Here is a 57,671-nt window from a genome sequence, read left to right as displayed (position 1 = left end):
TAAACTCTGGTTCTATTGAGTTTCCAGAAACAGGTAATAATGCCATTTTTGGTGATGTTATTAAAGGGAACGATACATTGAGAGTATATAACATTCATTTAGAATCTCTGCATATTAGTAGCGAAGTGTCAAGTTTGAAAAAGGAAGATTCTGAACGTCTTTTTAAGCGTATTGGAACAACTTTTAAAATGCAACAGTTTCAAACAGAACTTTTTTTGATGCATAAAAAACAGTGTAAATATAAAATGGTTATTTGTGGTGATTTTAATAATACCGCTTTTTCATATGTTTACAGAAAAATTAAAGGCGATTTAAATGATACTTTTAAAGAAGCTGGAAACGGTTTTGGACGCACACACGACTTTAAGTTTTTTCCAGTGCGTATCGATTTTATATTTGCAGATAAGGATTTTTCCGTAAATAGATTTAAAGCATTTAACAATCATTATTCTGATCATTTCCCTATTTCAACAACGTTAAGTTTAGAATAATTATGTTGTTAGAATTATTGCTTTTACATAAATGAGCAATCTACTATATCAGCAATGATATGAATAACTAAACCTAGGCCTATTAATCGGGTTTTTTTAAAAAATGTTAACACTATATAGACTCCAAAAGCATAATAGGAGTGAAGCGGATGAAAATTTATACTACATCTATTAGGGTCAAAAATGGGATTTGCTAAAAGGTGATCTAAATCTATCCACATACCAGAAAACATAATTAAAAATGCTATTTTCCAGTTTTGTTTAAACCAAATTAAAGCAATAAATAGTGGGATTAAAAGATGGCAACCATAATGCGCAAATGTTTGTAGCATTATTCAATTATTAAAGATTGTGACTCTAAATAATCTATTGAGTTTGGTCCTTCATTAAAAAGTAAATCTAAAATACTCAAGTTAGGAATAAAGCTATGTTTATTTGAAAATACTTGTGTGTAGGGTTCAAATTTAAATTGGATTTCTTTTTTTGCGTTAACCAAGTTTCTCAAATCTATACCACTTTCAAATGTGTTATTATAAATTTCTGTTTTGGTATAATTAAGCTCTAATTGTAAACAATCACAAATAGTCTCAAAACACTTAAAATTGAAATCTAATATATAATCTGTTTTTAATTCGAATAATGGTCTCAGTTCATCTTCGTAGTACTCAAAAAAAGGTGATGTTCTGTACGCAGAGAGTAATGATTTCCAATGTAGATTTTGCCATTTTTCTTCATTGAATATTTTAACATCACGATATTTTTGTCGATTCTTTTGAGAGTGTACAACGGGAATATTTAAAGCTAATTTTCCGTTTGCTCCGTAAATATATGACCTGTTTCGGTAGGTTTGTTTTACAAAATTGTCATCCATTTCAAAAGCGATTTCTTTTGAGTTTGCCATGGCTACAAAATGTGCAATATTTGGCAAATATGTTGGATGTATAATAATATTCATTAGCTCAGGAATGGTTTGTTTTTAGTTGAAATAGCTAAACGCCTAAAAACTAAATAAATTAACCATTGGCTTTTTTGCGTTTTCTCCATTTGCTAAAACCAAGATACCCAAAAAGTAGCACTAAAAATGGAATAAAATATGATGTGGCTTTTCCAGATCCACCAACAGTCGTAAAGAAACGCTCTAAACGAGGATTTTTAATGCCATCCCAGCTCATCCAAATAAATACAGGTTTTCCAACTACATGATCAAAAGGAACAAAGCCCCATCGTCTAGCATCAACCGAGTTATGGCGATTATCTCCCATCATCCAATAGTAGTTTTGTTTAAAAGTATATGTACTTGTTATTTGGCCGTTTATTAAAATCTGGTTACCCTTTACTTGTAATGTATTGCCTTCGTATTCGGTAATAACACGTTTGTATAAAGGTAAATTATCAATATTAATATCAATTGTTTTTCCAGCTTCGGGAATATAAAGAGGACCAAAAAAATCAATGTTCCATTTATAAGCAGGATCATGAGGGAAAATACTAGAATCTCTTTCTCCTTTTTCTCCTATTTCTCGAGTTATTTTAGCAACACTTGGATGATTTTTAAATTGGTCTGCAGCGTAATCTGTAGCAGCAGGAACAATAATTTCTCCTTGGCCGTTACGATAAATACCATCAGTAATATCGTATCTAGTTTTAAGGTAGCTTATTATGTTGTTGTTAAATCCTTGTCCTTCTTTTAAATCAATTTTATAGCTAAATTGAAGTTTCGCTCTATCAGGTAATTCATTTTTTTTGCCATTTATATAAACGTAACCCTCTCGAATTTCTAGAGTGTCACCAGCAACACCTACACAACGTTTTACAAGATTAGTTTTTTTATCGATTGGCTTATAGTAGTTTCTGTCTGGAGTAAAATCATTCATATCCAACAGCGTATCTGCCGGTTGATTAAAGACTACAATTTCATTTCTATCTATTTTCTCAAAACCTGGAAGTCTTAGATACGGCAGTTGTAATTTATTTATTAATGATGTTTTTCGTTTTTCAAAATTGTCGTTGAATAAATAAGATTTCTTTTTTAAAATTGGAATCGTATCATGAACCATTGGTGCCCCAACTGTTGTCATTGGTATTCTTGCGCCGTAATGAAATTTACTTACAAAAAGAAAATCGCCAACTAATAAAGATTTTTCTAAAGATGAGGATGGAATAGTAAATGGTTGAATAAAATATGTATGAACAATAGTCGCTGCAACAATTGCAAATAGAATAGAACTAACCCAATCTCCAGAACCAGATTTGGGTTGTAAGCTTCTGTTTTCTATATAATTAACATCGGCAACATAGTTTAAATAGAAGTTGTAAAAACCTAGTGTTACTACAGCTAATAATGTGTCAATATTACTGTTTTTACCAAAACTACGTGCGGTTTCAACCCAAACAATAGCGAGCATTATAAGATTTACAATTGGTAAAAATAGTAGAATTATCCACCATTTTGGGCGGTTAATTATTTTCATTAAAACCACACCATTATAAACTGGAACAAAAGCTTCCCAGGCTTTTCTACCTGCTTTTATGTATAATTTCCAGGTTCCTAAGCCATGTATTACTTGAATTATTAGGATGAAAATAAACCACTGTGCTAATGTCATAATCGTAATTTTAATTCTTTTCGTTAGTAGATAAACTTAAGCATGATGTTACAAATTTTACTAGAGTTAACCAATATTTAACACATCGCTCATTGTAAAAACTCCTGTTTTTCCAATAATCCATTCAGCTGCTATTACGGCGCCAAGTGCAAAACCTTGTCTGTTATGAGCTATGTGTTCTATTGAAACGGTATCAACTTCACTTTCATAAGTAACAGTATGCGTTCCAGGAACATCTTCAATTCGTTTTGCTGTTATAGGTATTATGGACTCACCGGTTTCATCGAGCTTCCAGTTATCAAAACTTTCATGGTTTGATATAATATCGTTTGCCAATGATATTGCTGTACCGCTAGGTGCATCTAATTTTTTAGTATGATGAATTTCTTCCATTGAAACGTTGTATTGTTTCAAATTACTCATCATTTTAGCAAGTGTTTTATTGAGTTCAAAAAATATATTTACACCCAAACTATAATTAGAGGCATATATAAAAGCACTCTTTTTTTCTTTACACAGTGCCACAGCTTTGTGATAATCTTCTAACCAACCTGTTGTACCAGATATAACAGGAACATTATGGTTTAAGCAATTAGAAATATTGTTAAAAGCCACTGTTGGAATACTAAAATCTATTGCTACATCAGCTTTGGTAATATCATAATCTTTATCATCTTTGTCAACCTTCAAAACAATTTTATGCCCGCGTTTAAGAGCAATTTGTTCTATAGTTTGTCCCATTCTTCCGTAGCCAAGTAAAGCGATATTCATATTAAAATTTAAAATTTAGAGTTAACCCCACATTACCTGTGGCATCAATTTGATTTATGTTATAATGTGGTGCCAAAGATAAGTTTTCATCTACATTATATTGCAGTAAATGTGCATCAACATTAGCATCAATTATATTTAATGCATACATCCCTATGGTGACTAAAAGGGATAACTCCTTGTTTCTTCTAAAAGTTCTTTGTGCTCTCAACAGCCCATCGTCTGTAATTCTTGGTATGGTAAGTTGGTTCCCCTGTGAATCAAAATAGAATTCATCGTTTGTAAAACCAGCTAATCTGCTTTTAAACGCATCTCTGTATCTGTTGTATTCGTTGTTGTTGGTTATGTAAAAATAAACTCCCGTGCCTATTGCAGTGTATACTAGAGGTATTTTCCAGTACTTTTTATTGTAAGCTTGCCCGAGGCCGGGTAATACAGCAGAATAAAATGCTGCTTTTGCAGGAGATAAAGGGTTTATAGGATCTCTAATTTCTACAATGGAGTCTACAACAATCTCTTTTGTAAGCTCTTCTTTTTTATTTTTTTTTCGTTTTTTTTCTTGTCCTGACACGGAAAAGCAGAAAAGCATTGCTAATAGACTCGCTATTATAAATTTATTTGGCACCTTGAACTAATTTTTTAATACGATTAAAATCTTCTTCAGAATGAAAAGGAATGGTTATTTTTCCTTTACCGTTCTTAGAAACTTTAACGTCTATTTTATGCCCAAAGTATTCTGAAAATGCAGTAATACCTTTTTTTATGAATTTGGGAGTGTCTTCATCTTGTTGCTTTTTGGAAGGTATTTCAATACGTTCATTAGTATTGAAGTTACTCACCAAAACTTCAGTTTCTCTAACCGATAGCTTATTAGATAGTATTTTTTCGTAAATGTCTAATTGAATACTTTGGTCTTCTATAGTAATCAAAGCACGACCGTGCCCCATGGAAATAAACCCATCGCGCATACCGGTTTGAATAATTGGGTCTAACTTAAGTAAACGTAAATAATTAGCTATCGTTGAACGTTTTTTACCTACTCGCTCACTCATTTGTTCTTGAGTTAGTTGTATTTCGTCTATTAAACGTTGGTATGATAATGCAATTTCGATAGGATCTAAATCTTGGCGCTGTATGTTTTCAACTAACGCCATTTCTAACGATTCTTGATCGTTTGCAATTCTTATATAAGCAGGAATGGTTTCTAAACTAAGTAATTTAGAAGCTCTATAACGTCGTTCTCCAGAGACTAATTGATATTTATTAAACCCTAATTTTCTAACCGTTATTGGTTGAATAATACCTAATTCTTTAATTGAAGAAGCTAATTCTCTGAGCGATTCTTCACTAAAATTAGTACGAGGTTGAAATGGGTTCACTTCAATAAAATCAATATCAAGTTCAATAATATTTCCAACTACTTTATCGGCATTTTTATCTTGAACGGATTTAATATCGTTATCAGGATCATTTAATAGTGCTGATAAACCTCTACCTAAAGCCTGTTTTTTTGTTGCCTTAGCCATAATTTAGGAGTTTTTATTGATGATTTCTTTTGCCAAACTTAAGTAATTACTCGCACCTTTACTACTTGCATCGTAATTAATTATACTTTCTCCGTAGCTTGGTGCTTCGCTTAATCGCACATTCCTTTGAATAATGGTTTTAAAAACCATGTCGTTAAAATGTTTTTGTACTTCTTCAACTACTTGGTTGGATAAACGTAACCTAGAATCATACATTGTAAGTAATAAACCTTCAATATCTAACTCTGGATTATGTATTTTTTGAACACTTTTAATGGTGTTTAATAATTTCCCTAAACCTTCTAGTGCAAAATATTCGCATTGAATAGGAATAATTACAGCATCAGAAGCGGTTAATGCGTTTAATGTTAAAAGACCTAAAGAAGGTGCGCAATCAATTAAAATATAATCGTAATCGTTTTTTATTTCAGCCAAAGCCTTTTTTAGCATGTATTCTCTAGCTTTTTTATCAACAAGTTCAATTTCAATCGCCACTAAGTCAATATGTGCAGGAATAATATCTAAATTTGGCGATTCTGTTTGAATTATAGCCTCTTTAGCCGAATTAGAATGTTCTAAAAGTTGGTAGGTTCCAATTTCAACCTGTTCTACATCTATACCAATTCCAGAAGTTGCATTTGCTTGAGGGTCAGCATCTATAAGAAGTACTTTTTTTTCTAGAACGCCAAGACAGGCTGCTAAATTTACCGATGTTGTTGTTTTTCCAACACCACCTTTTTGGTTAGCAATTGCAATGATTTTGCCCATTAATGATTTGGTTTTATTAACGGTAAAAATACAATTATTTCTTAGGAATAAAAATGTAACTTGTTAACAAAACTTGAATAGAAAATATGCGTGATTATTTAAAAAATTAGCTAACCTAATCAATTAAAATCTTTAAAATTTTAATTGCAGCATCACTAATTTTTGTTCCAGGCCCAAATACGGCAATAGCTCCTGCATCAAATAGATATTGATAATCTTGTTTTGGTATTACGCCACCTACAATAACCATAATATCTTCCCGGTCAAAATTTTTCAATTCCTCAATAACTTGGGGAACTAATGTTTTATGTCCAGCAGCTAGCGAAGAAACTCCTAAAATATGAACATCATTTTCAACAGCTTGTTTTGCGGCTTCTTTTGGTGTTTGAAACAAAGGGCCAATATCTACATCAAAACCTAAATCAGCATAACCTGTTGCTACTACTTTTGCACCACGGTCATGTCCATCTTGTCCCATTTTAGCTATCATAATTCTAGGTCTTCTGCCATCTTGTTGGGCAAAAACATCAGCTAATTCTTGAGCTTTTTTAAAGGACTTGTCTTCTTTCATTTCTTTACTATATACACCAGAAAATGATTTTATTTGAGCCTTGTGTCTCCCAAATTCTACTTCTAAAGCATCACTAATTTCACCAAGCGTAGCACGTTCTCTAGCAGCTTCAATAGCTAAAGCTAGTAAATTTTCTTTCCTTAAACGAGCAGCTTTTGTTAATTTTGTTAAGGCTGTTTTTACTTTGCTGGAATTTCTGGTAGATTTAATTTTTTTTAAACGCTCTATTTGCGAATGTCTCACAGTTTGATTATCGACTTCTAATGTAGAAATAGGGGTCTCTTCTTCTAATTTATATTTGTTAACTCCTACAATAATATCTTGTTCAGAATCTATTCTAGATTGCTTTCTTGCTGCTGCTTCCTCAATTCTTATTTTGGGTATTCCAGACTCAATAGCTTTAGTCATACCTCCTAATTCTTCAATTTCTTCAATTAAATTCCATGCTTTTTGAGCGATATCATGAGTTAATTTTTCAATATAATAACTGCCTGCCCAAGGATCTACAGTTTTAGTGATTTTAGTTTCTTCTTGTAGAAAAATTTGAGTATTTCTTGCAATTCTAGCAGAAAAATCGGTTGGTAAAGCAATGGCTTCATCAAGTGCGTTAGTATGTAGACTTTGTGTTCCGCCAAACGCAGCAGCAGCAGCTTCAATAGTCGTTCTTGCTACATTATTAAAAGGGTCTTGCTCGGTTAAACTCCAACCGGATGTTTGGCAATGTGTGCGTAAAGCTAAAGATTTTTCGTTTTTAGGATTAAACTGTTTTACCAATTTTGCCCACAACATTCTTGCAGCTCGCATTTTAGCAATTTCCATAAAATGGTTCATGCCTATTGCCCAGAAAAATGATAACCGTGGAGCGAAAGTATCAATATTCATGCCTGCCGCTAATCCTTTTCTAATATATTCTAAACCATCAGCTAGGGTATAAGCTAGCTCGATATCACAGGTTGCGCCAGCTTCTTGCATATGATATCCTGAAATACTTATGCTATTAAATTTTGGCATTTTTTTGCTAGTATATTCAAAAATATCTGAAATAATTTTCATTGAAGGTGTTGGCGGATAAATGTAAGTGTTACGCACCATAAACTCCTTTAAGATGTCATTTTGAATGGTTCCAGCTAATTGTTCTGGTTTTACGCCTTGTTCTTCCGCTGCAACAATATAGAAAGCCATAATAGGCAGCACTGCGCCGTTCATGGTCATAGAAACAGACATCTTATCTAGTGGAATTTGGTCGAAAAGAATTTTCATATCCTCCACTGAGTCTATAGCAACTCCAGCTTTTCCAACATCGCCAACGACACGTTCGTGATCGGAATCATAACCACGATGGGTTGGTAAATCAAACGCAACAGACAGACCTTTTTGTCCTGCCTTTAAGTTTCGCCTGTAAAATGCATTGCTTTCTTCAGCTGTAGAAAATCCAGCATATTGACGAATCGTCCAAGGTCTACGAACATACATTGTACTGTATGGTCCACGAAGATTTGGTGAGATTCCTGCAACAAAATTTATGTGTTCTAAACTTTCAATATCTTCTTTCGAATAACAAGATTTAACATCAATTCCTTCAGCGGTTTTAAAAGTAGATTCCTTCAACTGGTTTATTTCAGTTGATGATTTTATCTTAATATGTTGAATATCTTTTCTCATGTAAGATTATCTTTTGTCTCCAGATTGAATCTTATTTATGTATGGAAGGAAATCTCCTTTTTTACTAGATTTAGTTGTGATAGTAAATGTTTTATTAAATTTAGATATTATATAATTTTCCCAATAAGTTGTATCTTTTTTTAAAATCATTTTACCAGTATTTACAATAATTTGATAATTGGTTTTGTTAATTATATAGTCCTTTTCTAAACTTATTATCGCAGAAGTTGAATCTTTCGTTACTTTATTCAGAAATCGTTTATTCATAGCAGATAAAATTTCAGCCATAGCATCATTTAATTTTAAGTATTTCACTTCATTGATAAATATATTTTGATAATTTGTTGAATCCTCTTTGTATAAATATTTGAAATTTTCAGTAATTGGTAAAATGTGTCCTTCAATATAATTCTCTGAAATTAAGTTTTTGAGTTTGGGGTTTCTAATACTCGAAAAAAACTTGTCATCATTGTTTTTACTAGTCGAACTATATAGAGTGAAATCTTTAGGAAGAAAGTAACTTATGTTTTTGCCTTTTGAATAAAAATATTCACCATCTAAATTTATCTCTGTACTTCTGTTGTCTTTATCTTTGCAAGAAAAAACTAAAAAAATATTAAGCATTATTAGATAAAATCTTTTCATTAAAAAACTGTTATCACTATTTAGGTATTTGATTAAAATCTACTTTAGGTTCTGGTTTTTCTTTTACATTACTCAAATCAATATTGAAAAGTTTTGCATAGTATAAATCAAAAGCAACATAGCTTGATAAATACTTATCTGAAGATACTAATCTGAAATTAGACATTAAGGGCGAACCAAAAAGGCGAGGACTCATACTATTGGTAGAAACTAATGCTTTTAAGGTTGTCTTTAAATCTTTGCTTTGAATTTTATCAGCTATGCAGTTAAAAAAAGTACTATTGTAATTTAAATAACTTGCTTTATTTTCAGCATCCCAAAGGCTGTTTTCTTGTTTTAAAGCTTCAAATACTTTAACGGTATGCGGCGATACAACATCTTCATATTTAACACGGTTGCTTAGAGCATTTCTAATAAATTGAGAATAAGCAGATGGTAAATTAGTTTGTCCTCTGTTATAAAATTTGGTTATATCATCTTCAAAACTGAAAAGTGCTTCATTTAGAAGAGCGGATAGGTTTTTATTCTCACAATCAACAACAACACCTTTGCTTTCAAATTTAAAATCGTTAAAAGTGTTTTCTTTTTTACAACTAGTTAGCGTTAGTACTAATAAAAATACAATGAGGTTAAATTTTACTTTCATGAGTTTACTTTTCATTTTTTAATCGTTCTTGTTCTAAATTTTCTGATAATCGTTTTTCTATTATAGGTTCAATTAAGGTTTTTCTTTTATTGGTTTTTACAAAAGGATAAATTTCCAACTCATCTTTCATTACATCATTTAAATTTGGGTGTTTATTTGTACCTAGTAAAACTTCTTCACCGGTATTAAATTGATTCTGCTCTTTGGAAGCGCTTTCTTTTATTTTTCGTTGTATTAAGCCTTCTTTTAATTGTTTTAAGAAGCCACCGTTTCTTTCAATATTTTTAAACAATTCTAATCCTTTTTCTGCTAATTGATTGGTTAGAGTTTCGATGTAATACGCCCCGTCAGCAGGATTGTCAACTTTATCAAAATAACTTTCGTGTTTTAAAATTAAAAGTTGATTTCTTGCAATACGTTCACCAAACTCATTGTCTTTATGATAAATGGTATCATATGGTAAATTACAAATCGTATTTGCACCACCCAAAATAGCACTCATACATTCTGTTGTTGTTCGTAACATGTTTGTGTTATAATCGTAAAGTGTTTTATTTCTTTTTGATGTTGTTGCTACAATATGGCAATTTGTGTTTATACCATATTCTGTTGCTAATGTTTCCCATAATAAACGCAAGGCTCTTAGTTTTGCTATTTCGAAAAAGTAATTGGTGCTGATTGAAACATGAAAAACAACTTTGAGTTTGTTTAATGGTAAGCTTTTAAAATGATTTAAATATTCGTTAACATGAGCAAGTGTATAAGCCAGTTGTTGCACCATATTAGCTCCAGCATTTTGATACAATGAGGTGTTAATACTTATTAATTTAGTTTGTTTTACTACCGATTCGAAGGTTGCGAAATCTTCTTTAAAACTTTTAAAAAAATTGCCATTTTTAGCTAAATTATGTATAACGTCTAGATGAAAAAAAACGTTTTTTCTATTGTGAATATTAGAAAATTGTTTTGAAAAATCTTCGGGTAAAAATTGTAGGATAAAATAAATTTGCGTGTTGTCTAAATCTATATTTTTTAGTAATTCTTGAATTGAAATATCTTCAGAAGGAATAATAAATTTAATGCTTTCGGCTCCTCTTTCTAATACTTCGATAGCTTTAGAATTTGATTTTTCTGTGTTTGCTACATAAATGGATTGACAAATTTTCCATTCAGTAGCCTTCGTGTTTGAAGTTTCTGGAAGATTATCAAAATCATCAGCATGATAAAAAGGTTTAATAGCAATATCTTCATTTGTGTTCCAAACAAGCGATTCATTATAATCTGCACCCTTTAAATCGAACTGAATTTTTTGTTTCCACTGTTTTGATGAGACAGAATCAAACTCACTAAATAACTGTTTAGTCATTTTGTTTTGTTTTTAAACTGTCTTCGTATTCTATAATAAAAATTTCTTCATTATCCCGTTTCATGTAATATTCCTCACGAGCAAACTTTTCTAAGCCTTCTTCGGTACTTAATTTCTTTATAGCTTTTTTATCTTTTTCAATTTCTCGCCTGTAGTATTCTTTTTCGTCTTCAAGTGCATTAATATCGTTATTCAATTCATTATGAATAAACCAAGAATTTGCATCAAAAAAGAGCATCCAAATTATAAAAATAGCCAAAATTAGGGTAAACCAATTTTTAAAGGGTTTTAAATATTTGCTTGTATTTTTTTTAAATTTTGTCATTACAATTTGTTGTTTATAATGGTGCGTACCATATCAACAGCTACAGTGTTATATTTATTGTTTGGAATGATAATATCTGCATATTCTTTCATGGGTTCAATAAATTGTTCGTGCATTGGTTTTAACGTTTTTTGGTATCTGGTTAAAACTTCATCTAAATCTCTACCACGTTCCTTTATGTCGCGTTTTAGTCTCCGTATTAAACGCTCATCTGTATCAGCATGAACAAATATTTTAATGTCAAACATATCCCTTAATTCACGATTTGTTAAAATTAAAATACCCTCAACTATCATCACTTTTCTTGGATGTGTTAGAATAGTATCACCTGTTCTGTTATGCTTTACGAAAGAATAGACAGGTTGATGAATAGGGTTATTTCCCTTTAGTTCTTTTAAATGATTTACTAGTAAATCGAAATCGATAGATCTTGGGTGATCAAAATTTATATTTGTGCGTTCCTCGTATGTTAAGTGAGTTGTATCTTTATAATAGGAATCTTGCGAGATAACACCAACTTCACCCTCTGGGAGTTCGTTTAGTATTTGGTTTACAACTGTAGTTTTGCCGCAACCTGTTCCGCCTGCAATTCCAATAATTAGCATGATTTGATGTTTAATTGACTTCTCACAAAGTTAGTTAAATGTAAAATCTTTCAAGCGGAAATATGCTTATTTTTTAATTTCAGAAACTTCTTCTTCTGTAATCATTTTATCATTTTTATTACCCCAACTATTTGTAATGTAATTCATAACATCGGCAACTTCATCATCGCTTAAACCTAATGCAGACATATTGCCATTATAAGTTTTACCATTAACTACTATTTCTCCTTGTTGTCCATACTTAATACCTTTTATGCTTTCTTTTCGATTTTTGAGAAGAAAGTCTGATTTTGCTAAGGGAGGATAAATATTTTCTACGCCTTCTCCATTTGCTAAGTGACAAGACATACAAAAGTCTGTGTAAATTTCACTACCACGCTCAATACTTTCGGTTAAAGGGTCTTCATGTGAAGTATACTTGTTAGTATTTTGGTTAATTGTAAATATTGATGAAATAGTTATAAGGCAGATTAAGATAAATTTCATTTCTAGTATTTTAATTTTTAGATATTATTTTAAATATTCCTTTTCCTTCCACAGCAACATAAATATAACCATCAGGAGCTTGAACAACATCTCTAACACGCCCAATATCTTCAAATAGTTTTTCGCGTTTTACAACTTTATCGTTTTCTAAAACTAATCGCTCGAGATAACTGAATTTTAATGAGCCAACTAAAACATTGCTTTTCCAATTCGGATATTTTTCTGAGGAAACAACTGCCATTCCGCTTGGTGCAATAGATGGCACCCAATAGAATAAAGGTTGTTCCATGCCTTCTTTCTCTGTGATTTCTGTAAATGTTGTGCCGCTATAATTTATACCGTAAGATATTACGGGCCAGCCAAAGTTTTTACCCTTTTGAATGACGTTAATTTCATCACCACCTCGCGGACCATGTTCATTTACCCAAATTGCTCCAGTAAATGGGTTTTTTGTCATGCCCTGTGGGTTTCTGTGTCCGTAGCTATAGATAGCAGTTTTTACATTTTCCATCCCTATAAATGGGTTGTCTTCTGGAATAGTTCCATCGTCATTTAATCTGTAAATTTTACCACAATCAATAGTTATATCTTGCGGGTTTACGTCTCTATTACCACGATCTCCAATTGAAAAATATAAATAACCATCATCATCAAAAGCAATGCGCGATCCCCAATGTTGACCTTTTTTGGTATTTGGAGTAGCTTTGTAAAGCAGTTCTTTGTTAACTAGAGTATTTCCGTTTAATTTGGCTCTCATTAAAGCTGTGTTTCCACCGTCACCTTCTCCATCAGAAGAAGCAAAAGTCATGTAAATCCATCCATTGTTGGCATAATCTGGATGTGTTTCAATATCTAAAAACCCACCTTGACCACGTACATAAACTTCTGGAGCACTTTCTATATTTGTTTTTTTACCATCCTTAAAATGTATAAGTTCTCCTGATTTTTCAGTTATTAACATGCTTCCATCAGGTAAAAAAGTCATCCCCCAAGGAATATTTAAATCAGGTACTATCAGCTCTGTTGTGTAGTTTAAATCTTTAGGGCTTTCAGCTTTTATTTCAGATTCAGTTTGTTGAGCACAGGCTGAAAAAGTTACAAATACAATAGCTAGGAAAAAATGAATTCGCGTCATAGTTAAATATCTTTTATTGATAAATTTACATTAAAAAATGTAATTCATATTAATTCCCGCATAATAATTTCTTGGATTTCCTGGATAAAAATATCTTGGTGCATTTCCACCAAAGCTACTTGCGTTTATTAATATTTGTGAAGCATAATCTTCATCAAATATATTGTTTAAACCAAAAAATAAATTTACTTGAACTTTTTTGTTGATGTCGATTCTGTACCCAATTTTTAAATTGCTTAGTTGGTAACTACTTGTATATAAACTATTGCTATCTGTAATAGGCATGCTCCCAACTTGTTGAAAATTAATATTGCCGTATACCCCTGAAGCAGAATTAAAATCTACACCTGCGTTTAAAACATTTGAAGGAACACCAGTTAAATCGTTTCCTGAAAAATCATTTTCTTCGTCTATAAATTCTTTAAAAATAAAATTGTTTTGTGTAAAGTTAAGGAAGGTGTTAATAGCTATTTTTTCTTTGTTTAACCATTGGTAATTTATAGCTAATTCCAATCCCTCATGTTGAGTTTTTCCAGCGTTTATTCCTATAAATTCATCTTCAGAAGTTCTTCTTGAAACTAGTAAGTTTTTTATGTCTAATCGAAACAAGGATAAATTGAATTGTAATCTGTTTTTTAGGGCTGAGCCTCTAGTTCCTATTTCAAAATTCCAACCTGTTTCAGGTTTTAAATTGGTGTTTAACTGTCCGTTTGGTAATAAAGTTTCATTTAAAGAAATGGGTGAAAAGCCGTGACTAATACTTGAAAAACCACTTAAATTTTTAGAAAACTCATGAGAAAACCCAAATTTTGGAGATAGAATATCTCCGAATTTATAACTACCAGATTGATCTGGGTTTTCGTTAGAAACTTCAAAGCGGTCATCTAAATTATAAGATGTTTGGTTTAAATTTAAACCTATTGTAAATGTGCTTTTTTTTGATATTTCATAATTAGTTTCAAAAAATAAATTGTAATAATCTCGTATTTCTTTAAAGTTTGATAAGTTATCACCTTCAACACTTCCAGTACCAGCAGGAAAATCTTCATATAAGTTGTCAAAAGTTTTATATTTATAGGTGTCTTTAAATAGTTCGCCGCCAATGGTCCAATTTAGAGTTTTATTAAATATTAATGTATTTCCCAAAACTCGACTTCGTATACCCAATGCGAATGTGTTTTCTGATAAAATATTAAAAGGTCTGGGTTCGTATGCATTTCTAAAAGAGGTAAAAATGCTAGTAATTTGTTTTAACTTTTGATTGTAATTATGATTCCATGACAATCCAAAAACACCTCTTTTCGAATCCTCAAAACCTTGCGATTGCTTCCATGTAAAAGCAGCAGCCTTCGGATTGTTTAAAAAGGTTTCTTCGTTTAAAGAACTTGGTATGAATGCTTTTAAATCAACATAACTAATTAAAAAACTTAATTCATTTTTTTTGTTTAAAAAGTGATTGGTGTTTATAGTAAAAGTTTGTCTGTCATATTTGTTATTATCTCGGTAACCGTTACTGTGAGTGTTGCTATAAACAGCCCTAATACTATTTTTTGAAGTTCCATAATTAAGGTTAACAATACCTTTAATTAAACCAAAATCGCCAACTAATAACTCGCTGTTTAGATTAGTTTGTTTTAAAAAAGCATTTTGAGGATTAATATGAATAGCACCTCCAAGACCAGCGCCATAAATACTTGATGTAGCACCTTTTATAATTTCGAAGCGCGATATGGAAGCCAATTCAAAATCTTCAATAGTCGTTTCACCGCTGCCATTTGTAAGAGGTATATCTTTAAAATAAGCTCTAATTTTTGAGGTGCCAAATAGATTTCTAGAACCAATTCCTCTAATTGTAATCCTATTGGTATTAAGAGCTCCGCTTTGCATAAAAACCCCAGGAGTACGGTTTAAAATTGGTGCAAAATCTACGTTATTAAAGCGCTGAATATCTTCATTAGAAATTATACTAATTGCAGCCGTGGCCTTTTTTAATTTTTGAGGAATGTGATTGGTGTTAATTATAATTTCATTTAATTCAGATGGGTTTATGTCTAATTGAATGGTGTTGTAGGATTCTTTGGTTAAATCAAGAGTTTTTTTAAGATAACCCTCTTTTTTAAAACTATAAATACCTGGTTTTAAAATTTCAAAAGTCCCATTAATTTTTGTGGTTGTTATTATTTCTCCACTAGTGTTTAATACTTGTGCAAACATTATTGGAGTATTATTACTATCAACCAGTTTTCCTTTTATTTCTGACTGGCTAAAACTGAAAAAAGTCAGACAAAAAGCAAGAAAATAAAGTGTTTGTTTTGTTAATAATTGCAATATTTTTAAGTTTAAAATAGAAAGCAAAAGTATAATTTTTAAACAAGAAATATTTTTATAAAATTGTAATTATTAAATGAATAAATAAAGTATATTTGCAGCCTGTTAATGATAACTATTTCGGGGTGTAGCGTAGCCCGGTTATCGCGCCGCGTTTGGGACGCGGAGGTCGCAGGTTCGAATCCTGCCACCCCGACAAAAAAAGCTGAACAATCCTGTTCGGCTTTTTTTATAATTATAACTTATTCCACAATAAGAACTGTTAATAACTTAAGTGTAAGGATTCAATCAAAAATTCTACTTTTGTTAAGATTAAACTAATAGAAATTATGTCTGAAAATATAGAAAAAGTAAAATGCTTAATTATAGGTTCTGGACCAGCTGGTTATACAGCGGCAATTTATGCAGCTAGAGCTAATATGTCGCCTGTTTTGTATCAAGGTACGCAACCAGGTGGACAGTTAACAACTACAAATGAAGTAGAGAATTTTCCTGGTTATCCAGAAGGCGTAACAGGACCAGAAATGATGATGCAGCTTCAAGCACAAGCGCAACGTTTTGAAACAGACGTTCGTGATGGGTGGGTTACGAAAGTTGATTTTTCAGGTGATGTTCATAAAGCATGGGTTAATGAAACAAAAGAAATTCATGCTGATACAATAATTATATCAACAGGAGCTTCAGCTAAATATTTAGGTTTAGATTCTGAACAAAAATATTTAAAACTAGGAGGAGGTGTCTCTGCATGTGCTGTTTGTGATGGATTCTTTTACAGAAACCAAGAAGTGGTAATTGTAGGCGCTGGAGATTCAGCCTGTGAGGAAGCACATTACTTATCTAAACTTTGTAAAAAAGTGACTATGCTAGTTCGTAGAGATGAGTTTAGAGCCTCTAAAATTATGGCAGCGAGAGTTAAGAATACAGAGAATATCGAAATACTTTTCAATACAGAAACCGATGAGGTTTTAGGAGATGGGCAAGTAGTTACTGCTGTAAGAGTTTTTAATAACCAAACAAACGAAAAGCATGAAATTCCAGCTACAGGATTTTTCGTGGCAATTGGACATAAACCTAATACTGATATATTTAAAGATTTTTTAGATTTAGATGAAACAGGATATATCATAAATGAACCTGGAACGTCTAAAACAAATATTGAAGGTGTTTTTGTATCTGGTGATGCTGCAGATCATGTTTATAGGCAGGCGGTTACGGCTGCAGGAACTGGATGTATGGCTGCTTTAGATGCGGAGCGTTGGTTGGCGGCTAAAGATTCTGCTTTTGAGGTGTCAACATCAACATATAACTAGAAAAAAGTAATATTTAAAAGTCGCAGCAATTGTTGCGACTTTTTTGTTTGGTTATATTTGAAAAAGTGGTTTCTTTGGAATCATAAATTTAATTCGGGATGTGGCGCAGTCCGGTTAGCGTACACGGCTGGGGGCCGTGTGGTCGCAGGTTCAAATCCTGTCATCCCGACGAAAAGAATTTTAATATTCATCAAATGAATGTTTATTTAAGTATTTTAATTTAAATACTATTTAGCTAGTTTTTTACTTAATCATCTCCAAAATTACCTAGCTATTCGTCTTAAACACAAATTCATTTCGTTCATTGTATTTTACATTTTCTTTCGTGAGAATATCAATAGGAAGATAATTTTTAGAGTTCGGAATTTCATTTTTTATCAAGTAATCGGTGAGTAGGCGAATAGATTCGTAACCTTGGTCGAAAGGTTTTTGTGAAATTAAAAAGGAAACAGAATTATGTAATAAACAATCAATGTTTTGTGGCGTGTTATCAAACCCTATAAGTTTGAGTTTTTTTAAATCACTTTTTTTAATACAATCGGTAACTATGTGAATTCTACTAGATGGAACGAAAATACCTGAGATTTCAGGATTTTGTTTTAATGCAAGATTTATTTTTTCTTTTGTTTCTGACGAGTTATTTAAGTTTTCTATTTTCAAATTTTGACTTTTCTTGTCAATATTGTTCTTCAAAAAATAATCATTGAAGCCCTTAATTCTATTTGATACAGCATTGTTTTTTGTAATGTTATATCTAGCTTGAATGATTAAAAATGCAGACAGGTTTGGAGTGCTTAAATGCATAAGTTTTCCAGCAATATAGCCTGCTGTATACGAGTCTTGACCAACAAAAGCTATGTTGTTAAATCCTTCAATATCAATATTTAAAAATAAATACGGGATGTTTAAAGATTCTAGTTTTGAAACAATTTTTTTGGTTTCTTCAGAAAAATTAGGAACCATAATTACTGCTGTAGGTTTAGAAGCTAATAAGGTTTTAAATGTATTAAGATAAGAATCGGGGTCGTATTGATTAAAGGAGAAGTTGCTAACTTGAACACCAAAGCTTTTTACATCTTCGGCACCTTTTAAGACGCCTAGATACGGAGACTTCCAGAACAAATCAGACTCATTATACTCTGGAATTAAAGTGGCAATAGAATGCTTTTTCTTCATTGCCAAGGCGCTTGCCACAGGATTCACACTAAAATTATGAAACTCAAGAATCTTTTTAATTTTTGCTTCTGTTTTTTTAGATACACCGCCTCTGTTGTGTAAAACTCTATCTACAGTGCCTTCAGAAACATTGGCTTCTTTAGCAATATCCTTAATGGTAATCATATATTAAAAATAATTTTTCAATTATTAATTTGCATTACAGTATTTCAATAAAATCCTTATTAGGAGAATATTAGGCAATTTAGTAATAAAATTTATATTTATGTGTGCGCACACTATTTTTTTGTTATATTTGTGTGTGCGTACACGAAATGACGTAAATTATTGATAATTATAAATATAAGTAATAGGTTTTAAGATGAGTAAAGTAGTAGTTTTAACAGGTGCTGGCGGGGTTTTATGTAGTACATTGGCTGTGGCATTAGCAAAAGAAGGTCATAAAATAGCTGTTCTAGATTTGAGAAAAGAGGCTGCAGATAAAGTTGCTGATGAAATAAAAGCAGCTGGAGGTACAGCAATTGGTATTGCTGCTAATGTTTTAGAAAAAGAATCTTTAGAATTAGCAAAAGAGATTGTAAATGAAAAACTAGGTAAATGTGATATTTTGGTAAATGGAGCTGGAGGTAATCATCCGTTAGGAACAACTAGCAATCCGTATTTGGAAGCTTCAGATTTAGTGAATAAAACTGAAGGGTTTAAAACATTTTTTGATTTAGATGTGAATGGCATTCAATTTACTTTTAATTTGAATTTTATTGGAACTTTATTGCCAACACAAGTTTTTGCGATGGATATGGTTGATAGAGAAGGTTGTTCTATTTTGAATATTTCCTCTATGAATGCATTTACGCCATTAACTAAAATACCAGCTTACAGTGGCGCAAAAGCTGCGGTGTCCAATTTTACGCAGTGGTTAGCTGTTCATTTTTCTAAAGTAGGGATTAGAGTAAACGCATTGGCTCCAGGGTTTTTCTTGACAGACCAAAATAGAAGTTTATTAACAGAAACTGATGGTAGTCTAACGCCAAGAGGTAAACAAATTATTGAACAAACCCCAATGGGTAAATTTGGTGAACCTGAAGATTTGGTAGGAACAACTTTATGGTTATGTGGCGAAGGTGCTTCTTTTGTAACCGGTGTTGTTGTGCCAATTGATGGTGGATTTAGTGCTTATAGTGGTGTTTAAAATAAAGTAGAAATGACAAAAAAATCAACTGTAGTTTGGGGTATAATTGGTTGTGGTGATGTAGCTGAGGTTAAAAGTGGTCCAGCATTTCAGAAATGTAATAATTCTGAATTATTGGCAGTGATGCGTCGAGATGCAGATAAAGCAAAAGATTTTGCCAAACGACATAATGTGCCATTATGGTATGATAATGCTGAGGAACTTTTAGGTAATCCAGATATAACTTCCGTATATATTGCTACACCACCTTCAACACATTTAAGCCTTTCTTTAAAAGCATTGAAGGCTAGAAAAGATGTGTATTTAGAAAAACCTATGGTGCTTTCTGTAGAAGAGTCAGATGCCTTGGTTAAGGCTGTTAACAATAGTAATAATAAATTGGTAGTTGCCCATTACAGGCGTTTTTTACCTATGTATATAAAAGTTAAAGAGCTTTTAGAAGCAAATATTATTGGTGCAATTAATTACACTGATTTACGTTTTTTGCAACCATATAATTTTAATTCAAAAGCTACTTGGAGGCTTAATTCTACTATTTCTGGAGGCGGTTATTTTCATGACATTGCACCGCATCAAATAGATTTAATGTATCACTTTTTTGGAGATGTTGAATCTATAAAAGGTGTTTCAGTAAACCAATCGGGTAGGCATGAAGTTGATGATATGGTAAACGGACTTGTAAGTTTTAAAAATAATGTTCAGTTTAGAGGAATATGGTCATTTGATATTCCAAAGTATTTAGAAGAAGATAAATGCACGATTTACGGCGAAAATGGTACGATAGAATTTTCCTTTTATGAAGATGAGTTAACACTAACGTTAAAAGAAAAAAAAGAAACTTTTAATTTTAAAAATCCTATAAATATTCAACAACCCATGATACAAGAAACGGTAAATTATTTTTTAGGAAAAAGAAATAACCCGTGTCCTGTTGAAGATGGAGATTTAGTAATATCTATTATGGAAACATTTACAAAAAAATAATATTAGAAAATGGAACAAACATGGCGATGGTACGGACCAAATGATCCGGTATCCTTATCAGATATAAAGCAAGCAGGAGCAACAGGTGTAGTTTCTGCCTTGCATCATATTCCAAATGGAGAAGTTTGGACTATAGATGAAATTCAAAATAGAAAAACTATAATTGAGGATGCAGGATTAACATGGAGTGTTGTTGAAAGTATCCCGGTTCACGAGAATATAAAAACACGTTCTGGTAATTTTCAAACCTATATAGAAACCTACAAGGCTAGTATTGAGAATTTAGCTAAATGTGGAGTTAAGATTGTTTGTTATAATTTTATGCCTGTTTTAGACTGGACAAGAACAGATTTAGGTTTTCAAGTTGAAGATGGCTCTAAAGCCCTTCGATTTGATGTTATTGCCTTTGCAGCTTTCGAAATGTTTTTATTGAAACGACCAGGTGCTGAAAACAGTTATTCTGAAGCACAACAAAAAGCTGCTAAAGCATACGTTGAAAATCTTACTGAAGATAATAAAAAGGAGCTTGTAAATAATATTATAGCGGGCTTACCTGGAGCAGAAGAAGGTTATACATTAGAGCAATTTCAAAATATTTTAGATACATATTCAGCTATTGATGCTTCGGTGTTAAGAGAAAACTTAGTATCTTTCTTAAAAGAAATTATTCCAGTAGCATCTAAAAATGAGGTGTTAATGTGTATTCATCCTGATGATCCGCCATATCCAATTTTAGGATTGCCAAGAGTAGTTAGTACAGAGGCAGATTATGCGTATTTATTTGATAACGTTCCAGATCGAGCCAATGGTATCACCTTTTGCACAGGTTCTTTAGGTGTTAGAGCAGATAATAATTTGGTTCAAATATTTAACCGTTTTGCTGATAGAGCTCACTTTTTACATTTAAGAAGTACAAAACGCGACGAGCATGGTAACTTTTATGAGGCTAATCATTTAGATGGAGATGTAGATATGTTTAGTATTGTGAAAGCAATTTTAGAAGAAGAGAAAAGACGAAAAGCGGCAGGTTATACAGATTCTGCAATTCCTGTAAGACCAGATCATGGACATCAAATGCTTGATGATTTACACAAGAAAACAAATCCAGGTTATTCTGGTATTGGAAGGTTAAGAGGCCTAGCAGAATTGCGAGGTTTAGAATATGGTATAAAACAAAGTATATAATAAAAACATAAAAATAGCAATGAGTACACACTATGAAACCCGTTATGCATCAAGTCCTAAAGCTGTAAAAGCTTACGATACTGAGCAACTTAGAGAAGAATTTTTAATTGAAAACCTGATGCAAGAAGATCAATTAGTTTTGGTTTACACGCATTATGATAGATATATGGCAGGTTCCGCAGTACCTGTTGAAGGACCGATTAAACTTGAAACAATAGATCCTTTAAAATCAAGTTATTTTTTAGAAAGAAGAGAAATTGGAATTATAAACGTAGGTGGGGATGGCACTGTTGAAGTAGATGGTGAAGTGTATCAATTAACTCTAAAAGATGCTTTGTACATTGGTAGTGGAAGTAAAGACGTTGTTTTTAAAAGTGATGATAAAAACAATCCAGCAAAATTTTATTTAAACTCAGCACCAGCACATAAAACGTTTCCAACAAAGAAAGTAAGTAAGGCTGAAGCTAATAAAATTGAGTTAGGCTCTTTAGAAACGGCTAATCATCGTACAGTTAACCAACAAATTATTGGAGGTATTGTTGATACTTGCCAACTTCAAATGGGGATGACTGAGCTTAAAACTGGAAGTGTTTGGAATACTATGCCAGCTCACGTTCACGATAGAAGGATGGAGATTTATTATTATTTAGATATTCCACAAGACCAAGCTGTTTGTCACTTCATGGGACAACCACAGGAAACACGTCACATTTGGATGCAAAATCATCAGGCTGTAATTTCTCCACCTTGGTCAATTCATTCAGGATCTGGAACTTCAAATTATACATTTATATGGGGAATGGCTGGTGAGAATTTAGATTATGGCGATATGGATGTTGCTAAAATAACAGAATTAAGATAGGTTATGAGCGCATCATTATTTGATATAAAAGGTAAAAATGCTTTAGTAACAGGAAGCACTCACGGATTGGGAATGGCAATGGCAAGAGGCCTAGGTCTTGCTGGAGCAACCATAATTGTAAATGGCAATTCTTCACAAGAGAAGATTGATAATGCAGTAGCCGAATACAAAAAAGAAGGTATAAATGCAGTTGGTTATAAATTTAACGTAGCTAATGAAGCAGATGTAATTGCCGCTATTAAGAAGATTGAAGCCGAAGTTGGTCAAATTGATATTTTAATTAATAATGCAGGTATTATAAAGCGTACACCTTTAATTGAAATGGAAGTTGCCGATTTTAAACAGGTTATAGATATAGATTTAGTAAGTCCATTTATAGTTTCTAAACATGTTGTAAAAAGCATGATTGAAAGAAAAGAAGGAAAGGTCATTAATATTTGCTCTATGATGAGCGAATTGGGCAGAAACAGCGTAGGAGCTTATGCAGCTGCCAAAGGTGGATTAAAAATGTTAACCCAAAATATGGCTACCGAATGGGCAAAACATAATATACAAGTAAATGGAATTGGCCCAGGATATTTTGCAACATCCCAAACAGCACCAATTCGTGTTGATGGTCATCCATTTAACGACTTTATAGTCAATAGAACACCAGCAGCAAAATGGGGTGACCCTAATGATCTAGCTGGTGCAGCAATATTTTTATCATCTAAAGCTAGTGATTTTGTTAACGGACATATTCTTTACGTAGATGGCGGAATTCTAGCAACTATTGGAAAACCAACTAACGAAGATTAATATGAAAACAACATCAATACTTCCTATACTCATTCTTTGCCTTATACTTTTTAATTGTGGAGGTAAAACAGGACAAATTATTACAGTTGAAAACACTTTAGATGTTCCAAGAAGTTTTGAAACTGTTGAAATTAGTACATCTGATATCATTTTATTAAAAGAAGAAAGCATTGAAAACATTGGTGTTATAGATGTTGAAACCAATGAAGTTTTAATATCACAGTTGGTTGATACAGATAAAGACGGTAATGCAGATGTGTTATTATTTCAGCCAGAAATAAAGGCTAATTCTCAGAAACAATATATGCTTTCTAAGATTGAAGCTGATGAAATGCCAGAAACCATAGAATATTGTTATTCTCGATTTGTTCCTGAAAGAACTGACGATTATGCATGGGAAAATAATAAAGTTGGGTTTAGAACTTTTGGACCAACTGCGCAAAAAATGATTGAAGATTCTATAAAAGGTGGAACATTATCAAGCGGTATTGATGCATGGTTAAAACGAGTTGAATATCCAATAATAAACAAGTGGTATAAGGAGGATCAAGTAGAAAAAGGTGCTTATCATAAAGATAAAGGAGAAGGTTTAGATAATTTTCATGTAGGAATAAGTAGAGGCGTTGGAGGAATAGCAGTGAAACAAGATTCTACCTACTATATCTCTAGAAATTTCACAAAATGGGAAACTATAACAACTGGACCAATACGAACAAGTTTTGTTTTAGAGTACGCAGATTGGGACGCTAAAGGACAAAAGATTTCTGAAACAAAGCATATTTCTCTAGATTATGGTAATAATTTGTCACGATTTGAAATTGAAATATCTGGTACTGATGCTATTCATGTTGGTTTAACATTACATGAAAAAGATGGTATTGATACACAGAACAAAGATGCTGGATTTATTTCATATTGGGAGCCTCATGATGATTCGGAGCTAGGAACCGCCATTGTAGTTCCTTACGGTAATATGTTATCAACTGAATTGTTTGATACTCCTATTAAAGATTGGAGTAATTTATACACTGAGGTTAAAGTAAATAATGGAAAAGCCATTTATTATGGAGGTTTTGGATGGAAAAAGGCTAAAGAATTTACTTCAAAAGAAGGTTGGAATAATTATTTAGAAGCGTTTGCCTTAAAAATTAACAACCCACTTGTTGTTTCTTTGAATTAGAATTTAAATTATGAACACATCTAATTTTATATCTGATAATTTCTTGTTACAATCTGAAGTAGCTGAAACTTTATATCACATGTACGCCAAAGATTTGCCAATAATAGATTATCATAACCATTTATCAGCAAAAAAAATAGCAGAGAATGAACCTGTTAAAAATATAACCGAGGCTTGGTTAAAGGAAGACCACTACAAATGGCGTGGTATGCGTGCTAATGGTATTGATGAGATATATATAACAGGACAAGCTACTTCTCATAAAGAGAAATTTTTGAAATGGGCAGAAACAGTTCCCTATACCTTAAGAAATCCATTGTTTCACTGGACACATTTAGAACTTAAACGTTATTTTAATATAGATGAATTGCTTCAACCAAGTACTGCAGAAAACATTTATGAGAAAGCAAATGCTGTTTTAGAGAATAAAACGCCTGCTCAACTTTTAGAAGATATGAAGGTTGAAGTAGTATGTACTACTGATGACCCTACTGATGATTTAGTATATCATACAGAAATTGCTAACAGTAATTTTTATACAAAAGTGTTACCAACATTTAGGGCAGATGCTTTGTTCTTTATTAATAAGGAAAATTTTAAAAATTATCTGAATAAACTAGCATTATCAGTTAATAAAGAGATTAAGAGTCTAAAAGATTTCCTTGACGCTATAGATTTACGCATTAAATATTTTGATAAACAAGGATGTCGTTTGTCAGATTTTGGTGTAGGAGAAGCGTTGCACATTATTGATTTTAATGAAAAGGAAATTTCTGAGATTTTCAATAAAAAACTAGAAGGAACAGAACTTTCAATTACTGAGGTTAATAAATATAGATCATTTCTATTTATTTATTTAGGAAAAAAATATCATGAGTATAATTGGGTACAGCAATATCATTTAGGGCCTATTAGAAATAACAATTCCAGATTATTAGAACAAGTTGGTCTTGATGCAGGTGTAGATTCTATAGGTGATTTTCCTATGGCAGAGTTTATGTCTAAATTGTTTAATAAACTAAATTCTACAAATCAATTAGCAAAAACAATTACCTATAATTTAAATCCGTCACAAAACGAAGTGTTTGCAACCATGATGGGGAATTTTCAAAATTCTGATGTTCCAGGGAAAATGCAATGGGGTTCTGGTTGGTGGTTTTTAGATCAAAAGGACGGCATGGAAAAACAAATAAACACGCTATCTAATATGGGCTTATTAAGTCGTTTTGTTGGAATGTTAACAGATAGCAGAAGCTTTTTGTCGTTTCCAAGACATGAATATTTTAGGAGAATTTTGTGTAATTTAATTGCCGAAGATGTTAATCAAGGTCTTGTGCCAAACGATATAGAATTTTTAGGAAAAATGATTCAGGATATTTGTTACTATAATGCTGTAAATTATTTCAAGTTTAATTAAATAATAATGTTCTATGCAATATAAATTAATTTTCTTAGCGCTTCTCTTTTTAAGTATTTCATCTTGTAAAGAGGGAGATGGTAATAAGGTTCTCTATTTGGGGCATACCTTACCTCAGTCTCATCCTGTACATAAAGGTATATTGGAATTTCAGAATGCACTAGAAGCAAAATCTGGAGGAACATTGAAAGTTAAAATTTTTCCTGATGCTCAATTAGGTTCAGAACGGGAAGTTTTAGAGTTGCTACAAATTGGCTCTGTAGCTGCTACAAAGGTAAGTGCTGCTACCTTATCTAATTTTGTGCCCGAATATCATGTTTTGGGTATTCCTTATTTGTTTAGAGATAAACAACATCAATTTGATGTGTTAGAAGGTGAAATTGGGAAGTCAATTTTAGAAAAAGGAAGTAAGTTTTGGCTACGTGGTCTTTGTTATTACGATGCAGGAAGTCGAAGTTTTTATACGAGTAACAAAGCTATACGAACTCCTGATGACTTAGAAGGTTTAAAAATTAGGGTAATGAATAATCAAATGGCTATAAACATGGTTAACTCTATGGGTGGGTCTGCCACACCACTAGCTTATGGCGAATTATATACAGCTATTCAGCAAGGTGTTGTTGATGGTGCTGAAAATAACCCACCGTCTTTTGTGTCCTCAAATCATTATGAAATAAGTAAATATTACACTTTAGACCAACATTCATCTGTTCCTGATGTTCTTTTAATAGGTACTAAGTTTTGGGAAAAACTATCAGCAGAAGAAAAAGTTTGGGTGCAAGAAGCAGCTGATGAATCTGCTCAAGCTCAAAAGAAATTTTGGAGTGATTCTGTTGATGAATCTATGAGAATAGCCAGAGAAGCTGGAGTAGAAGTTATTATTCCAGAAAAATCTTTATTTGCTGAAAAATCAAAATCTGTTGTGGAAGAATTTGTTAAGGAATTTCCAGAAATGGCTCCAATTGTAAATAAAATTAAAAATAATTAATTATGAATAAATCTGAACTTATTTTTAATAAAGTAAGTCGAATTCTTGAGGTGTTTATGATAATCATTTTTGCACTTTTAGTTTTGGACGTTCTCTTTCAAGTTTTTTCAAGATATCTTTTAGGAACTTCTTTTACATGGACTGAAGAATTTGCAAGATTCGCTCTAATTTGGTTGACTATAATAGGAGCGGCCTATTTAAATGGGAAAAGAGAACATCTGTCTATGGATTTTTTATATCAAAAATTCTCAGAGTCTAATAAAAGAAAAGCATCTATTCTTATAGAAGTATTAGTATTTCTATTTGCTCTTATTGTAATGGTTATTGGCGGACTAAATTTAGTTTACACAACATTACATTTAGAGCAACTTTCGGGAACTTTACGAATTCCCTTAGGTTATGTTTATGCTATTATGCCCTTCAGCGGATTTTTAATCATGTGTTTCTCCATATATCACATTTCAAATATTTATAAAAACAAAAAACAATAATTATTATGAGTATAGAAGTTATAAGTATTATCGTTTTGTTTGTTAGTTTCTTTTCACTTTTATTACTTAAGGTTCCTGTAGCCTATAGTATAGGAATTGCAACAACATTGAGTTTATTATTGAATATTGATAAATTACCAGGTTTAACAACCATTGCTCAAAGAATGACTACAGGAATTGATAGTTTTGCTTTATTGGCAATTCCGTTTTTTATTCTCGCGGGCGATATTATGAAACGCGGTGGAATAGCCACTCGACTCATTAATTTTGCAAAATCTTTGGTGTCAAGTTTACCAGGTGGTTTGGCTTATGTGAATATTTTAGCTTCAATGTTATTTGGTGCTATTTCTGGTTCTGCACTTGCAGCAGCATCGGCAATAGGAAGTATAATGACCGATAGGATGGAAGAAGAAGGATATCCAAGAACCTTAAGTGCCTCTGTAAATATAACAGCATCAACTACGGGGTTATTAATTCCGCCGAGTAATATATTAATTGTATATGCTTTAGCAAGTGGTGGAACAGCATCTGTAGCAGCCTTATTTATTGCTGGTTACCTTCCTGGAATATTGTTAGGATTTGCTATCATGGGATACGTTGCTTTTATAGCTATAAGTAAAGGATATACTAAAGGAAAACGTGCTACTTTTTTTGAAGTTTGGACGTTTTTCAGAAAAGCTTTTTTCAGTTTATTGTTATTAGTTATTGTTGTTGGAGGTATTGTAGCAGGAATATTCACAGCTACAGAAGCTTCTGTTATTGCGGTATTGTATGCTGCAATACTAGCTTTAGTTTATGGTGATATGAAAGTAAAGGACTTTTCTGGAGTATTACTCTCTAGTGCTAAAACTACAGCTGTTGTTATGTTTTTAATATGTACATCCATGGCTATGTCTTGGTTGTTTTCCTTTGAAGGAATCCCAGAAATGATTAGTGCTTTTTTATTAGAATCATTAAATAATAAATTTGCTATTTTCTTAGCAATCAATATTATTTTGCTGGTTATTGGAACATTTATGGATATGACACCGGCAGTACTAATATTTACGCCAATTTTTCTTCCTGTAGTAACTACCCTTGGAATGGATCCCGTACATTTTGGAATTGTCATTGTACTTAATTTATGTATAGGAATTTGTACACCTCCTGTTGGTACACTTCTATTTGTTGGTAGTGGCGTCGCAAAAGTTTCGGTCACACAAGTTATAAGGCCCCTGTTGCCGTTTCTTTTAATTATGGTAATTGTTTTAATGTTTATTAGTTTCATACCAGAAATATCAATGTTTTTACCGAATCTATTTGGGCTAAAATAATAGTGAAAATAATGTGTTAAAATAATCTTGGAATTTTATTAATAGGCCTATTATGGATTTTAAATTTAAAGTATTTATAGTTGTTTTTTTTACTTTGTTTATCAATCTTTTAATTGAAGCGCAAGCAATTCCTGAGATTATTACGAACAAAAAAGTATCTGGTAAAAACTATTTACCAGATTTTAGTTACGCAGGATATCATAACGGAGAAAAGAAACTTCCAGTTATAGTTGGTAAAATAATTAATGCTATTGATTATGGTGTTATACCTAATGATGGTTTAGACGATTCTAAGGCATTAAAAAAGGCAATTGAAGAAGCTTCAAAAATTAAAGGCAATGTAACATTACAACTTCCTCCAGGGCGCTTAATTTTAAGTGATATTCTGTATTTATAAATTTCAATTAAAAATGGGATTAAAAAAATATTGAATCTTTTATTTGAGATTCAATATTTATTACTTTTGATTATAACCTAAAATCCTTTAAGTAAAGTGTTTAGACTATTTGTATTTTATTTTAGTTTAGGTTTTGTATGTTTTGGTTTTTCTCAAACTAAAGCATATCAATTTGTTCATTTATCTAATACTGAAGGTTTATCTCAAAGTTCTGTAATAGCTATTCATCAAGATAATTTAGGTCAAATTTGGATTGGCACAAGAGATGGATTGAATAAATACGATGGGAATAATTTTACTATCTACAGAAATGAAAGTGATAATCCAAATTCAATAAGTAGTAATGATATACTAGCTATTAAGCAGGATTCTGAGGGTTATATTTGGATTGGAACTTATAATGGTTTAAATAGATTTAATCCCAAAACAGGAAGGTTTAAAAGATACTTTCATAAACAAGATAATTCTTCCATAAGTAATAATACAGTTTCAATAATTGAAGAATTATCAACTGGTGAAATCCTTATAGGATCTACCGAAGGACTTAGTATTTATAATAGAGAAACAGCTTCATTTAAAAGCTATCTTACAAATAGCAATGAAGAGTTAAAAGAGGGGCTTAATGTTTTATCTATTCTTGAAACACAAAATAAAAAAATCTACATAGGAACAAATTCTGGTTTATATGAACTTATTATTTTAGATGATAATACTGAGTTTAAAATTATAAATAATACAAAAAAGCTATTTATTCAAGACTTAGTTGAGACCCCATCAGAAACCTTATTATTAGCTTCAAAAACAGAAAGTGTTTTAGAATATAATCCTAAAACAAACCGTTTATCCAATTATTTTTTAGAGGATGAATTAGAGGAGGGCACCAACAATGTAAGGCAATTATTATTTGATAATGATAATCAATTATGGGTGGGAACCTATAATGGGATTAAAATTGTTAATGCTAATAAAGAAGTTCTTTTACTTCGTGCAAATATTAACGATCCTAAAAGCTTAAGTAAAAGTTCAATTAAATCCTTATTTAAAGACAAGAAAGGATCTATTTGGATAGGTACTTACTACGGAGGTATAAATATTTGGGACGACTCAAACATTAATTTTTTAAATCTAAACCAAAGTATTGCAGGCAAAGGATTAAGTTATAATGTTGTAAGCTCAATTGCAAGTTATAACGATTTGGTTTTCTTTGGAACAGAAGGCGGGGGTATAACAGTTTTTAATAAAAAAGATAATAGCTATAAATACATAAATAAAGAGATTACGAAGCAGTTATCAGATAATAATATAAAATCTTTACTTGTTTTAAAGGATGAATTATGGATTGGTACATTCAATAAAGGTGTTAGAATTTATAATATAAAAACGAAAACTTTCAACACTTCAATATTATCAAATGAATTGAAAAATTACACAGATGATATTGGTATTTATTCTATAAAACAAGACAATAATCAAAACATATGGCTAGGTACTTTTGGTAAAGGTTTAATAGTTTATAACTTAAAATCTAAAATGTTTAAAACTTTTGAATTTTCTAATAATTCTAAAAAAACATTATCTAGTAATTTGATAAGAACCATTACTCTAGATTCTAAAAATAATATTTGGGTTGGCACGGAAAAAGGTCTTAACAAAATTGGTCAGTCTGGTGATGTTGTTAGATATTTCTATGAAGCAAGCCTTCAATACGGAGATGATATTTTATCGGTTTTTGAGGACTCAAATACAAACATATGGGTTGGCACAAAAACTAAAGGATTATTTAAACTAGAGAATTCAGAATTTGTACCTGTAGATTTTTTAGCTAAAAACAATATAGTTTCATCTGTTCATAGTATTGAAGAAGATGAAAAAAATCAACTCTGGATAAGTACAAATCAAGGTGTTGTAAAGTATAATTTAGAAAATAATACATCAATATTTTATAATCAAAAAGATGGCCTTATTAGTAACGAGTTTAATGATAATGCAAGTTTCAAGATAGGTAAGTCTGAATTTTATTTCGGAAGTCCTTTTGGAGTTACATATTTTAACTCAAATGCATTAATTACTAATAAATACACACCAAAAGTTATATTAACAGATTTTACTGTTAAAAATGAACCTATTCATGTTGATGATAAATATGATGTTTTAACAAAAACGCTGCCATATACAGAGTCAATATCATTAAAATATGATCAAGGAAATTTTAGTATTTCGTTCGCAACGCCAAATTTTATAAACTCAAATAATAATTCATATAAATACAGATTAATAGGTTTAGAAAGCGAATGGAATGAAACTTCTAATAATACTGTAGCCTATACTATTCAAAATTCTGGGAAGTATGTTTTTGAGGTAAAAGGAGCAAATAGTGATGGTATTTGGAATGATTCCATTACCAAACTAAAATTAAACATAGCTCCTGCTCCATGGCGAACATGGTGGGCATTTACAATTTATGGATTGTTAATTTTATTGGCACTTTATTTCTTAATAAATATTTTAAAGTCTAGAACAAAGTTAAGACACGATTTGCAATTAGAATCTTTGGAGACAGAGAGAACAAAAGAGATAAACAAAAGTAAATTGGAGTTTTTCACAAATATATCTCATGAATTTCGAACACCTTTAGCTTTAATTTTAGGGCCCTTAAACCAAATTATAGAAGACTACCGAGGTAGTAGTAAAATGTATAAAAAACTATTAGTTATTGAAAATAGTGCTAACCATTTGTTACACTTAATAAATAGATTAATGGATTTTAGAAAGTTTGAAAATAATATATATAAACTACAAGCAGCAGAAGGTAACATTGTAAAGTTTTTAAGAGAAATTTATTTATCATTTACAGAATTTGCCAAAAATGGAGATTACGATTTTAATTTTATATGCGATGAAGACGTTGTTTTATTATATTACGATCGTAACAAACTAGAGCGGGTTTTTTACAATTTAATATCTAATGCATTTCGTTATACTCCAAAAGGAGGAGAAATTATAATAAGAGTAAGAAAAAATAATAATACTGTTTGTATACAAATAGAAGATACTGGTGTAGGAATTGCAAAAGAATATCATGATAAGATTTTTGAACGTTTTTTTGAGGTTTCTGTGAATAACCAGCCAGATAATAATTATAACAAGGGTACAGGAATTGGATTATCCATTGTTAAAAACATCGTAGAACTGCATAAAGGTACTATTAAGGTGCAAAGTAATACAAATGATATAGGCTCCATATTTTCTGTATCATTATTGTTAGGAAGTAAACATCTAGATGAAACAGAAATAATACAAAACTTTAAGTTTAGTGATGATGTATCTCAATATGTAACGCAGTTAAATAAACCCTCAGATTTTACTTATGATTCTTTTGAGGAAGACATATACGAGGAAGAGAAACAAACAATTTTACTCGTCGAAGATCATAAACCATTGCGTAAGTTTATAAAAAGCTTACTAAAAGTAACATATAATGTTATTGAAGCTGAAAATGGAAAAGTAGGATTTAAAAAAGCTAAAAAAGAGTCTCCAGATTTAATTATTAGCGATGTTATTATGCCTAAAATGACAGGGACAGAATTATGTTCTGCTATTAAAAGTGATATAATAACGAGTCACATACCTATTATTTTACTAACATCAAGGTCTTCTTTAATATATAAATTAGAAGGATTAGAACGTGGAGCAGATGATTATATTAGTAAACCTTTTGATGTAAAAGAGTTTAAACTTAGAATTAAAAACTTATTAAAAACTAGAGATAAGTTGAGAGAAAAGTTTATATCTAATGAAGGCTTAAAGCCAGAAGATGTCCTTGTATCTTCATTTGATGAAAAACTATATAAGAAAGCTTTACAAATAGTTAATGATAATATAGGAAATGAGTCCTTTGATATTCCTTACTTCTGTTCAGAATTGGGGGTAAGTAGAACCATGTTGTTTACAAAAATTAAAGCATGGTCTAACTTTACGCCAAATGAATTTATTTTACACTTTAGAATGAAACGTGCAGCTCAACTCTTGGAGCAAGGGAAAATTAATATTTCTCAAGTTAGCTATCAAGTCGGTTATAAAAACCCTAAATATTTTAGCAAGTCTTTTCAAAAGAAATTTGGAGAAACACCAACTCAATATGCTAATAAATTTTCAGAGTAGTTAATAAACTTATATTAATTAATTGATTATTAGGTGTTTGTACTTTTTTACCCCCTATTTTGGACTACAGCAATAATAAATTGTTTTAGATTTATCCAAATGAAAAATACCAAGCACAAGTATAAATATATTGAATTGGCACTTGTTGCTATAATTGTAATATTTAGTCTTATTATTATTTATTTGAACTAAAAAAGATTAAAAAGTTTTTCTTCAATTTTAAATTAAGAAAAGCATTTACAATAAAATTTTTCTAATGAAAATATTTTTTATATATTTGGAAAACCAATTTGGTTAACCAGTTTGGTTAACCAAATTAAAAGAACTCAAACTAAAGTATTAACTAAATTTAAACTAATGAAAAAAATGAAACAATTGAAGTCAGCCCTCTTTATCCTATTTGGGTTTTGTTTTATGTTTGGAGCTTATGCCCAAGAAAGAACAATTAAAGGAACTGTTACTTCAGCTGAAGATGGTATAACCTTACCAGGAGTTAACGTAGTCGTCAAGGGAACTAACAATGGAACTTCTACAGATTTCGATGGAAATTATTCAATTAACGTAAATGGCGAAAGTGTAATTTTATTATTTAGCTACGTAGGATATGCAAGTAAAGAAGTAGCAGTTGGTAGTTCAAATACTATCAACGTTGTTTTAAAAGAAGACCTAGCAGCTTTAGATGAAGTTGTAGTAGTTGGTTATGGATCTAGAAGGAAAAGTGATGTAACTGGAGCAGTATCCTCTGTGAAATCTGAGGAGTTAAACGCATTTCCTGTTTTAGATGCTGCTCAAGCATTACAAGGTCGTGCAGCTGGTGTAGTTGTTCAATCCAATAATGGTGGAGAACCAGGAGCTCCTATTAATATACAAATTAGAGGTAATACCTCCATTAACGCTAGTAGTGCGCCGTTAATTGTTGTTGATGGTTTTGTTGGAGCTACATTTCCACAACCCAATGATATTGAATCTATGGAGATTTTAAAAGATGCTTCTGCAACAGCCATATATGGTTCTAGGGGCTCTAATGGTGTGGTTTTAGTAACCACTAAAAAAGGTAGAAGTGGAGCATTAACAATAGAACTTAATTCAAATTATTCAGTACAAAATACAGCAAATGAATTAGATTTATTAGATGCAAATCAGTTTGCTACGTATCAACAAGCTATTAATTCAGGATATACTCAAGGATCAGCTAATACAGATTGGCAAGATTTATTATACAGAACTGGTAATATACAAAATCATCAGTTTTCTTTTTCAGGAGGTACTGATAAAATGAATTTCTACGCGTCTGCTACATATTTTCAACAAGATGGGGTAATTGTGAATTCTCAATTTGAACGATTGTCATTTTTATCTAACATAGATGCTCAAGTAACTGATAAATTAAAATTAGGAATAAATGTATTTGGAAGTAGAGGTAATAAAGATGGTGTGCCAACACAATCAACTGGTGATACAGCCAATGGTGGTGGAGATGATGTTGTGTCGTTAACTTTTAGATTTGCGCCAGACCAACCAATACAAGATGCAAATGGAATTAATACCATTAACTCTGTTGGTGATAATGTTGATAATCCTTTTGCAGTAGCTACTGAAGGTATAAATGAGACCAAAATAGATAACTACAGAGCTAACCTTTATGCTAATTATGATATCTTAGAAAATCTTACTTTTAAAACTACATTTGGTTATAGTACTGAAAATGGAACTGATGGTTTGTTTAGGCCATCAACCCTAGTAATTACAGCAGGAAGTGGTACTGGAGGAAGAGCAACTATAGAGAACTATAAAAGAACTAATATTTTAAGTGAGAACTATTTAACATACACTAAAGAAATAGGAAAAGGTAAATTAACAGCATTGGCTGGTTATTCTTATCAAAAAACCGCAACCGAAAGATTTTCTGCTGGAGCCCAAGGGTTTACTTCAGACTCTTTTTCATTCTTTAATTTACAATCTGGTGCAGTACAACTTATACCAACTTCGTCTTTTTCAGAACAAGAAATTCAATCTCAATTTGGTAGGTTAAATTTTGACTATGATGATAGATTCTTATTAACGGCCACTGTAAGACGTGATGGAGCTTCAAATTTTGCTGAAAATGAAAAGTATGCTATTTTTCCATCAGGTGCTATTGGTTGGAAGTTATCAAACGAAAATTTCTTAAAGGATCACGATAAAATTTCAAACTTAAAATTAAGAGCTAGTTATGGTGTTACTGGTAATCAGGCTATTGCAGCTTATCAATCTTTAGCACGTTTTGGCTCTGTTTTTACGCCAATAAATGGAAGTACTGTAATAAATGTTACACCAGGTCAAGTTGCTAACCCTAACTTAAAATGGGAATCTTCTTACCAAACGAATATAGGTTTAGATTTAGGACTTTTCAACAATGCAGTATCACTTTCATTAGATTATTATAATATTGATACTAAAGACCTTATAATCGCAGATTCAAGCCAACCACAGTTTTTGGGTTTTCTAAACGCAGCAAGTTTAAGAAATGTTGGAGAGGTAAATAACAAAGGTTTCGAAATCAACTTAAATACTAGAAACATAAGTAATGAAAACTTTACTTGGACTACAGATTTTAACTGGTCTACCAATAAAAATGAATTTGTAACATTACTTAATGGGCAAGACATTTTTCAAGATGCATCACCAGGATATTTTAATATACCTCGTACACATTTATTAAGAGAAGGTGAAGCCGTTGGAGTTTTCTGGGGCTTTGACTATCAAGGTGTATATCAAGGTGGAGATTTGCCAGCAGGAACTGCACTTTTACCAGGCGCAGGTGCTGGGGATCAATTATTTGCTGATCTTGATGATAGTGGAGATATTACTACTGATGATCAAAGAATTATAGGAGATCCTAATCCAGACTTTACTTTTGGTATTACAAACAACTTTACTTACAAGAATTTTGATTTAAATATCTTTTTTCAAGGATCACAAGGTGGCGATATTATGAATCTAACTGCTGTACAATTATTTAACGGAGATTCTAACGCTACTACAGATATACTAAATTCTTGGACGCCTTCAAACACTGACACTAATATCCCTCGTGTAGCACTTAGAGGAAAACAAATTTCGTCTCGATTTGTTGAAGACGGGAGTTATATTAGATTAAAAAATATAGCTTTAGGTTATAATATACCATCTGAAGCCATAGAGAAATTAGGTATCAGCAGTATGAGAGTAGCAATTAGTGCTCAAAATCTATTAACGTTTACTAATTACTCAGGTTTAGACCCAGAAGTTAATTTCTTAGGTGGCGGTGGTTCAGGAAGTCAAAACACATTTAATGGATTTGATTTTGGAAACTACCCTACTTTGAAATCTGTTAACTTTAGTGTAAATTTAAAATTCTAAAAAAAAATAATTATTATGAAAACAACGTACAAATTTTTATTCTTATTGATAGGTTTATCAATAGTCGGATGCTCTGATCTTGAGGAAGAACCGATAGGTTTACTATCACCCCAAGGTTTCTTCAATACTCCAAATGATATTCAAACAGCCGCTAATGCAGCCTTTGGTCACATGACACATGAAGATTTTTGGGGAAGAAAAATGTCGTTAACCTTAATGTTACGTGGTGATATGGTGGCCATTGGCGACCCAACCACTTCAGCTAGAAGAATTGAACATGATATTTTCAATGTGCCGAATGATAATGGTATGATTGATGGTTATTGGCTTAGAGTTTATCAAATGATTGCGGCAGCTAATCAAGCTATAGCTGGAGCTGAATTAGTGGATGTTGATGAAAGTGTTAAAAATCCTATTACAGCACAAGCGTATTTTGCAAGAGCATTTGCTTATTTTCATTTGGTAAGGCAGTTTGGTGATATTCCTTATTTAAGTGAACCAGTTACTGATGTAGACGCTTCTGGCTCAATTAGTAAAACTCCTGCAGCTGAAGTTTATGCAAATATTATTGCAGATCTAGAGTTTGCTAAAACTTGGCTACCAAACACTCAGGCTGCTAGATCTATACCAGCTAAATCAGCTGCACATTCATATCTAGCCTTAGTTTATTTAACTTTAGGAGATTATCCAAATGCTTATACTGAAGCAAAGGGTGTTATTGATAACGAGGGTGTTTACGGATTAGGTTTAGAACCAGATTTTCAAAACTTATTTGATGCTAATCAGAGTGGTAGTTCATCAGAACCTATATTTACATTAGATTTTATTGGAGCTAGTAATGGAGATGATGGTAGAGACTATCAAGCAGCATTGACTGGCCTTAGAGATGACGAGCAATATGGTCTAGGAGGTGGTTGGTCTGTAGGTGTACCTTCTCTTGAAGTTTATAATACATGGGATGGACGCGACTATAGAAAAGCAGTTAGTTTAGATACTACTGGTGTTTTTGATGGTGTTACACAGCCTTTCACTGTATTTAAAGAAAGTGGTGCAGGTAGAGGGGTCAACAGACCGCACATTGCAAAATATACTAGAGCTATTGGTAATTTTGCTACTGGTAATGGTAGGGGTTCAGAGACAAATTACATGATGATGCGTTATGCAGAAGTATTATTAATTGCTGCTGAAGCTTTAAATGAAACCTCTCCTGGTTCAGCTGAAGCTGAAGGTTATGTTAATAGAGTAAGAGAGAGAGCAAGAAATAGTAATGGTGTTACTTCTGGTCTTTTCCCTGAAGATGTTTCTGGATTATCACAAGATGATTTTAGAGATATGGTTTTAGAAGAGCGTAGATTAGAATTAGCATTTGAATTCAAAAGATGGTATGATATAGCAAGAAGAAGACTAGGAAGTGAAGTATTTAGTGCTTCTGGTTTAGAAGGAGAAAAACCAAATTTCGATCCAAATCAGGATTACTTATTTCCTTTACCTGCAGATGAGTTAGCCAGAAATCCTAACTTAATGCCGAACAATCCTGGGTACTAAATTAAAGTTTAGTTTAAGTTTAATAATGTTTAGAGTTAGTTTTTTATTTATTATCCTTGGATTTACATGTCTATCATGTAAATCTGAGGATAAAAATAATGTAGCAGTTGCTGAAGAAAATAATGTTGATGATTTGTTGCTAGCTAGATATGATAAACTTCTTAGTTATAAATTGGATTCAATAGCGTTTCCAAGAAGTTACTCTCATGAAATAAAGGAAGTTAAGAAAGTCCCTTCTAAAGATTGGACAAGTGGTTTCTTTGCTGGAAATCTTTGGCAAATTTACAAACTCACAGGTGATAAAAATTTTAAGCAGCGAGCCAAAGAATGGACAAATTTCATAGAAAAGGAAAAGTATAATCATAGAACCCATGACATGGGTTTTAAAGTGTTTTGTAGTTTTGGTAATGGATTAGATGTTGAAGACAATCAAAATTACAAAGATATTATTGTTAAAAGCGCTAACACCCTAATTACAAGATTTAATGAAAATGTAGGTAGTATTCGTTCGTGGGATTTTGGTAAAGACAGATGGCAATTTCCAGTTATTATTGATAACATGATGAATTTAGAATTGCTATTTGAAGCTACTAAAATATCTGGTGATAGTATCTATCATAAAATAGCCGTAAAACATGCTAATACAACTTTAAAAAATCATTTTAGACCAGATGGAAGTACATGGCATGTACTAGATTACGATTCAATTTCAGGACAAGTTAGAAATCGTCTAACACACCAAGGTTTTAATGATGATTCTGCTTGGGCTAGAGGACAAGGTTGGGCAATAAATGGGTATACGATGGTTTATCGTTACACAAAAGACAAAAAGTATTTAGAAGGAGCTGAAGCAACCGCTAATTATTTTGTTAATCATAAAAACTTGCCAGAGGATGGTATCCCTTACTGGGATTTTAGTCATCCAGATATTCCAAATATTTCGCGAGATGTATCAGCTGGAGCAATTGTAGCTTCAGGATTGGTTGAACTTTATAAGTATACAAAAAATGATGCCTACCTAAATTACAGTAAAAAGGTGGTTAATAGCCTAAAATCAACACATTATATCTTACCTGAAAATTTAGAGATACCTTTTATTCTAGATCATAGTTTTGGAGATTGGTCTAAACGTGATGAAATGGATGAGCCTATTGTATATGGCGATTATTACTTTTTAGAAACCTTGTTAAGGCTTAAAAATCTAGATTAGCTTTAGGATGACAGGACAGGACGATAAGTTGCCTGACTCTAATTTATCTTTGGTGAATTTCAAATACTTTGAATTTTAGATTCTATCTGAGTTCATATAAAAATCTAATTTTCAACTTACATAATTTCACATCTTAAAATTAATATTATACATGATGTTTAAAATTAAATCAAATAAAATTATATTTCTTTTTACAATTTGTATTATGGTTTTTTCCTGTAAATCTGATATTGGGGAAGCGATACAAAGAACAAAAACTAATATAAATAGTAACTGGTTATATTTAGAAAATAACACAAAAGATATTGATGAGGTTTTAAATCAAAACAATTGGAAAGCTATAGACCTGCCACATTCATGGAATGCCCTAGATGCTACTGATTTGGTTCCAGGGTACAGACGTACAGGAAGCTGGTATAAAAAAGAATTAGATATTTCTGTTGTTTCCAATCAAATTTACCATCTCTATTTTGAAGGTGTTAACATAACAAGTGAAGTTTATGTTAATGGTAAAAGTGTTGGAGGGCATATTGGAGGTTATATAGGTTTTAATATAGATATTACAAATGCCATATCTAATGGTGTTAACGAAATATTAGTATATGTGGATAATGGTTATGACCCAGAAATAATTCCATCTCAGAAAAGTGATTTCTTCATTTTTGGAGGTATTACAAGAGACGTTTGGTTGGAAACTTACCCAACACAACATTTATCAAATTTAAAAATTACAACTCCAAATGTTTCCAATGAAAGTTCAGACTTAGTTGCTAAAGTTAATATTAGTAATTCTAATACTGATTTAAAAATAAAAGCAACTTTAGTGGACGTTGATGATAATGAAATTAAGTCATCAGTATTTAACATAGTTGATAATGTTTCTGAAATTGAATTTAAAGCTATAAAGAACATAAAACTTTGGGATACAGATAATCCAAATCTATACACCTTAAAAGTTCAACTCTTAGAAGGTGATATTGTAAAAGATGAAGTTTCAGATCGTGTTGGTTTCAGATGGTTTGAGTTTAAAGATTATAACGCTTTTTATCTAAACGGAAAACGTTTATTGTTAAGAGGCACACATAGGCATGAAGAACATGCTGGCGTAGGAGCAGCTATGAGCAATAAGCAACATAGAGCAGATATGGAACTTATAAAGGATATGGGAACAAACTTTGTTCGTTTGGCTCACTACCCTCAAGATCCTGAAATTTATAAAGCATGTGATGAACTTGGACTGCTTGTTTGGGATGAGTTACCATGGTGTCGTGGAGGTTTAGGAAACGATACTTGGAAAAAAAACACAAAAGGAATGCTTAAAGAGATTATTGAGCAAAATTATAATCACCCTAGTGTTATTATTTGGTCTTTAGGTAATGAAATGTATTGGTTGCCAGATTTTGAAGACGGAGATAATACCGATAATATGAATACCTATTTAAAGGAATTACATGATTATGCACACGATTTAGATCCTACGCGAAAAACAGCAATTAGAAAATATTATGAAGGTGCAGATATAGTAGATGTATTTTCTCCATCAATATGGTCTGGTTGGTATTCTGGAAGTTATAAGAGTTACCAAAAAGCAATTGACCAATATAAAGCAGAGTATCCTCATTTTTTACATGCTGAATATGGGGGTTCAAGCCATGTAGGCAGACATACCGAAAATCCAATTACTGGCGAGGGCAAAATTCAAGCCGATGGCTGGGAGGAAGCGATAGTGCAAACAGATGTTGCCAATATAGCTCAAATAGGAGATTGGAGCGAGAATTATATTGTCGATTTATTCGATTGGCATTTAAGAATTTCAGAAAACGATTCTACATTTGTTGGTAACGTGCAATGGGCGTTTAAAGATTTTGGAACACCTTTACGTCCAGAGAATGCTATTCCCTATATGAATCAAAAAGGATTAGTAGATCGAACAGGAAAACCTAAAGATGCTTTTTATGTTTTTAAAAGCTATTGGAATAAAACAGATCCTTTTACTTATATCGAATCTCATACTTGGACTGAGCGTCAAGGTCCCAAAGATTTGGCAAGAGATATTAGTGTTTACAGTAATTGCCCTGAGGTTGAATTAATTCTTAATGGAAAAAGTTTAGGCACAAAAAAACGAAATACAAAAGAATTTCCTGCTGCTGGATTAAACTGGAATTTAAAATTTCAAGAAGGCGAAAATAAGCTTATCTCAATAGGTAAAACATTAGATGGAAAAGAAGTGAAAGATGAATTGACTATAAACTACAGATTCACTAAAAATGGAAAAGCCAAAGGTTTAAATATAGATTACAAGATTTTAGAAAATGGTAATTATTTAATAACGGCTTTGGCAAAAGATAGTAAAGGTTTAGTCTGTTTAGACTACGAAGATAGAGTTTACTTTCAGTGTTTATCTGGAGGAGAGACTATGAAAAGCTTGGGAACACCAACTGGTAGTGAAGCTATAGAAATGGCAAACGGTAAAGCATCAATAGAGGTAAAAAGATTTTCTAAAAATCAACCTTTAGAAGTTATGGTGCTTAACCAAAATTTTAAAGGCACTTATTTAACGATTGATTAATTTAATGTTAAATGAATTTTAGATATCTTTCTCTAATAATAGTAATATTTACAGTTGGTTGTTCAAGCACAGTTACTCATTTTGATCAATTAGAGTTATTAGAAAGAGAAAGAATTTTTTCTGAGGTTCATAAATACGAGAATTTACAACCTGTGACAGTAACTGCAAATATTTCACTTCGCAGTGCTGGTTCAAAGCATGATTTTTATTCTGAAGGAGATTATTGGTGGCCTAATCCAAAACATCCAGATAGTGCTTACATTAGAAAAGACGGATTAAGTAATCCTGATAATTTTGTAGCACACAGAAGAGATATGATTAGATTAAGTCAAATATCTGGTGCATTAGCTTCAGCATATTTGATTTCTAAAGATGAAAAATATATCCATCAATTAATGCCACATTTAAATGCTTGGTTTGTAGACGAAACAACTAAAATGAATTCAAACTTGCTTTACGCACAAGCTATAAAAGGGCGAGTTACTGGAAGAGGAATAGGTATAATTGATACAATCCATTTAATAGAAGTGGCCTTAGCAGTTAAAGTGGTTGAGGATTCAAAATTAATAGATCAACAAAATATTGAAAATATTAAATCTTGGTTTTCAGAATATTTAGATTGGTTAACAACTCACCCTTACGGTATAAAAGAAAGAGATAACGGAAATAATCATAGTACTTGTTGGGCTATGCAAGTGGCAGCTTTTGCAAAACTTACTAATAATAAGGAGCAACTTGAGTTTTGCGAAACTTTTTTCAAAAATGTGTTATTACCAAAGCAAATGGCTGAAGATGGAAGCTTCCCTAAAGAGCTATCTAGAACTAAACCTTATGGATATTCTCTTTTTAATTTAGATGCTATGGCTAGTTTAGCACAACTATTAACTAATGATAGTTTTAATTTTTTTAATTATGAATCAGAAAAAGGAAGAAGCTTAGGTTTAGGTATTAACTTTTTGTATCCTTATATTATTAACAAAAATAATTGGCCATATAAAACTGATGTCATGTACTGGAATGATTGGCCAACAAAACATCCAGCTCTATTATTTGGAGGACTACAGCTTGACAATCAAAATTATATTTCTACTTGGGCAAAATTGCCAAAAATTCCTAATAAACCTGAAATTATTAGGAACATGCCTGTTAGGTACCCTCTACTCTGGATGAATAACTAAATAGCCCTATATTTTGGAGGTTTATAAAATACCATCTATTTATTTACTTTTAAATCTAATTATCTAACTAACAAGATTGTTTTTCTTTTTTTTAATTCTTATGTTAAAGAAATATTAAAAAAAATAAGTTTTAACAGGATAGGACAGGATGCAAGTACATCATGTTATTTGTAAAATTGTTAAAATAATCTCAAGTAATATGTATTTTGTGTATGACTTGAGACTATTTTTTTACTTAATTATAACTAAATTAAATGTTAAAACTAAAACTCAAAATGAAAGAAAAATTTAAAAGACAATTTCCTGTCTTTGGTTGGATGTTAGTACTAGCGCTGGTGTTTTCTGGTTTTTCTAGTATTAATCTACAAGCACAGGAAAGGATTTCTGGTGTTGTAAAAGATGCTAGTGGTCTTCCTTTGCCTGGTGTAAGTGTTATACAAAAAGGAACTACTCGTGGGGCGTCAACAGATTTTGATGGAAAATATTCTGTTGAATTAACTACAGGTGAAAAAACTTTAGTATTTTCTTACATAGGTTTTAAAGAGGTAGAAATTCCAGTAAACGGTCAAACTACTATCAATTTAACCATGGAGGAAGATTTAGAAAGTTTGGATGAAGTAGTCGTTGTTGGTTACGGTACTCAGAAGAAAGAAAGTGTAGTAGGTTCCATCTCTCAAATATCCGGTGAGGATTTACAGGAATTGAACATGGGTATTACTAATGTTGAAGAGGCTTTGCAAGGTAACTTGCCGGGTGTTACTGCTATACAGGGTAGTGGTGTTCCAGGTAGAAACGATATGCAAATATTTATTCGTGGTCAAGCATCATGGAATGGATCTGGACAGCCTTTGATACTTGTTGATGGAGTTCCTAGAGGTATTGATAATATTGATTTTAACGATATTGAAAATATATCTGTGCTTAAAGATGCTTCTGCTACGGCAGTTTTTGGTGTACAAGGTGCAAATGGTGTTATCTTATTAACCACAAAAAGAGGAAAAAAGGGTAAAGCACAATTGTCATTACAGGCTAATACAACCTTTAAGTTTGTTTCTAAGTTGCCTGAAAAGCTAGATGCTTATGATGCAATCCTGCAAGCAAATTCGTCTATAATGCGAGAGCTTTCTCAAAATGAAGATTCTTGGAATCTAATTCGTCCACTGGCTATTGCTGAAAGATTTCGCAATCCTGCAAATGAGGAGGAGCGTTTAATATATCCTAACGTAAACTGGAGTGATGTGCTATTGAAAGATATGGCTCAAGACTATCGTATAAATTTATCTGTTCGTGGAGGAGGAAATAACGCTAAGTATTTTGGAAGTTTAGCATATCAAACAGTTGCAGATGTTTTTGATGGTGCTAGTTATGACAATGGAAAAGGTTACGAAAGTGAGTTTAGTTATGATAGATTTAACTTTCGTAGTAATATTGATTTTAGTATCACAAAAACTACGCAATTTTCTGTAAACCTAGGAGGGTTCTTAGGAATTCAACAAACACCTGGTAACTTAAACTTGGTTACAAATGCAATTTATGAGCTTGCGCCTAATGCATATAACCCTGTTTTTCCAGATGGCTTTTTTGGTAGAGACAATAATGATATTTTTGCGAATACCAATCCTATTGTTACCTTAACAAATACAGGTTATACTACTAATACTACTTTTAATATAAATACTGACTTTATTTTAAAACAAAAGTTAGATTTTATTACTAAAGGCCTATCATTTCAAGGGCGTTTTTCTTTAGATAATAGATCAGTAAGTCGTCAACGGTTGTTAGATCCGGGGGCAGATGGTCAAGAAAATGTTAGATATCGTGTATTTAACGAGTTTTTTGAAGAACGAGTTGAGTCTCCTGATGGAGTTAATGATTTTGGTTTTGTGCCATTTCCATGGACACTTGAATCTGCAAATATTCAAAACGGTACAATAGGACGTCGTTTATTATATGATTTTTCGCTTAATTATAGTAAAACGTTTGCCGAAAAGCATTCGGTTACTGGATTAGCATTGTTAAGACGTAATGAAAGTGGTACAGGTAATGGCTTTCTAAGATACCGTGAAGACTGGGTAGGTAGAATTACTTATGATTATGATAAGAGGTATTTCTTAGATATTAGTGGTGCTTATAATGGATCTGAGAAATATGGTCCTGGATTCCGTTTTGATCTTTTTCCTGCTTTAGCAGCAGGTTGGACAGTATCTAACGAGTCCTTTATGAGTGATGTTGATTGGGTAAATAATCTTAAAATTAGAGGGTCTTATGGTTTGATTGGTGATGATAGTGGAGGAAACAGATTTGAATATTTAGCAACTTGGAACATTGGAGGAGGAGCTTTTATTAATCCTAATGCTTCTAATGTTCGTGAAGGTTATGTGTTTTATAGTGAAGACAATGTAGGTAATCCTAATCTACAATGGGAAACTGCTTTAAAATATAATATTGGTGCAGATATAGGCTTGTTTAACAATTCTATAACTGCAGAGTTGGATTTTTGGGGAGAAGATCGTAGCAATATTTTAATACCAAGTACCCAAAGAGCTGTTCCAGATTGGTTTGGTGCCAATCCTCCTGCCTTTAATAGAGGTGAGGTAGAGGTTCGAGGGTATGATATTGTAATAGGTGCTAATCATACTTTTGCAAATGATTTAAATATTTTTGGTAATTTTATTTTTACTCGAGCTAAAGATGTAGTACTCGATAGGGAAGATCCAGAATTACGTCCGTTTTATCAAAAAGCTGCGGGTTACCCTATTGGTCAACCAAGATCTGCAATTCCTAGTAATATAATTGCTAGTTTAGATGATTTGTACAGCTCTACACCAAGAGTTAATGGTCAAGGAAATATACGTCCTGGATATTATAATTTAGTTGATTATGATGGAGATGGTACTTACAATGGTGCTTTTGATAATGTGCCATTTGGCTTTCCTACACGCCCACAAAGAACATGGACGGCAACAATAGGTGCTAAATATAAATCATGGAGGTTACAAGCACAGTTTTATGGTACACAGAATACAAACAGAAATTATACCAGTAGAACGTTTAATAATCAAATTGATACATTTTTTACACATGAGTTAAATTATTGGACTAAAGATAATCCAACAGCTGTAAGAACACAGCCATTATTCAATTTTACTCAAGGGGCAAGTGATCCAAGACGAAACTTTTGGGATGGATCGTTAACTAGATTAAGAAGTATAGCTTTAAATTATACTGTACCTAAATCTACTTGTGAGAAATTAGGAGTTAAATCATTAAGTATTTTTGCTAATGGTAACAACTTGTTTTTGTGGACAGATTTACCAGATGATAGAGAATTTAATGGTAGTCTAACAGCCGATTCTAGTTTTAGAGGAGATTATCCTACTTTAGCTAGATTTAACTTCGGGTTTAATTTGGATTTTTAAAAAAAGAATTATGAAAAATTATAAAATAAAAATAGTTTTATTTCTAGGGCTGCTATTTACGTTTGCCTGCGAAGAATATTTAGACATTGCTCCAGAAGCAGAAATCGATACAGAACTTGTATTCGGTACTTTTGAAACTACACAAGGTTTTGTTGAAGAAATGTACAATTTGGTGGTTGACTACGGAACAAATGGTTGGTCATTCCAAGATTATATATATGGTGATGATGGTTACAATACCCAAGCTTTTAAATTTAGTACTCAACTAGATCGTGGTGAATTAAATCGTTGGATTGGTAATAGCTTAAGTTATTTACACCAGAACAATAGGTTTCAAACAGGTCAAAATAATGGCTCGTTAGGGAGCACCAATGAAGAACAAGGAAGAGGTAGGCCAAAAGTATGGAATGCTAGTATGAGAGGTATTCGTAAAGCCAATGTTGTAATTGCAAACGAAGATTTAATGGTTGGTTTAACGCAAGCAGAAAAGAATGCTGTACTTGGTCAAGCTTACTTCTTTAGAGCTTTCTTTCATAATGAAGTTATGAAGTTTTGGGGACGCTTTCCTCATATCCAAGAAGTATTTACAGGGTCTATTACAATACCTAGACCAGAAACTTACAAAGAGGCGGCTTTATCTATTAATGAGGATTACAAAAAAGCCATCGAATTATTACCTGTAGATTGGGATAATGAACCATATGGACAAAGAACCTTAGGAAACAATGCTGGTAGGGTAACAAAAGGTGCGGCTTATGCCTTTCAAGGTAAAAACTTGCTTTTTGCAGCTAGTCCGTTAATGTTTTTCAACAACCAACCAGGGATTAATACATATTCTTACGATACTGAACTAGCTGCTATGGCTGTTGATGCCTTCGCAGAAGTGCTTAAATTAGAACAAGCCGGTAGATATAGTTTAGCTAGAAACATGGAAGACTACAAAAAAGTATTGTGGGAGACCCGAACAAATACATGGCCGGCTCTAGTTCCAGAGGCAAATGAGTTAATTTTTGCTGGTTCTGCAGGATCGCATGTTGGTTCTACACTTAGCTTTATGGCTACTGGAATGCCAAGACCTATTGCTGCTACCGGTACTCAATGTACAAGTGCCACTCACAATTATATCCATAATAACTTTGGAATGGCCAATGGGCTATCTATTGAAGATGATTTAAGTGGAGTATATGGCACACCTACGTATAATCCTGATAGACCATTCGATAATCGTGATCCTCGTTTTTACGCATGGGTTTTTAAAGATCGTGATACGCTTTCAACAAGAGGAGGTGTACCTGCTGTAAATAGAACGATGAAGTTGTATTCAACTGATGCAAGTGGAAACTCAGGTGCACATCGTGATAGGAATAATTATTCTTTTTCAGGATACATGTTTAAGAAATTTTATCCTGAGATTGATGGTCAATATCATTCACAAAGAGGCAATAACATCCTTAGAAGGTTTACAGGAATACGTTTGCATATGAGGTTAACCGATGTATATTTAATGTATGCAGAAGCACTTCATGTATCTAGTGGAGCGACTTCAGCACCTAGTTCTTTTTCTTTAACTGCTGAACAGGCAATTAATACTTTAAGAGATAGAGCTGGTATAGCTAGTGTACATCCTGCTATCGTGGCAGATAATAATAAATTTTTGGATGAAGTAAGACGTGAAAGAGCTGTAGATTTATCTTACGAAGGTCACAGATGGGTTGATATACGCCGTTGGGGAGTTGCTCATGAGGATAAATACAGAATTAAGACAAAATTGAATTTTGATCAAGATTGGACATTCTTTGAAGAAGCTGTACTTGTAGATAGAGTGTGTGAGTATCCTAAGCACTATTGGTTACCATTTGAAGCTAATCAAACACAGTTTTATGAAGGCTTCCCTCAAAACCCAGGTTGGTAAAACTTGAGCAAATTTGTTTTAACTAATACTAAATACTAAAGAAAAAAAAATGAAGATAAATAAAATATATAGGTTGTACGCCCTTGTTTGCTTCACCATGTTCTGCTTTTGTGGTATGGCGACTGCTCAATCAGAAGGTACAGAGGTGTCTGCAACCATAGTCGATCAACAAGGAAACCCATTAAGTGGTGTTACCATTTATGGTTCTGATGGTTCTAGGGCTTCTACAGACACCAATGGTCTATTTAGCATTTCCTTACCTAATGACGAAGCTGTAGTTATAGAGAAGAAGGGGTATGAATCTCAAATTCTTAGCTTGTCTACTATTGCTGGGGGTATTACTCTAGTTAAGTCAGATTTCTTAGCTTCAGAAGATGACGAAATAAAAATGGGAGTTGCAACAACTAATAGACGTGATATTACAGGGTCTGTATCATCAATTAATACAGAAGATCGCTTAACTTATGACAATACTCAATTTGTTAGAGATTATATAGCTGGTTTAGCGGTTGGCGTTAGAGCTACAAATAGTAGCGGAATTGGAGTATCATCAAACATTAGAGGTATAGGCAATGCGCTTTTTGTAATTGATGGTGTTTTTGGACGTAACCCTAATTTTTTAAACATGGAAGAGGTAGACCAAATAACCGTACTTAAAGATGCTAATGCTGTGGCATTATATGGCAGTCAAGGTAGAAACGGTGTGATTGTTATAAATACGAAACGTGGTAAAATAAATAAAAAAGAGGTTAATGTTAATGTACGCTCTGGATTTAGTACACCTTTGGCTTTACCCAATTATTTGGGAGCTGCCTCTTTTATGACACTTCGTAATGAAGCTTTCGCAAATGATGGTTTTGACCCATCTGTGGTAGGTTTTTCTCAAGAACAAATTCAAAATACTAGGAGTGGTTTAAACCCTATTGAATTTCCTGATGTTGATTTGTATGATTTTATTCAGCCGTTTGTAAATACTCATAATGTTATTTCTGAGTTTTCTGGAGGTAATGACAAATCTCAATATTATGTTAATGCAGGATGGCTCTACAATGAAGATTGGATTAATATTAATGAGGATATAAATGCAGGAACCAATCGTTTTAATATTAGAGGTAATATAGACTTTAAGGTAAACGACTGGATTACCAGTAGTATTGATGGGGTAGCTATTATAAACAGCTCAAAAAGCTCTAGAGCTAACCTATTAGATGCAGCTACCACATTTTTACCTTTTGATTATTCACCTTTTCTTCCAGTAAGTGCTATTGATGTTGAAAATAACCCAGCATTAGAAACCTTATTAGCTGGAGCTAACGTTTTTAATGGTAATTTACTTGGTACCGCACAACAACTTGGTGTTAATACGCCAGTGGCTCGATCTATAGCTGGTGGTTCTCAAAATAGAGTATTTCGTATAACTCAGTTTAACAATTCAATAAATTTTGATCTTTCTAAAATAACCGAAGGTCTGTCGGCAAAAACTTATTTAAGTTTTGATTTTTTCGATACTTATACTACATCCATATCAAATCAGTTTAGAGTATATGCTCCTACATGGACAGATGGCAGAATAACGGATTTACAAGATTTTGGACAAGATCAAAGAGATTTGTCAGAAAATGTTGCTTCAAATGGATTTGTATCACGAGTAGGTATGTACGCATTGGTAAATTATGAAAAAACTTTTGCTACTAACCACTCTATTAATACAACGTTTTTGGGGTATTATAATTCAGAAAAAAGAGCTGGAGCCATTCAAACAGATAGAGATTCTCATTTAGGGTTTCAAATGACTTATGATTTTAAGAAAAAATTATTTGTTGATTTTTCTGGAGCCTATGCACATTCTCTTAAATTACCAGAGGGAAACAGAGGAGGTTTATCGCCAACAGTAGGATTAGGTTACATACTTAGTGAAGAGTCATTTTTGAAAGATAGTAATTTTGTAAATTATTTGAAATTAAAAGCTTCTGGTGGTATTATTAAATCTGATGCAGGAATCAATGGTTATTATTTATATGATGAAAATTATTCTGAGGGTGCAAATTTTACTTGGGCAGATGGTGTGTTTTCTAACAGAAGACAAAACATTTCGCAAGGTGCTAATCCTAATTTAGGATATGAAGAACGTATAGACTTTAATGTAGGATTTGAAAGTTACTTAATGAATTCACTTTGGGTAGAAGCAAATTATTTTAGAACTGAACTTGATAAGGATTTGGTGATTTTAGCCGATCAATATCCTTCATACTATAACACGTTTAGGCCATTTAACAATTTTAATGCCAATTTATACACTGGTTTTGAGTTAGGGTTGAATTTTAATAAAACGTTTAATGACTTTTCGATTGGTATCGGTGCAAACGTTTTGTACAGCGAAACAGAAGCATCAAAACGATCTGAAACTAGAGAGTTTGATTATCAGAACAGACAAGGTTTAGAGGTGTCTACAATCTTTGGACTTGAAGACTTAGGTTTTTATTCTGAATCAGATTTTACCAACACTAATGGAGAACTTGTTTTGAATGGTGGATTGCCAGTTCCTAATTTCGGAGCAGTACAACCAGGTGATATTAGATATGCCGATCAAAATGGTGATGATATTATAGACCAAAATGACCAGGTTGCTATTGGACAGTCTGCTAGCCCATGGACTTATGGGATTAACCTTAATTTAAAATATAAAAGATTTAATTTATTTGTATTAGGTACTGGACAAACAGGAGGAAAAGGTAATAAATTGAGTAGTGCTTTTAACAATTATTACACTCCAAATGGAACTGATAAATACTCAGAGGTGGTACTAGGACGTTGGACACCACAAACAGCTAATACAGCAACTTTTCCAAGATTATCATCTGGGGAAAATCAAAATAACTTCAGAACATCTTCGTTCTGGTTGTATGATAATAGTTTTTTCATAATTAACCGTGCACAGTTAACTTATGAGTTTACTGATGCTTTATGTGATAAAATTGGAGTTGAAGATTTTAGCTTGAATTTTCAAGGTACTAACCTTTTTGAAGTAGGAGAAAATAAAGATATTCGTCAATTAAGTATTGGTGGTAATCCTCAGGTTAGAACTTATACCGTTGGTGTAAGAATGTCATTTTAATTAAAATAAAAATTTAGATATATAAAATGAAAAATTTAATAAAATATATAGTGATTATGTCGTTCTTAACGGTCATAGTTAGCTGTGATACAATCTTAGAGCCTATTGATGAAAACAGATTGGACTTTGAGTTTATTAGTACCGATCCAGCTTCTGCAGAAGGTATATTATTGAATGGTTATTCACGTACAGTAGATCAGTTTACTTTCATTGAAGCTGCTACAGATGATGCAGTAAATAACCAATTAAATAACGGTTTTAAGCGTATGGCTCTTGGTGAGTTAAATGCACAGTTTAACCCAGCTTCACGATGGAATAACTACGAAAGTGTTTTGTGGTTAAACAAATTTTTAGAGATTATAGAACTTGGTGAGATTGTTTGGTCTCCAGACGAAGAAACAAACGAAATGTTTTATCTCCGTATGGAAGGTGAAGCACTTGCTTTAAGAGGTTTACATCATTTTTATGCTTTACAAGCTCATGCAGGTGTAGGTACATCAGGACAATTATTGGGAGTACCTTATATAACAGAGTTTATAGAGTCTGATGGTAATTTTAACACGCCTCGTCTATCTTTCGAAGCTACGGTACAAGCTATTATGGCAGACTTTGATGCAGCATTAGCCTTGTTACCTACAGATTATGGATTAAGTGAGGGAGATGTAGATCCTTTATATGCAAATTTTGATTTTAATAAATACGATGTAGTTAATGGTTCATTATATAATTTACGAATTTCTGGTAAAATAGTAAAAGCATTAAAAGCTCGTTTAGCACTTATGGCAGCTAGTCCATCATTTTTGAATGATCAAGGTTACTATAATATGGCAGCAACAGACGCAAGTGAATTATTAATGGATATAGGAGGTGTTTCTGGTTTAGCTTCTAATGGTGTTGATTATTATAAAAGCTATGACGAAAATAATGATGACGAAATGATTTGGAGAGGTACTATTGGAGGCCTAAGTTCAGGTATAGAGAGTCGTATGTTTCCTCCATCTGTTAATGGAAATGGAGAAATTAACCCTTCTCAAAATTTTGTTGATGCATTTCCTATGCAAAGTGGATTTCCTGCAACAGTAGATAATGGTTTTGATCCACAAAACCCATATGCTAATAGAGATCCTAGATTAGCTGAATTTGTAGTTCTTAATGGAGATACTTTTGGTGGAGGAATAATAAATACTGGTGTTGGTGGAAAAATAGATAGATTAGATTCTATTCCTGAATTTTCAACAAAAACAGGATATTATCTCAAAAAGTTATTACGTCCTGATGTGAGATTGAATGATGATGGTTCAACAGTTGGGCAAAGACATTACGATGTTTATTTTAGATATACAGAATTATTTTTAATTTTTGCTGAAGCAGCCAATGAAGTTGGTGGTCCAGATCAGCAGATTAATGGTATGAGTGCCAGAGATGTAATTGCTGCAATTCGTGAGAGAGCTGGTCTTGAACAACCAGATAATTACTTAGCATCTATTACATCAACAGAGGATATGCGTGAACTAATTAGAAATGAAAGACGTTTGGAACTTAGTTTTGAAGGTCACAGATTTTGGGATTTAAGAAGATGGGGCATATCTTTAAACGAATCAATTGGAGGGCTTTTCTTTGATGGTTCAAGTTATATTGACTTACCTTCTGTAGAAAATAGAAATTATCCATCATTTGCTACTTATATGCCAATACCTAATGATGAAGTTTTGAAGTTTCCTGAGATAGAACAAAATGCAGGATGGTAAAAGTATAATTTAAAAGAATTAAAAAATATTTAACATGAAAATAAAAATAGTTATAGTTTTTGCAATGCTTTTAAGCATTATGGCTTGTGAAAATGAAGATAGTATCGTTGAGGATTTTGGTTCAACTTCAGTCTTTTTTCCATTTCAAACGCCAGCCAGAACTTTAGTATTAGGCGATTACGATTTGGGTTTCAACGACAACGACAATAATGGTCGCTTTGAAATAGGTGTTGTAATGTCTGGTGTTTTTGAAAATAAGACAGATCGTAGAGTGTTTTTTGAATTGGCACCAGAATTAATAGACACTATTGCGTTAGGCATTGATTCTATAAACGTACAAGTCTTACCGGCTTCATATTATACTATAGAACAACAAAGTCCTGTTACAATACCTTCAGGTTCTGTAAGTGGACGTATTCCTGTTCAATTAGAAGATGCTTTTTTTGATGATCCACTTTCTTTTGCAGGTGTAAACGAAACCCATTACGTGATTCCTTTAAGAATTACAGATTTTGAGGAGTTAGATTCTTTATTAACTGGAGTTCCTATTGTTGATAATCCTATTAGAATAAACCCTGATGACTGGAATCCACAACCTAAAGATTATACACTTTTTGGTATTAAATTTATGAATGAATATCAAGGTATTTACTTACGTCGTGGAGCTGATGTTATGACGAATGGTGCTGGTGAGGTAACTACTTCAGAGTATAGAGCAGAATTTATTGAACGAGATGAGTTAACTAACTTAACAACAACCGGGAGATCTAATGTAAGCTACATAAATCGTGTACGAAGAGGGGAGCTTAATAGCCCTGGAGATGTAAGTATAGAACTGTTATTTAGTAGCGATGATACATGTACAGTAGTTAGTTCAGGAGACGACCCATATAATGTTTCTGGCTCAGGTAGATTTGTAGAAGATGGAGATGAATGGGGAGGAGAACGACGTAATGTTATTTATTTAGATTATACATATACAGATGCAGTTAATAGCGAAACTCATGCTGTAAGAGATACTTTAGTAATTAGAAATAGAGATGTTAAATTCGAGGAATTTACAGTTGAATTAACAGGTCTTTAATCTAGAACTTTTTATCAAATATTAATAGCAAAAAAAGCGGATATAACTTCCGCTTTTTTTTTTGTTTTTAATATTACTAAAAATATTTTTAGTAATTAGTTAAATAATTTGATGAGATCGATAATGAGTACTATTCTAATTTTAGTGTAGTTTGTATAAAATAAGTCTATTAATAATTAAGTAAATACTATTCTAAAGTATCTTTTTGTTAAAAGTATTATTTTCAGGATACAACAGGATAGTTTCACATCTTAATTACTTTAATTTTACATTAATATTTTGAACTATTACTTAGTCTAATATATAATTGTTTGAGTTAGTCGAGGCTCCCTATCATAATAAGTGTTAATTTTTTATGGTTGGGAGCCTTTTTTTATTATAAATTGTACATGATAAATGTTTTATGGTATGTTTATTTTCAAAATCAAAACATCATTTTATGTAAAATTGATTTTGAGTTATCAAAACTCTTAAAAATTAAGATTCTTGTTTTAAATAAGAACTTCACTAATATTTATAAACTTAGAAGCACTGTTTTCAGGACAGTGCAGGATGATTATAGTTAATAAAAAATTTAATTTTATACATTCAAATATTTAGTTTTAATATATACCTATCAGGTATTTATATTTACATATGAATAATTATTTACCAGTTAATAAAAATTTAATGTTAAAGATCAAGCTTTTTTTCGGTTTCCTAGTTTCAATTTTTAGTTTAAATCTGGCCTCTGCGCAACAAAACGTAAAAAATGAAAAACCAAATATTATTTTCATTTTAACAGACGATCAGCGTTTTGATGCCATTGGTTATACTGGAAATCAATTTGTAGAAACTCCACAAATGGATGATTTGGCAAAATCAGGAACTTACTTCAATTCAGCCATAGTTACAACACCAATTTGTGCAGCAAGTAGAGCTAGTATTTTAACAGGCCTGCATGAACGTGCGCACAACTATAATTTTCAAACAGGTAATGTGCGTGAGGAATATATGACAAACTCATATCCTAAACTGCTCAAAGATAATGGTTATTACACCGGTTTCTTTGGTAAATATGGTGTTCGTTATGATGATTTAGATAAACAGTTTGATGAATATGAATCTTATGATAGAAATAACAGATATAAAGACAGACGAGGCTATTATTACAAAACAATAGACAACGATACTGTTCACTTAACAAGATATACAGGGCAACAGGCACTTGATTTTATTGATAAAAATGCTAAAAACGAAAAACCATTTTGCCTATCATTAAGTTTTAGTGCACCACATGCTCATGATGGTGCTCCTAAACAATATTTTTGGCAATCTGAAATGGATAAAATGTTAGAGAGTACAACTATACCAGACCCAGAATTAGGAGATGATAAATACTTTTTAGCACAGCCCAAAATTGTAAGAGATGGTTTTAATAGATTACGTTGGACTTGGCGTTATGATACTCCAGAAAAATACCAACACAGCTTAAAAGGGTACTATAGAATGATTTCAGGTATAGATTTAGAAATCAAAAAAATTAGAGAAAAGTTAAAAGAAAAAGGTCAGGATAAAAACACGGTTATCATTGTAATGGGAGATAACGGTTATTTCTTGGGAGAGCGTCAATTTGCAGGTAAATGGTTGATGTACGATAACTCTATTCGCGTGCCTTTGATTGTTTTTGATCCAAGGGTTGATAAGCATCAAGATATTGATGATATGGTATTGAATATTGATGTACCACAAACCATTGTAGATATCGCAGGAGTTAAAGCGCCAGAAATATGGCAGGGTAAAAGTTTAATGCCTATTGTAAAGCAAGAAACCAATACTATTGGCAGAGACACAATTCTTATAGAACATTTATGGGATTTTAAAAATATACCACCAAGTGAAGGTGTAAGAACAAAAAAATGGAAATACTTCAGATATGTTAATGATAAATCTATTGAAGAACTTTATGATTTAGAAAAAGATCCTCAAGAGATTAAAAACTTAATCGGAAAGAAAAAGTATAAAGAGGTAGCAAATAAACTTCGTGTAAAACTTGATGAATTAATTAAAAAGAATAGTAACGAATATAGAGCAGCGCCAACAGATTTAACTGTAGAACTGATAAGAGAACCAAGTACAGATGTTGAAATATTTGATTTAAAGCCAGAATTTGGGTGGACCGTACCATTGGGATCAAAATTTCAGGGAGCTTATCAAATCTTGGTAGCATCTAGCGAGGCTAATATTAATAATAATAATGGAGATGTTTGGGATAGTAGAAGGGTAGCTTCAACTAAATCAACTGATGTAGAATATAGTGGAAACCCATTAGAACTAGGAAAGAACTATTATTGGAAAGTAAGAATTTGGGAGCAAGAAAATAGACTAGTTGATTATTCTGAGCCACAAAAATTTACAACTGGTAAGAGTGATAGTTATATCATTTCAACAGAAAATAAGTTCATAACTACTAAAGTTAATCCTGTAAATTTTAAAAAGAGAACAGGATCCTATTTTATGGATTTTGGAAAAGCAGCTTTTGCAACCATGGATTTTAACTATACAGCAAAAACACCGCATACTCTTACGGTAAGAGTAGGTGAAATGGCTAATGATGACGGTAGCGTAAATAGAACGCCTCCTAAACGAAGTAATATTCGCTATCAAGAAATTAAGGTAGATGTAAAGCCAGGGCAAACTAAATATCAAATACAAGTTCAAGAAGACGAACGTAATACTAGAGCTAATAAAGCAGTACCTCTACCAGATGGTTTTCCTCCATTAGTACCGTTCAGATACGCAGAAGTAGAAGGAGCCCAAAGCGATTTGAAGGCAGAAGACTTTACTCAACTAGCATATCATACCTATTGGGATGAAGAGGCGAGTAGTTTTGAGAGTAATAACGATATTTTAAACCAAGTTTGGGATTTAAGTAAATATTCTATAAAGGCAACAACATTTAATGGTTTGTATGTTGATGGAGATAGAGAACGTATTCCTTATGAAGCCGATGCGTATTTAAATCAATTAAGCCATTATACCACAGATAGAGAATATGCTATGGCAAGACGTACTATCGAGTATTTTATGAAAAATCCAACATGGCCAACAGAGTGGCAACAACACGTGCCTTTGTTGATTTATGCAGA

Annotated in this window: 42 protein-coding genes and 2 tRNA genes (2 of these 44 running past the window's edge); 27 read left to right on the top strand and 17 right to left on the bottom strand. The window is 32.2% G+C overall.

What is annotated here, in order from left to right:
* On the top strand, positions 1-491 hold the 3' portion of the coding sequence (locus tag ABD939_RS01500) for an endonuclease/exonuclease/phosphatase family protein (RefSeq protein WP_345163715.1). It extends 325 nt beyond the left edge of the window; only the last 491 of its 816 coding nucleotides appear in the window; its start codon lies off the left edge, out of view; the stop codon is at positions 489-491.
* Positions 492-514: 23 nt separating this feature from the next.
* On the opposite strand, the gene ABD939_RS01495 is transcribed toward ABD939_RS01500, so the two are convergent.
* From ABD939_RS01495 to ABD939_RS01420, 16 genes are all read right to left on the bottom strand, one after another.
* Positions 515-823 (bottom strand): DUF6122 family protein, encoded by a 309-nt coding sequence (locus ABD939_RS01495; protein ID WP_345163712.1) that lies wholly within the window; start codon positions 821-823, stop codon positions 515-517.
* A complete protein-coding gene (locus ABD939_RS01490) occupies positions 823-1,446 on the bottom strand; it encodes a WbqC family protein (protein ID WP_345163709.1) in 624 nt (207 codons plus the stop codon). The genes ABD939_RS01495 and ABD939_RS01490 overlap by 1 nt, the downstream gene beginning before the upstream one ends.
* Positions 1,447-1,504: 58 nt before the next feature.
* Entirely contained in the window at positions 1,505-3,097 is a 1,593-nt protein-coding gene (gene lepB / locus ABD939_RS01485) for a signal peptidase I (RefSeq protein WP_345163706.1), read from the bottom strand.
* Positions 3,098-3,163: 66 nt separating this feature from the next.
* Positions 3,164-3,868: a 4-hydroxy-tetrahydrodipicolinate reductase gene (gene dapB / locus ABD939_RS01480; RefSeq protein WP_345163703.1), complete on the bottom strand. Its 705-nt coding sequence runs from the start codon at positions 3,866-3,868 to the stop codon at positions 3,164-3,166.
* A 1-nt stretch (position 3,869) separates the two neighbouring features.
* Entirely contained in the window at positions 3,870-4,493 is a 624-nt protein-coding gene (locus ABD939_RS01475) for a DUF5683 domain-containing protein (protein WP_345163700.1), read from the bottom strand.
* Complete coding sequence (locus ABD939_RS01470; protein WP_345163697.1) at positions 4,483-5,394, bottom strand: ParB/RepB/Spo0J family partition protein; 912 nt, start codon at positions 5,392-5,394, stop codon at positions 4,483-4,485. Before ABD939_RS01470 ends, ABD939_RS01475 begins: the two co-directional genes overlap by 11 nt.
* Before the next feature lie 3 nt (positions 5,395-5,397).
* On the bottom strand, positions 5,398-6,162 hold the full coding sequence (locus tag ABD939_RS01465; protein ID WP_345163695.1) for a ParA family protein: 765 nt from the start codon (positions 6,160-6,162) through the stop codon (positions 5,398-5,400).
* 115 nt (positions 6,163-6,277) lie between these two features.
* Positions 6,278-8,395, bottom strand: a complete 2,118-nt coding sequence (gene scpA / locus ABD939_RS01460; RefSeq protein ID WP_345163693.1) for a methylmalonyl-CoA mutase — start codon at positions 8,393-8,395, stop codon at positions 6,278-6,280.
* A gap of 6 nt (positions 8,396-8,401) precedes the next feature.
* Positions 8,402-9,040, bottom strand: coding sequence for a hypothetical protein (locus ABD939_RS01455; protein ID WP_345163690.1), 639 nt, complete (start codon positions 9,038-9,040; stop codon positions 8,402-8,404).
* 16 nt (positions 9,041-9,056) lie between these two features.
* Complete coding sequence (locus ABD939_RS01450; RefSeq protein ID WP_345163687.1) at positions 9,057-9,701, bottom strand: hypothetical protein; 645 nt, start codon at positions 9,699-9,701, stop codon at positions 9,057-9,059.
* Complete coding sequence (locus ABD939_RS01445; RefSeq protein ID WP_345163684.1) at positions 9,691-11,052, bottom strand: methylmalonyl-CoA mutase subunit beta; 1,362 nt, start codon at positions 11,050-11,052, stop codon at positions 9,691-9,693. Before ABD939_RS01445 ends, ABD939_RS01450 begins: the two co-directional genes overlap by 11 nt.
* Positions 11,045-11,377 (bottom strand): FtsB family cell division protein, encoded by a 333-nt coding sequence (locus ABD939_RS01440; protein ID WP_345163680.1) that lies wholly within the window; start codon positions 11,375-11,377, stop codon positions 11,045-11,047. The genes ABD939_RS01445 and ABD939_RS01440 overlap by 8 nt, the downstream gene beginning before the upstream one ends.
* The gene (udk, locus tag ABD939_RS01435) at positions 11,377-11,982 is read right to left on the bottom strand and encodes a uridine kinase (protein WP_345163676.1); all 606 of its coding nucleotides are present in this window, start codon (positions 11,980-11,982) and stop codon (positions 11,377-11,379) included. The genes ABD939_RS01440 and udk overlap by 1 nt, the downstream gene beginning before the upstream one ends.
* A 66-nt stretch (positions 11,983-12,048) precedes the next feature.
* Positions 12,049-12,468, bottom strand: a complete 420-nt coding sequence (locus ABD939_RS01430; RefSeq protein ID WP_345163672.1) for a c-type cytochrome — start codon at positions 12,466-12,468, stop codon at positions 12,049-12,051.
* Positions 12,469-12,478: 10 nt separating this feature from the next.
* Positions 12,479-13,603: a PQQ-dependent sugar dehydrogenase gene (locus ABD939_RS01425; protein ID WP_345163668.1), complete on the bottom strand. Its 1,125-nt coding sequence runs from the start codon at positions 13,601-13,603 to the stop codon at positions 12,479-12,481.
* A 30-nt stretch (positions 13,604-13,633) separates the two neighbouring features.
* Positions 13,634-15,931, bottom strand: coding sequence for a TonB-dependent receptor domain-containing protein (locus ABD939_RS01420; RefSeq protein WP_345163664.1), 2,298 nt, complete (start codon positions 15,929-15,931; stop codon positions 13,634-13,636).
* 121 nt (positions 15,932-16,052) lie between these two features.
* On the opposite strand from ABD939_RS01420, the gene ABD939_RS01415 reads away from it, so the two are divergent.
* The 3 genes from ABD939_RS01415 to ABD939_RS01405 all read left to right on the top strand — a co-directional run bounded on the left by ABD939_RS01415 (position 16,053) and on the right by ABD939_RS01405 (position 17,410).
* Positions 16,053-16,127 (top strand) — tRNA-Pro (locus ABD939_RS01415).
* 133 nt (positions 16,128-16,260) lie between these two features.
* Complete coding sequence (trxB, locus tag ABD939_RS01410) at positions 16,261-17,241, top strand: thioredoxin-disulfide reductase (protein WP_345163661.1); 981 nt, start codon at positions 16,261-16,263, stop codon at positions 17,239-17,241.
* 94 nt (positions 17,242-17,335) lie between these two features.
* A tRNA-Pro gene (locus tag ABD939_RS01405) sits at positions 17,336-17,410 on the top strand.
* A gap of 98 nt (positions 17,411-17,508) precedes the next feature.
* On the opposite strand, the gene ABD939_RS01400 is transcribed toward ABD939_RS01405, so the two are convergent.
* A complete protein-coding gene (locus ABD939_RS01400; RefSeq protein WP_345163658.1) occupies positions 17,509-18,582 on the bottom strand; it encodes a substrate-binding domain-containing protein in 1,074 nt (357 codons plus the stop codon).
* Between the two features lie 196 nt (positions 18,583-18,778).
* Between ABD939_RS01400 and ABD939_RS01395 the strand changes: the two genes are divergently transcribed.
* The 23 genes from ABD939_RS01395 to ABD939_RS01285 form a co-directional block, all read left to right on the top strand.
* Positions 18,779-19,606, top strand: a complete 828-nt coding sequence (locus ABD939_RS01395) for an SDR family oxidoreductase (RefSeq protein ID WP_345163655.1) — start codon at positions 18,779-18,781, stop codon at positions 19,604-19,606.
* Between the two features lie 12 nt (positions 19,607-19,618).
* The gene (locus ABD939_RS01390) at positions 19,619-20,590 is read left to right on the top strand and encodes a Gfo/Idh/MocA family protein (RefSeq protein ID WP_345163652.1); all 972 of its coding nucleotides are present in this window, start codon (positions 19,619-19,621) and stop codon (positions 20,588-20,590) included.
* 9 nt (positions 20,591-20,599) lie between these two features.
* On the top strand, positions 20,600-21,775 hold the full coding sequence (uxuA, locus tag ABD939_RS01385; protein WP_345163648.1) for a mannonate dehydratase: 1,176 nt from the start codon (positions 20,600-20,602) through the stop codon (positions 21,773-21,775).
* A gap of 19 nt (positions 21,776-21,794) precedes the next feature.
* Positions 21,795-22,637, top strand: coding sequence for a 5-dehydro-4-deoxy-D-glucuronate isomerase (gene kduI, locus ABD939_RS01380; RefSeq protein ID WP_345163644.1), 843 nt, complete (start codon positions 21,795-21,797; stop codon positions 22,635-22,637).
* Between the two features lie 3 nt (positions 22,638-22,640).
* Positions 22,641-23,435, top strand: coding sequence for a gluconate 5-dehydrogenase (locus ABD939_RS01375; protein WP_345163641.1), 795 nt, complete (start codon positions 22,641-22,643; stop codon positions 23,433-23,435).
* 1 nt (position 23,436) lies between these two features.
* A complete protein-coding gene (locus tag ABD939_RS01370) occupies positions 23,437-24,615 on the top strand; it encodes a DUF4861 family protein (protein WP_345163638.1) in 1,179 nt (392 codons plus the stop codon).
* A 10-nt stretch (positions 24,616-24,625) separates the two neighbouring features.
* Positions 24,626-26,032, top strand: coding sequence for a glucuronate isomerase (gene uxaC, locus ABD939_RS01365; protein WP_345163635.1), 1,407 nt, complete (start codon positions 24,626-24,628; stop codon positions 26,030-26,032).
* A 13-nt stretch (positions 26,033-26,045) separates the two neighbouring features.
* Positions 26,046-27,020, top strand: coding sequence for a TRAP transporter substrate-binding protein (locus ABD939_RS01360; RefSeq protein WP_345163630.1), 975 nt, complete (start codon positions 26,046-26,048; stop codon positions 27,018-27,020).
* Between the two features lie 2 nt (positions 27,021-27,022).
* Positions 27,023-27,511 (top strand): TRAP transporter small permease, encoded by a 489-nt coding sequence (locus tag ABD939_RS01355; RefSeq protein WP_345163627.1) that lies wholly within the window; start codon positions 27,023-27,025, stop codon positions 27,509-27,511.
* A gap of 5 nt (positions 27,512-27,516) precedes the next feature.
* Positions 27,517-28,824 (top strand): TRAP transporter large permease, encoded by a 1,308-nt coding sequence (locus tag ABD939_RS01350; protein WP_345163624.1) that lies wholly within the window; start codon positions 27,517-27,519, stop codon positions 28,822-28,824.
* A gap of 52 nt (positions 28,825-28,876) precedes the next feature.
* On the top strand, positions 28,877-29,221 hold the full coding sequence (locus tag ABD939_RS01345) for a hypothetical protein (RefSeq protein ID WP_345163621.1): 345 nt from the start codon (positions 28,877-28,879) through the stop codon (positions 29,219-29,221).
* A gap of 96 nt (positions 29,222-29,317) precedes the next feature.
* Positions 29,318-33,382: a hybrid sensor histidine kinase/response regulator gene (locus tag ABD939_RS01340; RefSeq protein ID WP_345163618.1), complete on the top strand. Its 4,065-nt coding sequence runs from the start codon at positions 29,318-29,320 to the stop codon at positions 33,380-33,382.
* 366 nt (positions 33,383-33,748) lie between these two features.
* Positions 33,749-36,763: a SusC/RagA family TonB-linked outer membrane protein gene (locus ABD939_RS01335; protein ID WP_345163615.1), complete on the top strand. Its 3,015-nt coding sequence runs from the start codon at positions 33,749-33,751 to the stop codon at positions 36,761-36,763.
* 15 nt (positions 36,764-36,778) lie between these two features.
* Positions 36,779-38,308, top strand: a complete 1,530-nt coding sequence (locus ABD939_RS01330; RefSeq protein WP_345163612.1) for a RagB/SusD family nutrient uptake outer membrane protein — start codon at positions 36,779-36,781, stop codon at positions 38,306-38,308.
* A gap of 25 nt (positions 38,309-38,333) precedes the next feature.
* Positions 38,334-39,518, top strand: a complete 1,185-nt coding sequence (locus tag ABD939_RS01325) for a glycoside hydrolase family 88 protein (RefSeq protein WP_345163609.1) — start codon at positions 38,334-38,336, stop codon at positions 39,516-39,518.
* A 205-nt stretch (positions 39,519-39,723) separates the two neighbouring features.
* Entirely contained in the window at positions 39,724-42,087 is a 2,364-nt protein-coding gene (locus tag ABD939_RS01320) for a glycoside hydrolase family 2 protein (protein ID WP_345163606.1), read from the top strand.
* Positions 42,088-42,098: 11 nt separating this feature from the next.
* A complete protein-coding gene (locus ABD939_RS01315; protein ID WP_345163603.1) occupies positions 42,099-43,265 on the top strand; it encodes an alginate lyase family protein in 1,167 nt (388 codons plus the stop codon).
* A gap of 275 nt (positions 43,266-43,540) precedes the next feature.
* Positions 43,541-46,684, top strand: coding sequence for a SusC/RagA family TonB-linked outer membrane protein (locus ABD939_RS01310; RefSeq protein WP_345163600.1), 3,144 nt, complete (start codon positions 43,541-43,543; stop codon positions 46,682-46,684).
* A 10-nt stretch (positions 46,685-46,694) separates the two neighbouring features.
* Positions 46,695-48,596 carry a RagB/SusD family nutrient uptake outer membrane protein gene (locus ABD939_RS01305; RefSeq protein WP_345163596.1) on the top strand — a complete coding sequence of 634 codons (1,902 nt, stop codon included), beginning with the start codon at positions 46,695-46,697 and terminating at the stop codon, positions 48,594-48,596.
* A gap of 49 nt (positions 48,597-48,645) precedes the next feature.
* The gene (locus tag ABD939_RS01300) at positions 48,646-51,711 is read left to right on the top strand and encodes a SusC/RagA family TonB-linked outer membrane protein (RefSeq protein WP_345163593.1); all 3,066 of its coding nucleotides are present in this window, start codon (positions 48,646-48,648) and stop codon (positions 51,709-51,711) included.
* Between the two features lie 26 nt (positions 51,712-51,737).
* A complete protein-coding gene (locus tag ABD939_RS01295; protein ID WP_345163589.1) occupies positions 51,738-53,459 on the top strand; it encodes a RagB/SusD family nutrient uptake outer membrane protein in 1,722 nt (573 codons plus the stop codon).
* Between the two features lie 34 nt (positions 53,460-53,493).
* On the top strand, positions 53,494-54,543 hold the full coding sequence (locus tag ABD939_RS01290; RefSeq protein ID WP_345163586.1) for a DUF5627 domain-containing protein: 1,050 nt from the start codon (positions 53,494-53,496) through the stop codon (positions 54,541-54,543).
* Between the two features lie 669 nt (positions 54,544-55,212).
* On the top strand, positions 55,213-57,671 hold the 5' portion of the coding sequence (locus ABD939_RS01285) for a sulfatase-like hydrolase/transferase (RefSeq protein ID WP_345163583.1). Its footprint extends 1,069 nt past the window's final position; the window shows 2,459 of its 3,528 coding nt (coding positions 1-2,459); its start codon is at positions 55,213-55,215; the stop codon falls past the right edge of the window.

Origin of the sequence: Algibacter aquimarinus (assembly GCF_039543265.1) — a bacterium.
Classification (GTDB): domain Bacteria; phylum Bacteroidota; class Bacteroidia; order Flavobacteriales; family Flavobacteriaceae; genus Algibacter_B; species Algibacter_B aquimarinus.
Note: the sequence above shows the minus strand (reverse complement) of the source record. Positions and strands in the feature narration are given on the sequence as shown.

What these genes read in the sequence shown, in the direction of transcription:
- ABD939_RS01495 (WP_345163712.1), bottom strand. Translation starts at nt 823, where the DNA reads ATGCTACAAACATTTGCGCATTATGGTTGCCATCTTTTAATCCCACTA.
- lepB (WP_345163706.1), bottom strand. Translation starts at nt 3,097, where the DNA reads ATGACATTAGCACAGTGGTTTATTTTCATCCTAATAATTCAAGTAATA.
- ABD939_RS01345 (WP_345163621.1), top strand. Translation starts at nt 28,877, where the DNA reads ATGGATTTTAAATTTAAAGTATTTATAGTTGTTTTTTTTACTTTGTTT.
- ABD939_RS01455 (WP_345163690.1), bottom strand. Translation starts at nt 9,040, where the DNA reads ATGAAAAGATTTTATCTAATAATGCTTAATATTTTTTTAGTTTTTTCT.
- ABD939_RS01290 (WP_345163586.1), top strand. Translation starts at nt 53,494, where the DNA reads ATGAAAATAAAAATAGTTATAGTTTTTGCAATGCTTTTAAGCATTATG.
- ABD939_RS01295 (WP_345163589.1), top strand. Translation starts at nt 51,738, where the DNA reads ATGAAAAATTTAATAAAATATATAGTGATTATGTCGTTCTTAACGGTC.
- ABD939_RS01395 (WP_345163655.1), top strand. Translation starts at nt 18,779, where the DNA reads ATGAGTAAAGTAGTAGTTTTAACAGGTGCTGGCGGGGTTTTATGTAGT.
- ABD939_RS01400 (WP_345163658.1), bottom strand. Translation starts at nt 18,582, where the DNA reads ATGATTACCATTAAGGATATTGCTAAAGAAGCCAATGTTTCTGAAGGC.
- ABD939_RS01360 (WP_345163630.1), top strand. Translation starts at nt 26,046, where the DNA reads ATGCAATATAAATTAATTTTCTTAGCGCTTCTCTTTTTAAGTATTTCA.
- ABD939_RS01325 (WP_345163609.1), top strand. Translation starts at nt 38,334, where the DNA reads ATGTTTAGAGTTAGTTTTTTATTTATTATCCTTGGATTTACATGTCTA.
- dapB (WP_345163703.1), bottom strand. Translation starts at nt 3,868, where the DNA reads ATGAATATCGCTTTACTTGGCTACGGAAGAATGGGACAAACTATAGAA.
- ABD939_RS01320 (WP_345163606.1), top strand. Translation starts at nt 39,724, where the DNA reads ATGGTTTTTTCCTGTAAATCTGATATTGGGGAAGCGATACAAAGAACA.
- ABD939_RS01305 (WP_345163596.1), top strand. Translation starts at nt 46,695, where the DNA reads ATGAAAAATTATAAAATAAAAATAGTTTTATTTCTAGGGCTGCTATTT.
- kduI (WP_345163644.1), top strand. Translation starts at nt 21,795, where the DNA reads ATGAGTACACACTATGAAACCCGTTATGCATCAAGTCCTAAAGCTGTA.
- trxB (WP_345163661.1), top strand. Translation starts at nt 16,261, where the DNA reads ATGTCTGAAAATATAGAAAAAGTAAAATGCTTAATTATAGGTTCTGGA.
- ABD939_RS01335 (WP_345163615.1), top strand. Translation starts at nt 33,749, where the DNA reads ATGAAACAATTGAAGTCAGCCCTCTTTATCCTATTTGGGTTTTGTTTT.
- ABD939_RS01310 (WP_345163600.1), top strand. Translation starts at nt 43,541, where the DNA reads ATGAAAGAAAAATTTAAAAGACAATTTCCTGTCTTTGGTTGGATGTTA.
- ABD939_RS01350 (WP_345163624.1), top strand. Translation starts at nt 27,517, where the DNA reads ATGAGTATAGAAGTTATAAGTATTATCGTTTTGTTTGTTAGTTTCTTT.
- ABD939_RS01445 (WP_345163684.1), bottom strand. Translation starts at nt 11,052, where the DNA reads ATGACTAAACAGTTATTTAGTGAGTTTGATTCTGTCTCATCAAAACAG.
- uxaC (WP_345163635.1), top strand. Translation starts at nt 24,626, where the DNA reads ATGAACACATCTAATTTTATATCTGATAATTTCTTGTTACAATCTGAA.
- ABD939_RS01315 (WP_345163603.1), top strand. Translation starts at nt 42,099, where the DNA reads ATGAATTTTAGATATCTTTCTCTAATAATAGTAATATTTACAGTTGGT.
- ABD939_RS01375 (WP_345163641.1), top strand. Translation starts at nt 22,641, where the DNA reads ATGAGCGCATCATTATTTGATATAAAAGGTAAAAATGCTTTAGTAACA.
- ABD939_RS01430 (WP_345163672.1), bottom strand. Translation starts at nt 12,468, where the DNA reads ATGAAATTTATCTTAATCTGCCTTATAACTATTTCATCAATATTTACA.
- uxuA (WP_345163648.1), top strand. Translation starts at nt 20,600, where the DNA reads ATGGAACAAACATGGCGATGGTACGGACCAAATGATCCGGTATCCTTA.
- ABD939_RS01465 (WP_345163695.1), bottom strand. Translation starts at nt 6,162, where the DNA reads ATGGGCAAAATCATTGCAATTGCTAACCAAAAAGGTGGTGTTGGAAAA.
- ABD939_RS01300 (WP_345163593.1), top strand. Translation starts at nt 48,646, where the DNA reads ATGAAGATAAATAAAATATATAGGTTGTACGCCCTTGTTTGCTTCACC.
- ABD939_RS01390 (WP_345163652.1), top strand. Translation starts at nt 19,619, where the DNA reads ATGACAAAAAAATCAACTGTAGTTTGGGGTATAATTGGTTGTGGTGAT.
- udk (WP_345163676.1), bottom strand. Translation starts at nt 11,982, where the DNA reads ATGCTAATTATTGGAATTGCAGGCGGAACAGGTTGCGGCAAAACTACA.
- scpA (WP_345163693.1), bottom strand. Translation starts at nt 8,395, where the DNA reads ATGAGAAAAGATATTCAACATATTAAGATAAAATCATCAACTGAAATA.
- ABD939_RS01370 (WP_345163638.1), top strand. Translation starts at nt 23,437, where the DNA reads ATGAAAACAACATCAATACTTCCTATACTCATTCTTTGCCTTATACTT.
- ABD939_RS01330 (WP_345163612.1), top strand. Translation starts at nt 36,779, where the DNA reads ATGAAAACAACGTACAAATTTTTATTCTTATTGATAGGTTTATCAATA.
- ABD939_RS01450 (WP_345163687.1), bottom strand. Translation starts at nt 9,701, where the DNA reads ATGAAAAGTAAACTCATGAAAGTAAAATTTAACCTCATTGTATTTTTA.
- ABD939_RS01440 (WP_345163680.1), bottom strand. Translation starts at nt 11,377, where the DNA reads ATGACAAAATTTAAAAAAAATACAAGCAAATATTTAAAACCCTTTAAA.
- ABD939_RS01355 (WP_345163627.1), top strand. Translation starts at nt 27,023, where the DNA reads ATGAATAAATCTGAACTTATTTTTAATAAAGTAAGTCGAATTCTTGAG.
- ABD939_RS01490 (WP_345163709.1), bottom strand. Translation starts at nt 1,446, where the DNA reads ATGAATATTATTATACATCCAACATATTTGCCAAATATTGCACATTTT.
- ABD939_RS01425 (WP_345163668.1), bottom strand. Translation starts at nt 13,603, where the DNA reads ATGACGCGAATTCATTTTTTCCTAGCTATTGTATTTGTAACTTTTTCA.
- ABD939_RS01470 (WP_345163697.1), bottom strand. Translation starts at nt 5,394, where the DNA reads ATGGCTAAGGCAACAAAAAAACAGGCTTTAGGTAGAGGTTTATCAGCA.